Source organism: Geothrix sp. SG200 (assembly GCF_022808935.1).
GTDB lineage: Bacteria > Acidobacteriota > Holophagae > Holophagales > Holophagaceae > Geothrix > Geothrix alkalitolerans.
The window spans coordinates 1-55,320 of the sequence record NZ_JAKZFR010000004.1; the positions used below are offsets into that span (position 1 = coordinate 1).

The 55,320-nt window shown below is 69.4% G+C and carries 52 protein-coding genes and 1 tRNA gene (1 of these 53 only partly in view); 19 read left to right on the forward strand and 34 right to left on the reverse strand.

The features are described from left to right. From ML539_RS09245 to nuoF, 3 genes are all read left to right on the forward strand, one after another. On the forward strand, window positions 1-468 hold a 468-nt coding region (locus ML539_RS09245), incomplete at its 5' end, for a YceI family protein (protein ID WP_243322781.1). A 94-nt stretch (window positions 469-562) separates the two neighbouring features. Further along, the gene (locus ML539_RS09250) at window positions 563-1,138 is read left to right on the forward strand and encodes an NAD(P)H-dependent oxidoreductase subunit E (protein WP_243322782.1); all 576 of its coding nucleotides are present in this window, start codon (window positions 563-565) and stop codon (window positions 1,136-1,138) included. Between the two features lie 102 nt (window positions 1,139-1,240). After that, the gene (gene nuoF / locus ML539_RS09255; RefSeq protein WP_243322783.1) at window positions 1,241-2,611 is read left to right on the forward strand and encodes an NADH-quinone oxidoreductase subunit NuoF; all 1,371 of its coding nucleotides are present in this window, start codon (window positions 1,241-1,243) and stop codon (window positions 2,609-2,611) included. 72 nt (window positions 2,612-2,683) lie between these two features. Here nuoF and ML539_RS09260 read toward each other — a convergent pair whose 3' ends face one another. Further along, a complete protein-coding gene (locus tag ML539_RS09260) occupies window positions 2,684-3,433 on the reverse strand; it encodes a cytidylate kinase-like family protein (protein WP_243322784.1) in 750 nt (249 codons plus the stop codon). 123 nt (window positions 3,434-3,556) lie between these two features. Here ML539_RS09260 and ML539_RS09265 point away from each other — a divergent pair, with 123 nt between their 5' ends. Beyond that, entirely contained in the window at window positions 3,557-4,900 is a 1,344-nt protein-coding gene (locus ML539_RS09265) for a metallophosphoesterase (protein WP_243322785.1), read from the forward strand. Window positions 4,901-4,934: 34 nt separating this feature from the next. Here the strand turns inward: ML539_RS09265 and ML539_RS09270 are convergent, their stop codons facing one another. The 5 genes from ML539_RS09270 to ML539_RS09290 form a co-directional block, all read right to left on the reverse strand. Further along, window positions 4,935-5,348: a nuclear transport factor 2 family protein gene (locus ML539_RS09270; protein WP_243322786.1), complete on the reverse strand. Its 414-nt coding sequence runs from the start codon at window positions 5,346-5,348 to the stop codon at window positions 4,935-4,937. Between the two features lie 850 nt (window positions 5,349-6,198). Beyond that, the gene (locus ML539_RS09275) at window positions 6,199-6,696 is read right to left on the reverse strand and encodes a hypothetical protein (protein WP_243322787.1); all 498 of its coding nucleotides are present in this window, start codon (window positions 6,694-6,696) and stop codon (window positions 6,199-6,201) included. 160 nt (window positions 6,697-6,856) lie between these two features. Beyond that, window positions 6,857-7,849 (reverse strand): ornithine carbamoyltransferase, encoded by a 993-nt coding sequence (gene argF, locus ML539_RS09280; RefSeq protein WP_243322788.1) that lies wholly within the window; start codon window positions 7,847-7,849, stop codon window positions 6,857-6,859. Window positions 7,850-7,934: 85 nt separating this feature from the next. Continuing rightward, a complete protein-coding gene (locus ML539_RS09285; RefSeq protein ID WP_243322789.1) occupies window positions 7,935-8,261 on the reverse strand; it encodes an acetyl-CoA carboxylase biotin carboxyl carrier protein subunit in 327 nt (108 codons plus the stop codon). 10 nt (window positions 8,262-8,271) lie between these two features. Continuing rightward, a complete protein-coding gene (locus ML539_RS09290; protein ID WP_243322790.1) occupies window positions 8,272-9,813 on the reverse strand; it encodes an acyl-CoA carboxylase subunit beta in 1,542 nt (513 codons plus the stop codon). 205 nt (window positions 9,814-10,018) lie between these two features. Between ML539_RS09290 and ML539_RS09295 the strand changes: the two genes are divergently transcribed. Next, window positions 10,019-10,447, forward strand: a complete 429-nt coding sequence (locus ML539_RS09295; protein WP_243322791.1) for a CBS domain-containing protein — start codon at window positions 10,019-10,021, stop codon at window positions 10,445-10,447. A 16-nt stretch (window positions 10,448-10,463) separates the two neighbouring features. Here ML539_RS09295 and ML539_RS09300 read toward each other — a convergent pair whose 3' ends face one another. Continuing rightward, window positions 10,464-11,030: a hypothetical protein gene (locus ML539_RS09300; RefSeq protein WP_243322792.1), complete on the reverse strand. Its 567-nt coding sequence runs from the start codon at window positions 11,028-11,030 to the stop codon at window positions 10,464-10,466. Window positions 11,031-11,104: 74 nt separating this feature from the next. After that, on the reverse strand, window positions 11,105-12,244 hold the full coding sequence (locus ML539_RS09305) for a twin-arginine translocation signal domain-containing protein (RefSeq protein ID WP_243322793.1): 1,140 nt from the start codon (window positions 12,242-12,244) through the stop codon (window positions 11,105-11,107). A 91-nt stretch (window positions 12,245-12,335) separates the two neighbouring features. Here ML539_RS09305 and ML539_RS09310 point away from each other — a divergent pair, with 91 nt between their 5' ends. From ML539_RS09310 to thrC, 4 genes are all read left to right on the forward strand, one after another. Further along, window positions 12,336-13,610: a hypothetical protein gene (locus tag ML539_RS09310; RefSeq protein WP_243322794.1), complete on the forward strand. Its 1,275-nt coding sequence runs from the start codon at window positions 12,336-12,338 to the stop codon at window positions 13,608-13,610. 238 nt (window positions 13,611-13,848) lie between these two features. Beyond that, on the forward strand, window positions 13,849-16,332 hold the full coding sequence (thrA, locus tag ML539_RS09315) for a bifunctional aspartate kinase/homoserine dehydrogenase I (RefSeq protein ID WP_243322795.1): 2,484 nt from the start codon (window positions 13,849-13,851) through the stop codon (window positions 16,330-16,332). Beyond that, window positions 16,329-17,342 (forward strand): homoserine kinase, encoded by a 1,014-nt coding sequence (locus ML539_RS09320; RefSeq protein WP_243322796.1) that lies wholly within the window; start codon window positions 16,329-16,331, stop codon window positions 17,340-17,342. The genes thrA and ML539_RS09320 overlap by 4 nt, the downstream gene beginning before the upstream one ends. Then, entirely contained in the window at window positions 17,339-18,607 is a 1,269-nt protein-coding gene (thrC, locus tag ML539_RS09325; RefSeq protein WP_243322797.1) for a threonine synthase, read from the forward strand. The genes ML539_RS09320 and thrC overlap by 4 nt, the downstream gene beginning before the upstream one ends. Before the next feature lie 18 nt (window positions 18,608-18,625). Here the strand turns inward: thrC and ML539_RS09330 are convergent, their stop codons facing one another. The 3 genes from ML539_RS09330 to ML539_RS09340 all read right to left on the reverse strand — a co-directional run bounded on the left by ML539_RS09330 (window position 18,626) and on the right by ML539_RS09340 (window position 20,377). After that, the gene (locus tag ML539_RS09330; RefSeq protein ID WP_243322798.1) at window positions 18,626-19,048 is read right to left on the reverse strand and encodes a cytochrome c; all 423 of its coding nucleotides are present in this window, start codon (window positions 19,046-19,048) and stop codon (window positions 18,626-18,628) included. Between the two features lie 197 nt (window positions 19,049-19,245). Further along, window positions 19,246-19,728 (reverse strand): hypothetical protein, encoded by a 483-nt coding sequence (locus ML539_RS09335; RefSeq protein WP_243322799.1) that lies wholly within the window; start codon window positions 19,726-19,728, stop codon window positions 19,246-19,248. Beyond that, window positions 19,718-20,377 (reverse strand): glycerophosphodiester phosphodiesterase family protein, encoded by a 660-nt coding sequence (locus tag ML539_RS09340; protein ID WP_243322800.1) that lies wholly within the window; start codon window positions 20,375-20,377, stop codon window positions 19,718-19,720. Before ML539_RS09340 ends, ML539_RS09335 begins: the two co-directional genes overlap by 11 nt. 80 nt (window positions 20,378-20,457) lie before the next feature. On the opposite strand from ML539_RS09340, the gene ML539_RS09345 reads away from it, so the two are divergent. After that, a complete protein-coding gene (locus ML539_RS09345) occupies window positions 20,458-21,618 on the forward strand; it encodes an MFS transporter (RefSeq protein WP_243322801.1) in 1,161 nt (386 codons plus the stop codon). A 4-nt stretch (window positions 21,619-21,622) separates the two neighbouring features. Here ML539_RS09345 and nuoE read toward each other — a convergent pair whose 3' ends face one another. The 10 genes from nuoE to ML539_RS09395 all read right to left on the reverse strand — a co-directional run bounded on the left by nuoE (window position 21,623) and on the right by ML539_RS09395 (window position 33,873). Continuing rightward, window positions 21,623-22,177 carry an NADH-quinone oxidoreductase subunit NuoE gene (gene nuoE / locus ML539_RS09350; protein ID WP_243322802.1) on the reverse strand — a complete coding sequence of 185 codons (555 nt, stop codon included), beginning with the start codon at window positions 22,175-22,177 and terminating at the stop codon, window positions 21,623-21,625. After that, a complete protein-coding gene (locus tag ML539_RS09355; RefSeq protein WP_243322803.1) occupies window positions 22,174-23,937 on the reverse strand; it encodes an NADH-dependent [FeFe] hydrogenase, group A6 in 1,764 nt (587 codons plus the stop codon). Before ML539_RS09355 ends, nuoE begins: the two co-directional genes overlap by 4 nt. A gap of 9 nt (window positions 23,938-23,946) precedes the next feature. Next, window positions 23,947-26,142, reverse strand: a complete 2,196-nt coding sequence (locus ML539_RS09360) for an NADH-ubiquinone oxidoreductase-F iron-sulfur binding region domain-containing protein (protein WP_243322804.1) — start codon at window positions 26,140-26,142, stop codon at window positions 23,947-23,949. Between the two features lie 115 nt (window positions 26,143-26,257). Continuing rightward, complete coding sequence (gene hydE, locus ML539_RS09365) at window positions 26,258-27,358, reverse strand: [FeFe] hydrogenase H-cluster radical SAM maturase HydE (protein WP_243322805.1); 1,101 nt, start codon at window positions 27,356-27,358, stop codon at window positions 26,258-26,260. Beyond that, complete coding sequence (gene hydF / locus ML539_RS09370) at window positions 27,342-28,574, reverse strand: [FeFe] hydrogenase H-cluster maturation GTPase HydF (RefSeq protein WP_279341596.1); 1,233 nt, start codon at window positions 28,572-28,574, stop codon at window positions 27,342-27,344. The genes hydE and hydF overlap by 17 nt, the downstream gene beginning before the upstream one ends. Beyond that, window positions 28,561-29,958, reverse strand: a complete 1,398-nt coding sequence (gene hydG / locus ML539_RS09375; RefSeq protein WP_243322806.1) for a [FeFe] hydrogenase H-cluster radical SAM maturase HydG — start codon at window positions 29,956-29,958, stop codon at window positions 28,561-28,563. Before hydG ends, hydF begins: the two co-directional genes overlap by 14 nt. 90 nt (window positions 29,959-30,048) lie before the next feature. Continuing rightward, entirely contained in the window at window positions 30,049-30,921 is an 873-nt protein-coding gene (locus tag ML539_RS09380) for a DMT family transporter (protein WP_243322807.1), read from the reverse strand. Between the two features lie 323 nt (window positions 30,922-31,244). Further along, a complete protein-coding gene (locus ML539_RS09385; protein ID WP_243322808.1) occupies window positions 31,245-32,036 on the reverse strand; it encodes a cupin domain-containing protein in 792 nt (263 codons plus the stop codon). Beyond that, window positions 32,033-32,653, reverse strand: coding sequence for a sigma-70 family RNA polymerase sigma factor (locus ML539_RS09390; protein WP_243322809.1), 621 nt, complete (start codon window positions 32,651-32,653; stop codon window positions 32,033-32,035). The genes ML539_RS09385 and ML539_RS09390 overlap by 4 nt, the downstream gene beginning before the upstream one ends. After that, window positions 32,650-33,873: a HAMP domain-containing sensor histidine kinase gene (locus ML539_RS09395; RefSeq protein WP_243322810.1), complete on the reverse strand. Its 1,224-nt coding sequence runs from the start codon at window positions 33,871-33,873 to the stop codon at window positions 32,650-32,652. The genes ML539_RS09390 and ML539_RS09395 overlap by 4 nt, the downstream gene beginning before the upstream one ends. A 46-nt stretch (window positions 33,874-33,919) precedes the next feature. On the opposite strand from ML539_RS09395, the gene ML539_RS09400 reads away from it, so the two are divergent. Further along, window positions 33,920-35,401: an ATP-binding protein gene (locus tag ML539_RS09400; RefSeq protein ID WP_243322811.1), complete on the forward strand. Its 1,482-nt coding sequence runs from the start codon at window positions 33,920-33,922 to the stop codon at window positions 35,399-35,401. Window positions 35,402-35,485: 84 nt separating this feature from the next. After that, window positions 35,486-36,700, forward strand: a complete 1,215-nt coding sequence (locus ML539_RS09405; RefSeq protein WP_243322812.1) for an aminotransferase class I/II-fold pyridoxal phosphate-dependent enzyme — start codon at window positions 35,486-35,488, stop codon at window positions 36,698-36,700. A 294-nt stretch (window positions 36,701-36,994) separates the two neighbouring features. On the opposite strand, the gene ML539_RS09410 is transcribed toward ML539_RS09405, so the two are convergent. The 8 genes from ML539_RS09410 to ML539_RS09445 form a co-directional block, all read right to left on the reverse strand. After that, window positions 36,995-38,464, reverse strand: coding sequence for an HAD-IG family 5'-nucleotidase (locus ML539_RS09410; protein WP_243322813.1), 1,470 nt, complete (start codon window positions 38,462-38,464; stop codon window positions 36,995-36,997). Window positions 38,465-38,493: 29 nt separating this feature from the next. Beyond that, window positions 38,494-39,834: an FAD-binding oxidoreductase gene (locus ML539_RS09415; RefSeq protein ID WP_243322814.1), complete on the reverse strand. Its 1,341-nt coding sequence runs from the start codon at window positions 39,832-39,834 to the stop codon at window positions 38,494-38,496. Between the two features lie 12 nt (window positions 39,835-39,846). Then, a complete protein-coding gene (gene pyrH, locus ML539_RS09420) occupies window positions 39,847-40,551 on the reverse strand; it encodes a UMP kinase (protein WP_243322815.1) in 705 nt (234 codons plus the stop codon). 80 nt (window positions 40,552-40,631) lie between these two features. Continuing rightward, complete coding sequence (gene tsf / locus ML539_RS09425) at window positions 40,632-41,282, reverse strand: translation elongation factor Ts (protein ID WP_243294605.1); 651 nt, start codon at window positions 41,280-41,282, stop codon at window positions 40,632-40,634. Between the two features lie 88 nt (window positions 41,283-41,370). Next, complete coding sequence (rpsB, locus tag ML539_RS09430) at window positions 41,371-42,123, reverse strand: 30S ribosomal protein S2 (protein ID WP_243322816.1); 753 nt, start codon at window positions 42,121-42,123, stop codon at window positions 41,371-41,373. 177 nt (window positions 42,124-42,300) lie between these two features. Further along, the gene (gene rpsI / locus ML539_RS09435; protein WP_243322817.1) at window positions 42,301-42,693 is read right to left on the reverse strand and encodes a 30S ribosomal protein S9; all 393 of its coding nucleotides are present in this window, start codon (window positions 42,691-42,693) and stop codon (window positions 42,301-42,303) included. 13 nt (window positions 42,694-42,706) lie between these two features. After that, window positions 42,707-43,141 (reverse strand): 50S ribosomal protein L13, encoded by a 435-nt coding sequence (gene rplM / locus ML539_RS09440; RefSeq protein WP_243287185.1) that lies wholly within the window; start codon window positions 43,139-43,141, stop codon window positions 42,707-42,709. A 106-nt stretch (window positions 43,142-43,247) separates the two neighbouring features. Further along, window positions 43,248-44,327, reverse strand: a complete 1,080-nt coding sequence (locus ML539_RS09445; protein ID WP_243322818.1) for a hypothetical protein — start codon at window positions 44,325-44,327, stop codon at window positions 43,248-43,250. Between the two features lie 102 nt (window positions 44,328-44,429). Here ML539_RS09445 and ML539_RS09450 point away from each other — a divergent pair, with 102 nt between their 5' ends. Next, window positions 44,430-45,116: a hypothetical protein gene (locus ML539_RS09450; protein WP_243322819.1), complete on the forward strand. Its 687-nt coding sequence runs from the start codon at window positions 44,430-44,432 to the stop codon at window positions 45,114-45,116. Window positions 45,117-45,119: 3 nt separating this feature from the next. Next, complete coding sequence (locus ML539_RS09455; RefSeq protein ID WP_243322820.1) at window positions 45,120-45,833, forward strand: DUF4190 domain-containing protein; 714 nt, start codon at window positions 45,120-45,122, stop codon at window positions 45,831-45,833. A 3-nt stretch (window positions 45,834-45,836) separates the two neighbouring features. Here the strand turns inward: ML539_RS09455 and ML539_RS09460 are convergent, their stop codons facing one another. Beyond that, window positions 45,837-46,418: a gamma carbonic anhydrase family protein gene (locus ML539_RS09460; RefSeq protein ID WP_243322821.1), complete on the reverse strand. Its 582-nt coding sequence runs from the start codon at window positions 46,416-46,418 to the stop codon at window positions 45,837-45,839. Window positions 46,419-46,781: 363 nt separating this feature from the next. Then, on the reverse strand, window positions 46,782-47,735 hold the full coding sequence (locus ML539_RS09465; RefSeq protein WP_243322822.1) for a putative sulfate exporter family transporter: 954 nt from the start codon (window positions 47,733-47,735) through the stop codon (window positions 46,782-46,784). An 80-nt stretch (window positions 47,736-47,815) separates the two neighbouring features. Between ML539_RS09465 and ML539_RS09470 the strand changes: the two genes are divergently transcribed. The 5 genes from ML539_RS09470 to ML539_RS09490 all read left to right on the forward strand — a co-directional run bounded on the left by ML539_RS09470 (window position 47,816) and on the right by ML539_RS09490 (window position 51,651). After that, a complete protein-coding gene (locus ML539_RS09470) occupies window positions 47,816-48,739 on the forward strand; it encodes a LysR family transcriptional regulator (protein WP_243322823.1) in 924 nt (307 codons plus the stop codon). 8 nt (window positions 48,740-48,747) lie between these two features. Continuing rightward, on the forward strand, window positions 48,748-49,962 hold the full coding sequence (locus ML539_RS09475) for a pyridoxal phosphate-dependent aminotransferase (RefSeq protein WP_243322824.1): 1,215 nt from the start codon (window positions 48,748-48,750) through the stop codon (window positions 49,960-49,962). A 46-nt stretch (window positions 49,963-50,008) separates the two neighbouring features. After that, window positions 50,009-50,083 (forward strand) — tRNA-Val (locus ML539_RS09480). A gap of 142 nt (window positions 50,084-50,225) precedes the next feature. Beyond that, window positions 50,226-50,792, forward strand: a complete 567-nt coding sequence (efp, locus tag ML539_RS09485) for an elongation factor P (RefSeq protein WP_243287178.1) — start codon at window positions 50,226-50,228, stop codon at window positions 50,790-50,792. 184 nt (window positions 50,793-50,976) lie between these two features. After that, window positions 50,977-51,651: a Crp/Fnr family transcriptional regulator gene (locus tag ML539_RS09490; RefSeq protein WP_243287177.1), complete on the forward strand. Its 675-nt coding sequence runs from the start codon at window positions 50,977-50,979 to the stop codon at window positions 51,649-51,651. A gap of 36 nt (window positions 51,652-51,687) precedes the next feature. Here ML539_RS09490 and ML539_RS09495 read toward each other — a convergent pair whose 3' ends face one another. The 3 genes in view from ML539_RS09495 to ML539_RS09505 are tightly spaced (at most 37 nt apart) and all read right to left on the reverse strand, a layout consistent with a single transcriptional unit that may run on beyond the window. After that, window positions 51,688-52,827 carry a molybdopterin molybdotransferase MoeA gene (locus tag ML539_RS09495; RefSeq protein WP_243322825.1) on the reverse strand — a complete coding sequence of 380 codons (1,140 nt, stop codon included), beginning with the start codon at window positions 52,825-52,827 and terminating at the stop codon, window positions 51,688-51,690. Window positions 52,828-52,864: 37 nt separating this feature from the next. After that, window positions 52,865-54,394 (reverse strand): MFS transporter, encoded by a 1,530-nt coding sequence (locus ML539_RS09500; protein WP_243322826.1) that lies wholly within the window; start codon window positions 54,392-54,394, stop codon window positions 52,865-52,867. Between the two features lie 21 nt (window positions 54,395-54,415). Further along, window positions 54,416-55,320: the 3' portion of an MFS transporter gene (locus tag ML539_RS09505; RefSeq protein WP_243322827.1), read on the reverse strand. Its footprint extends 622 nt past the window's final position; only the last 905 of its 1,527 coding nucleotides appear in the window; its start codon lies off the right edge, out of view; it ends in the stop codon at window positions 54,416-54,418.

The following is a 55,320-nucleotide window of genomic DNA, read 5'->3' on the forward strand; positions in this document are numbered from 1 at the left end:
CTCGCCAAGGTCAGCGGCCGCTTCACGAAGTTCGAAGGCACCATCCAGGTCGACACCGCCGACATCAGCAAGTCCAGCGTGGCCGTCACCATCGATGCCGCCAGCCTGACCACGGACAACGAGGCCCGCGACAAGCACCTGAAGTCCCCGGACTTCTTCGACGTGGCGAAGTACCCCACCATCACCTTCAAGAGCACCTCCGTGAAGGAAGTGGCCAAGGGCAAGCTGGAGATCACCGGCGACTTCACCCTGCATGGCGTGACCAAGCGCATCACCTTCCCCATCACCAACGCGGGGACCCAGCCCGGCATGGCGCCCGGCAGCGTGGTGGCAGGCTTCATCGACGGGGCCCTCAGCCTCAACCGCAACGAGTACGGCATCAAGACCTTCCCCGGCGTCATCGGCGAGACCGTCGCCGTCAGCCTGAACGCCGAGGCCGGCAAGGTCGCCCAGACCGCCCAGAAGTAACCGGGCATCCCGTTTCGTGATGGGGGGCACAGGGGTTTACCCCGGTGCCCCCCAGCGTCTTTGGGCTAAACTGGCCGTTCATGCGAGCGCGCCCATGAACCATCCTCTGCCTCCCGAGACCTCGAACGAGCCCCTGGCCCCGGGCCAGCGGCTGCCGGAATCCGAGCGAAAGGAATTCAGCCCGGAAGCCCTGGCGGAGATCCAGGCCCTCATGGTCAAGTTCCCGGACAAGCTCGCGGCCACGCTGCCGGCCCTGCACATCGCCCAGCGCGAGTTCGGCTTCGTGAGCCTCTCGGCCATGAAGGCCGTGGCCAAGGCCATCGGCATCCCCGAGGGCCATGTCTTCGGCGTCGCCACCTTCTACACGATGTACCAGAAGGCCCCGGTGGGTCAGTTCCACCTCCAGGTCTGCACCAACATCAGCTGCGCCCTGCGCGGCGCCGCCCAGCTGCTGGAGAAGGTCTGCGAGAAGACCGGCGTGAAGCCCGGCCAGGGCCCCAGCGCCGACGGGATGTGGAGCGTGGAGGAGGTCGAGTGCCTCGCCGGCTGCGGCAGCGGCCCCTGCGTGCAGGTGAACCACGATGTCTACGACGAGTTCGTGGACGAGAAGAAGCTCATCGAGGTCATGGAAGCCTGCAAGCGGGGCGATTACCGGCCTTGGGCACATTGATGTTGTCAGGTGGAACTGCCTGCTCGCGCTGCTCGCGATGTTCCCCCTGGCCCCCGCTTCTCAGCCGGCAAAGCCGTCTTCGCAGCCAATCGAGGTAACCCAATGGCCGCCATTCGCACCAAGCCCGATCCCCAGATCTACACCTTCCCCGGCTTCGGCACGGACAAGTACCCGAACCTGATGCTCCGCGGGGCGGGGGACCTGGACAACTGGCACCTCAAGGTCTACGAGCAGAAGCACGAGGGCTACGTGGCCCTGAAGGCCGCGTTGAAAATGGAGCCGGTGGCCGTGGTCGAGGAGATGAAGACCTCCGGCATCCGCGGCCGCGGCGGCGCGGGCTTCCCCTGCGGCCTGAAGTGGTCCTTCATGCCCAAGGACACGCCCGAGCGGAAGTTCACGCGCTACCTCGTCTGCAATGGCGACGAGGGCGAGCCCGGCACCTTCAAGGACCGCGCCATCCTCGAGTACAACCCGCACCAGCTCATCGAGGGCATGATCATCGGCGGCTGGGCCATGCAGTGCAAGCTGGGCTTCGTCTACATCCGCGGCGAGTTCCTCTGGCTCATCGAGAAGCTGGAGGCCGCCATCCAGCAGGCCCGCGACGCCGGCTACCTCGGCAAGAACATCCTGGGCACGGGCTGGGACTACGACATCCTCGTCTACCGCGGCGCCGGCGCCTACATCTGCGGCGAGGAGACGGCCCTGCTGAACTCGCTGGAGGGCCGCCGGGGCGAGCCCCGCGTGAAGCCGCCCTTTCCGGCGGCCAAGGGCGCCTTCGGCCAGCCCACCACCGTGAACAACGTGGAGACGCTCGCGGCCGTGCCCCCCATCCTCCGCATGGGCGGCGCCGAGTACGCCAAGCTGGGCACGCCCAAGAACACGGGCACCCGCATCTTCGGCGTCAGCGGCCACGTGAAGCGCCCGGGCCTCTTCGAGCTGCCCCTGGGCACGCCCATGGACTTCGTCGTGAACGAGCTGGCGGGCGGCTCCAGCACCGGCAAGAAGATCAAGGCGATCATCCCCGGCGGCGCCAGCGCCCCCATGTTCGACGAGAAGGACTTCGACTGCCCGCTGGACTTCGACACCGTGAAGGCGCGGGGCTCCATGGCCGGCTCCGGCGGCCTCATCTGCATGGACGAGGACACCTGCATGGTGCAGGCCACCCTGCGCCTGATCCGCTTCTACGCCCACGAGAGCTGCGGCCAGTGCACGCCCTGCCGCGAAGGCTGCAACTGGATGGAGATGGTGCTCTACCGCATCGAGCACGGCGAGGGCCGCATGGAGGACCTGGACCTGCTGGCCAGCCTCACGCCCCGCATCGGCCTGCGGACGCTGTGTCCCCTCGGCGACGCCGCCTGCGGCCCCATGGACTCGGCGCTCCAGAAGTTCCGCCACGAGTTCGAGCATCACATCACCCACAAGACCTGCTACGCCCAAGGCTCGCGGCTGCTGACCGCGGTGGGTGCGCACTAGCGGCCATCCTTCCGTTCCGCAGAACCGGGCGCCGACGGCGCCCGGTTCCTTGTTCGGGAAAGGTCGCGCCACTCAGGAGCCGACCAGGGTCGGGTGCGCGGGGCCGGCCTTGTAGCCGCCCTTCAGATCAGGCCAGCCGCATTCGACAAGCCGGAGGCACGCCTGGGCGACGCTTTCCACCCGCTGTCGTCCGTTGTTGAAGACGGCGTCGTACCAGTGGAAGGAGGTGATGTCCGTGTGCAGGCACTCGCTGATGAACTTCTCCCGCAGCTTGGACTGGACCCGGACCACGTCCCCGGCGTCCTCCATGGGCATCTCGAGGCGACGCGCGATGGATCGTACGCGGAAATCGAAGCTGCCCACCAGGCGGAAATGGAAGCAGTTCTTCATGTCCTGGCAGACGACAGCCCCGCCCCGGCCGACGATGATCGCGCCCCCGGCCATGGCGATGGGGACCAGGTGCTGCACCACCTTGGCGTAGGCGTCATCGTGGGTGAGGAAGCCGAAATGTGTCCGGAGGACATCCTGGGCGTGGCTTTCGTTCCCGAGGTGGGCCAGGAGCTCCCGGGAGAGCTTTTCGTCAGAGGCCACCTGATCCACCAGCGCCTTGTCGAAGATGGTCCAGGGCAGGCCTGTCACCTCGTCGAGGAGGGTCTTCAGGTGGAGGGCCAGGGGATAGCCCTGGCAACCGAACTCCCTGGAGATGGTGATGGTGGGCAGGATCCGCCTTTGATGGGAGCGCGCGAGCCGCTCCTGCAGCTCGGTCCACGTGCATTCCCGCTTCTCGATGCTCGGGACGAGGGACGCCAGGGGCTTGGGCATACGACCTCCAGTGGCGGGACAGCCAGGCGAGGACGGCCGGCGCTTGGAGCATAAGGCCTTCCTGGGCACAGGCAAGGCCCGGATCGTCTGGAGCCTCCAGGGAGGACCACCTACCCTGGAAGGATGCGCCTGGCCATCCTCCTCCTCCTCCTTGCCTCGCTCCTCCGGGCCCAGGAGGTCTTCCTGGTGCAGCCCTACCTGCAGCTGGGTGATGCTCCGAAGGCGGCGGCTGTGGACCGGCTGGATCTGTTGTGGCAGACCGAGGATCGCGACGCCGCCTGGCGCGTGGAGGTGAAGGCCGGCGGCCGCTGGAAGCCCCTGCCGCCCGCCTTCCGGCGGCTGGATGCGCCGCCCCTGCCGCCCCACCGCATCTACCGGGCCACCCTGAAGGACCTGCCGCCGGGGGCCCGCGTGCCCTACCGGGTGAAGCGGGATGGCGCGGTGGTGTTCGAGGCTCAGGCGCAAGTGCGCAAGCCTGACGCCCATCGGATGGTGGTGTTCGGGGATGCGGCGGACGGGTCGCGTGAACAGGCGGCCCTCGCGCAGGCCGTGGCGGGCGCGCATCCGGACGCAGTCCTCCTTGTCGGGGACCTGGTCTATGGCATGGGCCTGGCCTCCGAGTACCGCCAACGCTTCTTCCCGATCTACAACGGCGGCTCCCGCCCGCTCATGGCGCAGGTGCCGTTCCTGGGCCTGCCCGGCAATCACGACGTGCCGTTCCGCCGCGCACCGGATGCGGCCGCCTATTTCGCCTACTGGTCCCTGCCCCTGAACGGGCCCGCCCTGGAGCCCGGCGGGCCGAACGCCGCGCCCGTCGTGGCCGGCGTGCACGATGCCATGGTGGCTGCCGCGGGTCCGGCCTTTCCCCGCATGGCCAGCTACAGCTTCGACTACGGCAGGGTCCACTGGACCGTGCTGGATTCCAACGTCTACACGGATTGGACGAGCCCGGTCCTGAGGGCCTGGCTGGAAGCCGACCTGAAGGCCGCGAAGGCGGCCACCTGGCGCATCGTGGCCCTCCACCACCCCCTGTTCCAGAGCTCCCGCAGCCACATGGATGACCAGTGGATGCGCCCCATCAGCCCCGTCCTCGAGAAGTACGGCGTGGACCTGGTGCTGGCCGGCCATGTCCACAACTACCAGCGGACGGCTCCCCTCCGCTTCACGCCCACGAAGGTGGGGCCCCGGGGCAGGCCGGTGGAGGGCACCTTCACCGTCGACGAGGCCTTCGACGGCAAGACGATCACCCGGGCGAAGGGCGTCGTCCACATCGTCACGGGCGCCGGCGGGGCCGAGCTCTACGACCGCTGGCAGACGGATGTCCGCGCCAGCTGGCAGCCCTGGACCCGCGCCTTCGTCTCCGACCGGCATTCCTTCACGGTGCTGGACGTGGACGGCCGCGAGTTGAGGCTGCGGCAACTGGATGCCGAAGGGCGGGAGCTGGACGCCCTGACGCTCACGAAGTGAGCTTGTCAGGGGCCGCTGGGACCGTGCGGGGAACCTAGCGTTTCCCCGAGGCGAGCGAATAGGCGCGGATCTTGTGGTCCCGCATCTCGAAGATCCAGGTGTCAGACCAGATGGCGTCGGTTTGGACCTTGACCCGGGCCTGGATCGAGCCCTGGACCACCGTCAACGTCCCGACCTCCACGCGGAGGTCGGGGTGCTTGCGGAAGGTGGTCTGGAAGAAGGCCCGGATCTGCGGCTTCGAAAGGGTTCCGCCGGACCCCTGGAAGACGGCGTCCTCGGTCAGGCACCGCATCATCCCCTCGAGATCCCGGCGGCCGTAGGCGTTAAGGAAATCAAGGACGATCTTGGCGTTCGCGTCGCTGGGGAATGGTTGAGAGACAGGTGACGGGTGACACGAGGCCAGAAACACGGCCATGGAGAGTGCGAGGAACTCTACAGGGTGCTTCATGGGACTGCCTCCCAGAACTGTTGAGTCCCTGAACTGACCTGCCAGGTGGGATTCTACCGCCTGAAATAGGATGGGTTGGTGGCTCGGGTGACCTGTAGCTATTCACGGCGCCGGCAAAGGAGAGTTGAGTGCCATCACGATGACGAGGTGATCGAATGGTTGACGAACGAAGCGAATCCAACCCGCCCGTACTGATGCGCTGAACGGAATCAAGGAAGCGAAAAGTTGGGAGAGCGGAACGCAATGCTGAACGGGCCCGAGTGGAGCGGAAGGCTAGGCGAGCTTAAGGCGAATAAAGGGTTTATTGGTCTGTTCTGAAAATATCGCATTTCCCATTTGCATCAATGGATAGCCGGTAGAACTTGGTTTCACCGGCCTTTATTACCGATTCTCGCTGTGTCCAATTATCGCTGCCGACCGCACAAAGGCCACGACCTAACGGATCTCTGCCGACTCGGAACAGAATTTCTCCCGGAGGCACGAAAAGATCCACACGCTCCGCTACCGCCATTCGGGCAGCAAGCACCCCATTTATATGGACTGCATAGAAGCAACCACTGCCACCGAATCCTTCGTCTCGAATCACTACGATATGAGCTGATCGCTCTTCTGTGGGTGCCTTGAATTCCAAGATTCGATTTGCCTCGATCGGCCGAGCATTCGGAACTGCAACGGGCGTAGTCGCGCAACCCAAGAAGAGTCCGACGAAGATTACGGCATACGAAACACTTCGTTTCATGGTTACCCCTGATGGGCGTTCTCAGGTTCGCTTCCGGAATTCTTCGTGTATTTTGTTGATCGACGTCCGTGGAGGGGCCCTAATAAGGGATTAACCGAAACTCACCGATGTCTATCGCCCGAAGCTGATCGAGTACGTCAGAGGCTTCGGCAGCTGGGGGCTCTTCACTGTGGCGGTGAGGGTCAGCGCCTTGCCGTCGGGGCTCAGCTTGAAGAGGTTGGTGCGCTCGCCGTCCTCGTTCTTGAAGGTCTGGACGAGCTGGTCCTTGCCCACCTGGGCGGCCACCATGAACTTCTCGCCGTCCTCGCGGGTCCAGGGCGCGGCCTTGCCGCCGGCGGGCATGAGGATGGGGGCCCGGTCGTCCAGCTTCACGGCCACGCCCTTGTCGGTGATGGTGATGGTGACCTTCCGGTAGGCGGGGTTCAGCTTCCTGAGCCGCCCTCGGGCGATGGGTCGCTTGTAGAAGGCCATCTCCTTCACCGTGGCGTCGATGGCCGCGGCGATGTCATCGGCCTTGGTCTGGGTCCAGGCGCCGGAGAGGGGAGGCTCCTGGGCCGCTAGGGACAGGGCCGCGAGTACAGGTACGATGAACAGCCGGGCTGCGCGCATGGGGACCTCCGTGGAATGGGTGGTCCCACCATAGCACCGGGTGGTCCGCGGCAACACCTTCAAACGCCAACCGGAGAGAACGCCGAGAACAAGGAGAAAAATATCCTCTGCGCTCTCTGCGTTCTCTGCGGTGAAACAACCGATGGGGCTGGGTCGTCCCCTACCCGATGGTCGCCACCATGACGGCCTTGATGGTGTGCATGCGATTCTCGGCTTCGTCGAAAACCACGCTGTGGCGGGACCGGAAGACCTCGTCCGTCACCTCGCGGATGTCGTGGCCGAGAGCCTTCTGCTCCTTGGCCAGCTTGGTCTCGAAGTCGTGGAAGGCGGGCAGGCAGTGGAGGAACTTCACGTCCGGGTTGCCGGTCTTCTGCACCATCTCCATCGTGACCTTGAAGGGCGTGAGCAGCTTCACGCGCTGGGGGATCTGGTCCTCCTCGCCCATGCTGGCCCAGACATCGGTGTAGAGCACATCGGCGTCCTTGACGGCGGCGGCGACGTCATCGGTGACCTCGATGGTGGCGCCGGTCTCCTCGGCGGCCTTGCGGGCGGCGGCCAGCACGGCGGGATCGGGGGCGAGGTCGTTCGGCCCCAGGGCCACCATGTGCATGCCGGTCTTGGCGGCGCCGTACATGAGGGCGTAGCTCATGTTGTTGCGGATGTCGCCGCAAAATACCAGCTTCACCTTGTTCAGGGGCTTGGCCACGTGCTCTTCGATGGTGAGGAAGTCGGCGAGGATCTGCGTCGGGTGGTCGGTGTCCGTGAGGCCGTTCCACACGGGCACGCCGCTGTGCTGGGCCAGGGCCTCCACGACTTCCTGCTTGTAGCCGCGGTACTCGATGCCGTCGTAGAAGCGACCCAGCACCTTGGCGCTGTCCTCAATGGATTCCTTCTTGCCGACCTGGGAGCTGGCGCTGTCCAGGAAGGTCACGTGGGCGCCTTCCTCGAGCGCGCCGACCTCGAAGGCGCAGCGGGTGCGGGTACTGGTCTTCTCGAAGAGCAGCACGATGTTCTTGCCCTTCAGGGCCTCGCCGTGGAGGCCCATGCGCTTCTTGGCCTTCAGGTCCCGGGAAAGGTCCAGGAGGTAGCGCACCTCCAGGGGGGTGAAGTCCATCAGCGTGAGAAAGCTGCGTCCCTTGAGGTTGACGGCCATGGGGTCCTCCGAAGCGAATCCAGGCCCCAGGGTAGCCGCCCGCCGGGGTGACGGCGGTCCGGAAGGGGCCGGCCCGAACCCCGGTTTACAGAGTGTCAGAGGCCGTCCGGAGGGTCACCAGCAGCTGCCCCTTGGCCACGGTCGCGCCGGGGGCCGCGGTCACGTCGAGCACGGTGCCGTCCGAGGGGGCCGCCACGTGATTCTGCATCTTCATGGCCTCGAGGACGAGAAGGCTCTGGCCGCGGCGCACGAGGTCCCCGGGCTTCACGAGGACTTCCAGGACGAGGCCGGGGATGAAGGCCGTGATCCGGCCCGGGTCCCTGGGTGTGTAGGCCTTCCGGAGGGTGTACTTCCGGGTGTGGGCCGTTTCGTAGACGGTGTCGTTCAGGGTGAGGGTCTGGCGCGTGGTCATGGAGGCTCGCTCAGAAGGGGGGCACGCCGTGCTTCCGGGCGGGCCGCGGCTCGTCCTTCTGCTCGGAGATCGCCAGGGCGTGGAGCAGGAAGTCGCGGGTCTGCCGGGGGGCGATGACCGCATCCACATGCCCATTGGCCGCGGCGACGTAGGGGCTGGCGAATTTCTCGGTGTATTCCTGGACCTTCTGCTTCCGGAAGGCCTCGGGATCGGCCGCGGCGGCGATCTCGCCCTTGAAGATGATGTTGGCGGCGCCCTCGGGGCCCATGACGGCGATCTCGGCGCAGGGCCAGGCGAAGACGAAGTCGGCGCCCAGGTGGCGGGAGCACATGGCGATGTAGCCGCCTCCGTAGGCCTTGCGCAGGATGACCGTGATCTTGGGGACCGTGGCCTCGCTGTAGGCGTAGAGCAGTTTGGCGCCGTGGCGGATGACCCCGGCGTGCTCCTGGTCCACGCCCGGCAGGTAGCCCGGCAGGTCCACGAAGGTCACCAGGGGGATGTTGAAGGCGTCGCAGAAGCGGATGAACCTCGCGGCCTTGTCCGAGCTGTCCACATCGAGGACGCCGGCCAGCACGGCGGGCTGGTTGGCCACCATGCCCACGGTGCGGCCGTTCATGCGGGCGAACCCCACCACGATGTTGGCGGCCCAGAGGGCCTGGACCTCCATGAAGTCCGAGCCGTCGCAGACGGCCCGCAGCACGTCGCGCACATCGTAGGGCCGGTGGGCCTCGGAGGGGATGATGCGCTCCAGGTCCTCCTCGGTGCGGGAGGGGCTGGTATTGAAGGGGTCGGCCTTCTTGCGGTTGTTCCAGGGGATGAAGGTGACCAGGCGCTTCACCTGCTCGAAGCACGTGGCCTCGCTTTCCGCATAGAAATGGGCATTGCCCGAGATCTCGGACTGCACCCGGGCCCCGCCCAGGTCCTCCATGGAGATCTCCTCGCCCAGCACGGTCTTGATGACCTCCGGGCCCGTGATGAACATCTTGGAGATCTTGTCCACCACGAAGACGAAGTCCGTGAGGGCCGGGGAGTACACCGCTCCGCCCGCGCAGGGGCCCAGGATGATGGAGATCTGGGGGATGACGCCCGATGCCAGGGTGTTGCGGTAGAAGATCTCGCCATAGCCCGCCAGGGAGTTCACTCCCTCCTGGATGCGGGCCCCGCCGGAATCGTTGATGCCGATGAGGGGGATGCCCAGCTTGATGGCGTGGTCCATGATCTTGGTGATCTTGCGGGCGTGGGCCAGGCCCAGGCTGCCGCCGGCCACGGTGAAGTCCTGCGCGTAGATGGCCACCGGGTGGCCCGCGATGGTGCCCGTGCCGGTGATGACGCCGTCTCCGGGCAGCTGCTTCTTGGCCATGCCGAAGTCGGAGCACTTGTGTTCCACGAAGAGGTCGTACTCATGGAAGGACTCGGGATCGAGGATGGCGGTGATGCGCTCCCGGGCCAGGAGCTTGCCCTGGGCAGCCTGCTTCCGGGCCGCCTCCGGATGGGGCTCCGTGGCTTCGGCTTGGCGGGCGGCGTGATCCTTGAGTTTCCGGGGGAGGGACATGGGCGATCCTTCGAGGCATTCCGCGGCCCTGAGCGCAGGTCCGGGCAGGCTTTCAAAAAGCTGACCCATGCATCATAAATGCGTTGTCCCGGGAAAATCCACGCCAAGGATCACGAATTCCCCGAACCGGAGGGTCCCACTGAGCCCCCCTTGGCCGTATAGTCAGGGCCATCCATTCCATCCAGTCCGGCGCCGGGAGGCACGCATGCGACCACTCGCCCAGTTGATCCAAGGCAAGAAGGCCCTGGTGTCGGTAGGCCCCGACGACACGGTGTTCACCGCGCTGACCCTGCTGGCCCAGCACGACATCGGCGCCCTGCTGGTGCTGGAAGGAGGTCGCCTGGTGGGGATCTTCTCGGAGCGGGACTACGCGCGGAAGATCATCCTCAAGGGCAAGTCCTCGAAGGACACCCTCGTGCGGGAGATCATGAGCGAGCGGGTGAGCTGCGTGACCCTGGGGGAGTCCGTGGAGGAGTGCATGGCCCTCATGACGGGCAAGCACATCCGCCACCTGCCGGTCCTTTCGGAGGACAACGAGGTGCTGGGCATCCTCTCCATCGGCGACCTGGTGAAGGAAACCATCTCCGACCAGCAGTTCACCATCGATCAGCTGGTGCACTACATCCAGAACTGAGCCGCTCGGCCGGCGTCTAGCCCCGGGTCTTCTCCGGGACCTTGTTGTGCCGGTAGGAGCCGAGCAGGAGGTTGGGCCCCTGCTGGGCCACGCCGTCCTCCAGGGGCTCGGCGCCGTAGTAGAACTGGTGCTGCATGTAGACCAGCGAATGCCCGGCGAGCTCCGGGAGGCTTCGCAGCACGGCGAAGGCCAGGTGGATGAGCGCATCCGTCGTCTGGTACTGGGTCATGGAGACGCGGTCGAGGAGCAGGTGGTCCTCGTACTTGTTCATGGGGCGGGAATAGAAGATGGTCTTCCCGTTGAACAGGATGTCCGTTCCATCCGTGGCGATGGTGTAGGTCTTGCCCTTGTCCGTGACCTCGAACTTGAAGGCCGTGCCCCGCTTGAAGGCGGTCATCAGGCTCTGGAACTTCGGGTGATCCAGGTAGGCCGCCCCGAAGTTGACCTTCTTCACGGCGGGCTTCATCTCCTTCGCCGTGGGACCGTACATCATGCGGTTGTAGCGCATGAGCTCCTGGCGCTGCTCCGGCGTCTGCTTCTTCGGCTTGTCCTTCTTGGGCGCTTTATCGGGCTGGGAGGTCATGGGGATCCTTGTCGCTCGCCGTGGATGCAGGCCATTGTCGCATGGGGCCTGCGTCCACGGCGGGGCGGATCCGGTCAGCCCTTGGCTTTAGAGGCCTCGCGCCAGGCTGCGATGAGCTTGGCCTCCTGCTCGGCGCTGGGACCGGCGAGACGGGTGCGGCCCTTCTCCACCTTCTCCTGGGTCTTGTACCAGGCCAGGGTGTCCTTGACGGTCTCGAGGGCGGGGCGGAAGCGCAGGCCGGCCTTCACGGCCCGGTCGTTGCGCCAGGTGTGGAAGCCCTTGGTCTCGCCCGCGTAGGGGGCCCAGATGGGGAACTCGATGTCCTTCTGCTTGGCGAGGAAGTCCGTGGGGATCCACACGGGCTTGGCATTCGCGTTCCCACCCTTCTGGAAGGCCTCCACCAGGCTGCCCCAGGCCAGGCGCTTCTCCGGGCCGCAGGCGTTGAAGGTGCCCACGGTGCCACGCTCGACCAGGTGCACCAGCCAGGCGGCCAGGTCGCGCACGTCGATGATCTGCACCGGGTCCGAGGCGCCGCCGGGCACGGCGAGCTCGCCGCCCCTGTCGAAGCGCACGGGCCAGTAGGTGAAGCGGCCGGAGGGGTCGTCGGGGCCCACGATGTAGCCGGGGCGGATGACCGCCGCGCGGCCGGGCAGGGCCTTCTGGGCCGCCTGCTCGCAGAGGGCCTTGAGCCCGCCGTAGTTCTGGAACTCCTTGCCCATCTCCTCCACGGCGGGATCAGCCAGGGTGGCCAGGGGCGCATCCTCGGTGCCGTTCTCGGGGTTGGGCTCCTTGTAGGCGCTGATGCTGGAGATGATCAGGTACTGCTTCACGCGCGGAGCCAGCAGGCCGGCGGAGGCGGCCACCATGCGCGGGTAGTAGGCGCTGTTGTCGATGACGGCGTCCCAGGTGCCCGTCTCCAGGGCCTTCAGGCCTTCGCCCTTCTTGGGGTCCCGGTCGCCGTGCAGCTTCTCCACGCCGGGGAAGAGGTCGGGGCGCGTCTTCCCGCGGTTGAACATGGTCACGTGGTGGCCGCGGCTCTGGGCGATCTCGATGGTGGCGGGGCCCAGGAAGCCCGTGCCGCCCAGGATGAGGATGCGCTTGGGGGCGGCCTTGGCCGCTCGATCAGCGGGGGCGGCGGACAGGTCCAGGCCGGTGGCGGCCAGGGCCGAGGCAGCGGCGGACCACTGGAGGAACTCGCGGCGGGAGACGGTCATGGGAACCTCCGGCGGACAGGATGAGATTGATGCATCGTGAATCGATATATACTCCTTCCGTTCGCACCCGCAACATCTTTTCCGGAGTCCCATGACGCCCGCCCGCCTGCTCCGCCGCCTCGTGATGCTGGAGGAGGGCGAGGCCCCGGCTCTGGCCTGGTCCTCTCTGTATTTCTTCCTGCTGCTCTTCGGCTACTACCTGCTGCGGCCCGTGCGCGAGGCCATGGGCATCGCCCGGGGCGCGGACAAGCTGCCCTGGCTCATGACGGGCACCCTGCTGGCCATGGCCCTGGCGAACCCGGCCTTCGCGGCCCTGGTGTCGCGGCTGCCGCGCCGGCGCTTCATCCCCTGGGCCTACCGCTTCTTCGCGCTGAACATGGCGGCCTTCTTCCTGGCCTTCCGCCTGCTGCCGGGCCACGGCGGCGCGGCGCTGGGCTACGCCTTCTACATCTGGCTCAGCGTCTTCAACCTCTTCGTCGTGTCCGTGTTCTGGGGCCTCATGTCCGACGTGTGGTCGGAGGGGCAAGGCAAGCGGCTCTTCGGGTTCATAGCCATGGGCGGGAGCCTGGGCGCCATCGCCGGCGCGGCGGTGACGGGGGCCCTGACGAAGGGCGCCGCCCTGGGCGGCCTCCAGGTGAAGGTGGATCCCCTCTCCCTCCTGCTGCTCTCCGCGCTGACGCTGGAACTGGCCGTGCAGTGCGTGAAGCGGCTGGCGGCGATCTTCGCCCTGGGCGATGTGGCCCACGGGGCGCGGGAGCCGGGGCCGGGCCTGCTGGCGGGCCTGCGCCTCATCGCCACCTCCCGCTACCTCCAGCTTATCTGCGCCTACATCCTGCTCTTCACCATCACGAGCACCTTCCTCTACCTCCAGCAGGGCGCCATCGTCGAGCGCACCTTCCACGGCACGGCGGCGCGCACGGCGGCCTTCGCCCGCATCGACCTCTGGGTGAACGTCCTCACCCTGGTCACCCAGGTGTTCTTCACGGGCCGCCTCATCACGGCCCTGGGCGTCCCCGTGGTGCTGTCCATCCTCCCGGTGCTGAGCCTGGCGGGCTTCGGCGCCCTGTGGGCCTGGCCCACCTTCGGGGTGATGGCGCTGTTCCAGGTGCTGCGCCGGGGCCTGCACTACGCCGTGGACCGTCCCGCCCGCGAGATCCTCTACATTCCGCTGGGCCCCGAGGAGCGCTACAAGTCGAAGCCCTTCATCGACACCTTCATCTACCGCGGCGGCGACCTCCTGGGCGTGTGGGCACCCACGGCCTTCGCGGCTTTGGCGGTTCCGGTGGGCCTGGCCGCGGTGGGCTGCTCGGGTTTGTGGCTGGGCAGCAGCGTGGCGCTGGGTCGTCGTGTGAAGCAATTTGATTGACTTTCCGCCATCTTCCCAGATGATGTCGGACATGGTTCGAGTGTCTGGACAGTTCCCCGGTGCCTCGCGGGTCTCCGCGATGGGCGCGAAGGTGTCCAGCTTTATGACCATCACCAACGGTACCATTACGCACCCGGACCACCGCGGCGCCTGACCTGACCCTTTCTTCAGATTCGGCCCCGCGCACCCCGCGGGGCTTTCTGTTTTGATCCGACTGTATTGATCCGACGGAGCCCCCATGCAGCCCACCCCCATCCGCGTCATGAAATTCGGCGGCACCAGCGTCGCCGGCGCCGCGCGGCTCCGCACCGTGGCGGACCTGGTGGGCGCCGCCCGGATCACCCACCGCGTCTGCGTCGTGGCCTCCGCCATGGCCGGAGTCACCAACCTCCTGGTGAATGAAGGCCGCGTGCCGGATCCCGCCGCCGCGGACCGGCTCATGGACAGCTTCCGGGCTCTCCACGCCGAGGTGGTGGAGGCCCTGACGGGAGAGCTGGGCCCGGGTGTCGCCGCGCTTCGCGCCGAACTGGACGAGCTGGAGGCCCTGGGCCGCCGCCTGCTCCACGGCATGGCCCTGCTGGAGGAGGGGCCGCCCTCGGTGCAGGCCCAGGTATCCAGCCTGGGCGAGCGGGCCTCCTGCGCCATTCTCGTGGCCCTCCTGGCGGCCCGCGGGCTGGAACCCATCTACCTCGATCCGGTGGCGCACGTGCGCGTGGAGGGCGATCCTCTCCAGGCCCGCCCCTGCCTGGCAGAGACGGAGGTGAGCTTCGCGGCCGTGAAGGCGGGGGAGGGCGGGCTCTGGGTGTTGCCGGGCTTCTTCGGCGGCGACGCGCAGGGACGCATCCTGTCCCTGGGCCGGGGCGGCTCGGACCACAGCGCGGCGCTGGCCTCCGCGGCCCTGGGGGCGGACCTGCTGGAGATCTGGACCGACGTGGTGGGCCTCTACAGCGCCGACCCCCGCCTGGTGCCCGAGGCCTTCCCCCTGCCGGAGGCCAGCTTCGAGGAGGCCATGGAGCTCTCCTTCTTCGGCGCCAAGGTGCTCCATCCCAAGACCATCCCCCCGGTGCGGGAGCAGGGCATCCCCGTGCGGGTGTGCAGCAGCTTCGATCCCGCCCACCCCGGCACCCTCATCCGGGCCTCGGTGCCGCCTCCGCCCAGCGGCGTGCGGGGCATCTCCTTCCTCCGCGGGCTGTCGGTGGTGAACCTCACGGGCCCGGGCATGCTGGGCGTGCCCGGCATCGCGGGCCGCGTGTTCGGCGCCCTGGCGCGCAAGGGCATCTCCGTGGTGCTCATCACCCAGAGTTCGTCCGAGCTGTCCATCTGCTTCGCCGTGCGCCAGGCGGACGGGCCCGGCGCCGTGGCGGCCATCCAGGAGGCCTTCCCCGCGGAGCTGGCGGCGGGCTTCCTGGACCCCCTGGACCTGCGCGACGGCCTCTCGGTCCTCAGCATCGTGGGCGACGGCATGCGCACCCGGGCCGGCGTGGCGGGCACCTTCTTCGACGCCCTGGCGGAGGTGGGCTGCAACGTGGTGGCCATCGCCCAGGGTGCCAGCGAGCGCATCATCTCCGCGGTGGTGGAGGAGCGTGAGGCCGCCCGGGCCATGCCGCACATCCACCGGCGGTTCTTCCGGACCCAGGTGGTGGTGGACGTGCACCTCCTGGGGGCCGGCAACGTGGGGGGGAGCCTCCTGGGCCAGATCCAGCGGCAGCAGCGCAAGCTGGCGGAGCAGGGCCTGGACCTGCGGGTGGCGACCATCGCCACCAGCCGCCGCATGTGCCTGGACGCGAAGGGGCTCGACCTGTACCACTGGCGGGAGGACCTGGCCCAGGGCGAGCCCACGAACCTGGACCGCGTGATGTCCGTGGTCCGCAACGGACCGCCCTCCCTGTCCGTGCTGGTGGACTGCACCACCAGCGGCGACCTGGCGGCCCGGTATCCGGACCTCTTCGACGCGGGCTTCCATGTGGTGACCGCCAACAAGAAGGCCAACAGCGCCTCCCAGGCGTTCTACCGCGAGCTGCGGGAGCGCTCGTCGCGGCGCGGCCTGCGCTTCCTCTACGAGGCCAACGTGGGCGCGGGCCTGCCCATCATCGACACCGTGAAGAACCTGGTGCTCACGGGCGACCGCGTGCTGCGGGCCGAGGGCATCCTCTCGGGCTCCATGTCCTACATCCTGGGCCTCCTGGGGGATGGCGTGCCGCTGTCCGAGGCCGTGCGCTCCGCCAAGGAGAGCGGCTTCACCGAGCCCGATCCCCGGGACGACCTCAGCGGCATGGACGTGGCGCGGAAGCTCCTCATCCTGGCCCGGGAGCTGGGCATGGAGCTGGAGCTGTCGGACGTGGTGGTGGAGGGTCTCCTGCCATCCTCCTTCGACGCCAGCGGCGACATCCCCACCTTCATGGCGCGGCTGCCAGAGCTGGACGCGCCCTTCCGGGACCGTCTGGCCGCTCTGAAGGCGGAGGGCAAGACCCTGCGCTACGTGGGTAGCCTTTCGGACAGCGGCTGTCGCGTCGGTCTCCTGCCGGTGGATGGCGAGCATCCCTTCATGGCCATCAAGGGCGGCGAGAACGCCCTGGCCCTGCTCACCGAGCGCTACCAGCCGCATCCCATGGTCATCCGGGGCTACGGCGCGGGCGCGGAAGTGACGGCCGCGGGCGTGCTGGCGGACGTGCTGCGCCTGGTGCCCGGCGGCGCCCGGCCCTCGCGACGGAGGCCCTCATGATGGATCTGGCCCCTTCCCGGGGCGGCATCACCGCCTTCGCGCCGGCCAGCATCGGCAACTTCGCCGCGGGCTTCGACCTGATGGGCGCGGCCCTCGCGCCCCTGGACGGCACCCTGCTGGGGGATCTGGTCCACGCCGCCCCCGCGGAGGCGTCCTCCTTTCAGCTGGAGGGCCCCTTCGCGGGCCTGCTGGCGGGGGAGGCCCGGCCGAACTTGGTCCAGCGGGCCGCGGAGCTCTTCCGCGAGGCCGCCGCGGCGAAGGGCCGGCCCGTGGGGCCCTTCGCCCTGCGCCTGGAGAAGCGCCTTCCCGTGGCCAGCGGCCTGGGGTCCAGCGCCAGCTCCATCGTGGCCACCCTGGCGGCCCTCCAGGCTCTCTGCGGCGATCCCCTCTCCGTGCCGGAACTGCTGGAGGTGGCGGGGCAGGCGGAGGGCTCCACCAGCGGCGGCGTCCACCTCGACAACGTCGCGCCCTCCCTGCTGGGTGGCCTCCAGCTGACCGTTCCGGGCCGGGACGGCGGGCCCGCGTCGCGGCGTCTGCCCTGGCCCACGGACCTGCTCCTCGTGGTGGCCCATCCCGACTACCAGCTGGCCACCGCCCGGAGCCGGGCCGCCCTGCCGGAGCGCCCGGCCTGGACCGACACCGTGGACTTCGCGGGCAACCTCGCGGGCTTCGTGCATGCCCTGCACACCGGCGACCGGGCCCTCCTGGCGCGCTGCCTCCGGGACCCGCTGGTGGAGACGCACCGCGCCCCCCTGGTGCCGGGCTTCCGGGCCGCCCAGGCGGGTGCCCTGGCCGCCGGGGCCCTGGGCTGTACCTTGTCGGGGTCGGGGCCCTCGATCTTCGCCGTGGTCGGGGACGACGCGGATGCCGACGTGGTCGCCGAGGCCCTCCAGCGGGGCTTCGCGCAGGCCGGCCTCGCCAGCCGGGCCTGGATCTGCGCCCTGGACCTGGAGGGCGCCCGCCTTCTCTCGCCCGTGCCCCGCCCCCTCTTCCTCGAGGCCCAGCCATGAAGCTCGCCAGCACCCGCAATGCTGCCATCCAAGCCACGTTCCTGGAGGCCGCCCACCAGGGCTTGGCCCCGGACGGCGGCCTCTTCGCCCCGGTCGGGATCCCCCGCTTCGCCGACGCGGCGGACCTGCTGAAGCTGGATTTCCAGGCGCGGTCCGTGGAGATCCTCCACCGCTTCCTGGGCGACGAGCTGTCCCGTCCCGAGGTGGAGGGCCTGGCCCGCGCCGCCTTCACCTTCCCCGCGCCCCTGGTGCCCGTGCGATCCGGCCTCTCGGCCCTGGAGCTCTTCCACGGGCCCACGCTGGCCTTCAAGGATTTCGGCGCCCGCTTCCTGGCCCGGGTGCTGGCCCTGGATACCGCCGCCAAGCCCCGCACGGTGCTCACGGCCACCTCCGGCGACACGGGCGCCGCCGTGGCCAGCGCCTTCCTCGGCGTGCCCGGCGTCCGCGCCGTGGTGCTCTACCCCGCGGGCCGCGTGTCGCCCCTGCAGGAGCGCCAGTTCGCCACCTGCGGCGGCAACGTGCTGGCCCTGGCGGTGGACGGCGCCTTCGACGACTGCCAGCGCCTGGTGAAGGGGGCCTTCGAGGATCCGGAGCTGGTGGCGGGGCTGGGGCTGACCTCGGCCAACAGCATCAACATCGCGCGCTTGCTGGCGCAGCTGCTGTACTACTACGAGGCCGCGGCCCAGGCGCAGGAGGGCGGACCCCTCGTGATAGCCGTCCCCAGCGGCAACTTCGGCAACCTCTACGCGGGGCTCCTGGCCCAGGCCACGGGCGCGCCCATCGCCCGCTTCGTGGTGGCCACCAACGCGAACCGGGTGGTGCCCGACTACCTCGACACGGGCGAGTACCGCCCACGGCCCTCCGTGGCCACGCTCTCCAACGCCATGGACGTGGGCGCCCCCAGCAACTGGGAGCGCATCCACGCGCTGTTCCGCGGCGATCACGGCGCCATGGCCGCTGCCCTGCGCTGGGGCAGCCGCACCGACGCGGAGACGCGGCAGACCGTCCTCGACCTCGACCGCGGCGGCTACCTGGCGGATCCTCACGGGGCCGTGGCCTGCGGCGTGCTCCAGGCCCAGCTGCGCGCGGGCGAGCAGGGCATCTTCCTGGCCACCGCGCACCCGGCGAAGTTCCGTGAGTCCCTGGAACCCACCCTGGGCCGGGAGATCCCGCTGCCGAAAGCCCTCGGCGACCTGCTGGACAAGCCCCTCCTTTGCGAGCCCCTGGCCGCGGACCAGGCGGCCCTCAAGCAGCGGCTGAGCTGACCTCCGTTCGGCGCCGAATCACTTGGCCTGGAGGCTTTCGATGTGCCGGGCCAGATTGGCCACGCGCATGCGGACGATCGGTTCCTGGCTGCTGTTCAGGCTGCGGAAGACGGGCCCCCACGCGGGCATGTCCTGGAGGCCGTGGGTCTCGGCGCTCGGTTCGCCACGGATCACCCGGGACACCTGCTCCTTGGGGAAGGCGTCCCTGTTCCGCTGGCTGAGGGTCGTCAGATTGGGGACAGGATGGTGGAGATGGGCCGCCACTGGTCCATTGCCCAGGCCCTTGGATCCGTGGCAGCTGGCGCAGTAGGCCAGGTACATCTCGGATCCCGAGGCGGGCGAGGTGTAGCGTGCGGGGACGCTCTTGATGGCAGGTTGCTGGGCCAGGACGGGCAGGGCGAGGGTGGCGGCGCAGAGGAACGGGACGGCGCGAGAGAACATGGACTTCTCCTGGGGGATGGAACGAAACCGCCCCCGCCCCTTCAGGGCGGAGGGAACGTTCGGCTGCAGCCACCTTTTGGCTCAGCTCAAGCCTGAAGATAGATCTGGGCTTGATTCAAACAAGATCTTCAGATCGTGTTCGACGAAAATGGAAGCCGATCCCTGGGTCGGGTTCACGAACCGTCAAGATCGGCGCCTCACCAGAGGGCGTAGGGGACTTCGCGGTGCCACTGGCCGCCGGGAAGGCCGTGGCGCGTGATCTCGTTGGAGGCCAGATCAAATGTGTAGGCCTGCCGGAAGGGCTTGAACCGGCTCGTGCAGTAGAGGCGCAGGTAGCGGGCCCGGGCCAGGGCGGCCCCGCGCATCAGGATCCAGGTCCCGTCGAAGCACGCAGCGTGGACCAGCACCTGCTCCCCCATGGCCGGGTCCTGATCCACCAGCCGGTACTGGGGGTCGTCGAGGATGGCCTGGAGCACCTGGGCGTAGGGCCGTGTGGCCTTCAGGGCCTCGTGGTCCTCGACCGCCTGCTTGACCTGGCTGCGGCCGGCCTCGGTGTCGGCCAGGGTGGAGAACCAGAGGTTTCCCAGCCAGCCGAAGAGCCAGAGATCCGCCAAGCTCCGCCAGAGCGAGCCGAGGCCCTGGCGGCCTTCGACGATGTGGAAACCGGCTTCAGACCCCATCGGCGATGAGCACGGCTGGGGTGAACGGCAGGTCCTTCGCCTCAGCAGGTGCCTTCATTCCCCAGACCGCCAGTCGGTCCGCGTAGGGCTGCCAGAGGCGGGGCTGGGCCTTCACGGCCTTGAGGGGCGGATGCAGCCAGAGGGCCTCTGGCAGGTCGGCCAGTTCCTCGGGCGTGAGCTCCAGGGCCTCGTCCGCCTCCCACAGGAAGCCGCAGCGGGCGGTCTCGCAGGCGGCCCAGAGCTGGAGCACTTCGCTGTGCTCGAAGCTGCTGAAGAGCACGCGGTCCAGGGCCTCGGCGGCCTCCACCGTGGCCAGGGCCTGCTGCCAGCCGGGCTCGCCCTTCAGTTCCACATTGATGAGCTTGGCGGGCAGCTCCAGCGCGTCCGCCAAGCGGGGCACGGGCTCGCCGTTCTTCAGGGCGGGCAGCTCGGCGGCCTTCATCTTCCGCAGGATCCCCGAGCCGTTGGCCGTGCGGGTCAGGTCATCATCATGGAGGATGGCGCAGACGCCATCGCGGGTGGGCTGCACGTCCAGCTCGAAGCCGTCCATGCCCGCGGCCAGGGCCGCGCGGAAGGCCTCCATGGAATTCTCCAGGTGCTTCGAGGAGAGTCCGCGGTGACCGAGGATGAGGGAGCGGACGGCGGCCATGGCGACTCCAGGGGACGGACCCAGCATAGCGGAGCCGCGCAAGCCCGCGGCCTGCCGAGCGGGGAAGCTATGCTGAAAGGATGGCCCGCGACCCACTCTCCAGGCTCCAGTGGCTGGTCTTCGCCCTGGTCAGCGCGGTGTTCACCACGGTCTACATCCCCCAGCCGGTGCTGCCGGTGCTGCGCCAGACCTTCGGCGTGGGGGAGGGCGCGGCTTCCCTCACGGTGTCGGCCGTGGTGCTGGGCATCGCCCTGGCGAACCTGCCTTTCGGGGCCCTGGCGGACCGCATGGCCATCCGGCCCATCCTGCTCACGGGGGGCCTGGTGGTGACCGCCGCCGGAGTGGCATCGGCCTTGGCGCCGACGTTGCCCCTGCTCGTGGCCGCCCGGTTCGTCCAGGGGCTCTTCGTGCCGGCCCTCACCACCTGCCTGGCCGCCTACCTGGCCCGGGAGATGCCTGCGGAGCGGCTCAACGTGGTGATGGGGTCGTACGTCTCCGCCACCGTGGTGGGTGGGTTATCGGGTCGCCTGCTGGGCGGGTTCGTGCTGCCGCCCGCTCATTGGCGCTGGGCCTTCATCGTGGCGGCGATCCTGCTGCTGGGCGCCACCCTGGCAGCCCATGGAGGCCTGCCGCGGGAGGATCGCGGGGCGGCCCATGGCGCGGAGACCGTGCGCTTCCGGGACGTGCTCTTCCGGCACGACCTGTTCCGCATCTACTGCGTGAGCGGCGGCGGCTTCTTCGTGTTCTCCTCCATCTTCAACTACATGCCCTTCTACCTCCACGGAGCGCCCTTCCGCTGGTCCACGCGCGCCGTGACGCTGCTCTACCTCTCCTACATCGTGGGTGTGGTGGTGGGCCCGCTGGCGGGCCGCCTCAGCAACCGCATCGGCAACGGCACGGCCATGGTGATGGGGTCGCTGGTCTTCGGGGCGGGGCTGGCGGTCACGCTCATCCCGCAGGGGTGGGCCATGGCCCTGGCGCTGGCCCTGGTCTGCGCGGGCTTCTTCACCATCCACGCCTCGGCGGCGGGGGCCCTGAACCGCAAGCTGGCCGCCGGCCGGGGGCGCGCCAACGCCTTCTACGTGCTCTTCTACTACCTGGGCGGCGCCGCGGGAATCACCCTCAGCGGCCACGCCTACCACCTGGCGGGATGGAACGGCGTGGTGGGCCTGGCGGTGGGCGTGCTGCTGGTGCCGCTGAGCACCGGCCTCGTGGAGATGCGAGCCTCGGGGAGGCCGTGACCTTTCAGACCTTCGCCATCTCTTCGGCGGCCCGGGCGAGGTAGCTCTCCAGCAGGGCGGGTACCTGGCCGGGCGCGAGCGGACCGTGCACTTCCTCGCCGATCATCACCACGGGCGCCAGGCCGCAGGTGCCCACGCAGCGGGTGCTCTCCAGGCTGAAGACGCCGTCCTTGCTGGTCTCGCCGAAGTGGATGCCCAGTTCGTCCATGAGCTTCTGGGCCACCTTCTCCGCCCCCTTCACGTAGCAGGCGGTGCCGAGGCAGACGTTGATGAGGAACCGGCCCCGGGGCTGGAGGCGGAAGTAGTGGTAGAAGGTGGCCACGCCCGTGACCTTGGCCAGGGGGATCTGCATGAGCTGGGCCACGGCCTCGAGGTGGCCGGGGCCCAGGTGGCCGAAATGGTCCTGGACCATGTGGAGCGTGGCGATGAGCAGGCTTTCGCTGTGCTCGCGATCCCGGTTCCCGTCGATGAAGGCGAGGACATCCTCGGGGAGCATGGCGCGGTAGCCCCGCTCCAGCTCGGGCCAGTTGTCGGTGGGGCAGTGCGGGCAGGTGGTCATCGGATCCCCCGGGGGGTGCGGGCCGTGTAGTGCGTGTGGAGGAGGGCGTGCGCGGTCGGGCTGAGCGGCTCGCCCAGGAAGGCCTCGTAGAGCTTCTGCACGTCGGGATTGTCGTGGCTGCAGCGGAGGGTCTTGCCCGAGTCGATGCCGTAGAGGGCCCGGGCGCGGCCCTTCGCCAGGTCCCGGTTCATGGTGTAGCTGCCGATCGGGGGATAGGGCTGTCCGCCGCCGCAGATGCAGCCCCCGGGGCAGGCCATGATCTCGATGAGGTGGTACTCCTTTTCGCCCCGCTTCACCGCGTCCAGCAGGACCTTGGCGTTCTGGAGGCCGTTGGCCACGGCCACGTTGAGCGTCTTCCCCGCCAGGGTCACGGAGGTCTCGCGGATCTCGCCCGCGGCGCCGCGCACCTCGGTCAGCTCCAGGTTTCCGAGGTTCCGGCCGGTGAGCTTGAAGGCCGCCGTGCGCAGGGCCGCCTCCATGACGCCGCCCGTGGCCCCGAAGATGTCCGCCGCTCCGGAGGAGGTGCCCAGGGGATGGTCGAACTCGCCGTCCGGCAGCCGCGTGAAATCGATGCCGTAGGACTTGATCATCTGGGCCAGCTCGCGGGTGGTGACGACGGCGTCGGTGGTGGGCCGGCCGTCCAGGGTGTGCTCGGGCCGGGCCGCCTCGAACTTCTTGGCCACGCAGGGCATGACCGAGACCACGTAGATGTCCTTGGGGTCGAGGCCCTTCTGCTGGGCGTAGTAGCTCTTGATGAGGGTGGACTGCATCTGCATCGGGCTCTTGCAGCTCGACATGTGCGGGATCAGCTCGGGGTAGAACTTCTCCAGGAAGCTGACCCAGCCCGGGCTGCAGGAGGTGAGCAGGGGCAGGGGACCGCCGCCCTCCATCCGCCTCAGCAGCTCGTGGGCCTCCTCCATGACGGTGAGGTCTGCGCTGAAGTTGACGTCGAAGACGGCATCGAAGCCCATGCGGCGGAGGGCCGTCACCATCTTTCCCGTGACCGGGGTGCCGACCGGAAGGCCGAAGGCCTCGCCCAGGGCGGCGCGGATGGCGGGCGCGGTGGTGGCCACCACGTGCTTCTCGGTGCGGGGATGGCCCAGGGCCTCCCAGACCCGCTCGGTGTGGTCCTGCTCCAGGAAGGCGGCCGTGGGGCAGACACTCACGCACTGGCCGCACTGGATGCAGGCGCTCTCGTCCATGGGGGCGAGGTTCGCCGGGCCCACCACGGTGGTGAAGCCGCGGCCGTGCTGGCTGAGGTTGGCCACGCCCTGGATCTCGTCGCAGACCCGGATGCAGCGGCCGCAGAGGATGCACTTCTCAGCGTTGCGCACCACGGAGGCGCCGCTGTCGTCCACGGGGAACTGCTTGCGCCGGCCCTCGAAGTGGCGCTCCCGCACGCCCAGCCGGTAGGCGAGGTTCTGCAGCTCGCAGACGCCGTCGCGGTCGCAGGTCTGGCAGTCCTTCGGGTGGTTGTCCAGCAGCAGCTCCACGATGTCGCGCCGGGCCTGCCGGATGACGGGGCTGTTGGTCTGGACCTCCATGCCCTCCCAGGCCGTGGTGGCGCAGGAGGCCAGGCAGTGGTCGAAGCCCTCCACCTGCACCACGCACACGCGGCAGCTGCCTTCGAGGCTGAGGTTCGGGTGGTAGCAGAGGCGCGGGATGTGGATGCCGAGCCGTTCTGCCGCATCCATGACTGTGGTGCCGGCGGGGACCAGGATGGTCTCGCCGTCGATCGTGAGGTTGATCATCTCGGACATGGCGCGCTCCTACACCCGATCAACCGCGGTGAACTTGCAGACGTCGAAGCAGTTTCCGCACTTCACGCAGGCGGCCTGGTCGATGACGTGGGCCTCTTTCCGGGCGCCGGCGATGCACGCGGCCGGACAGTTCCGGGCGCAGATCGTGCACCCGACGCACTTCTCCGGGTTGATCTCGTAGTGGATCAGGGCCACGCACTTCTTCGCCGGGCAGTGCCGGTCCACGATGTGGGCCAGGAACTCCCCGCGGAAGTGCTTGAGGCTGGACAGCACGGGGTTCGGCGCGGCGCGGCCCAGGCCGCAGAGGCTGGTGCGCTGGCAGAGGCGGGCCAGGCGCTCGAGCTTGTCCAGGTCGGCGAGCTCCCCCTTGCCCTGGGTGATGCGCTCCAGGATCTCCAGGAGGCGCGTGGTGCCCTCGCGGCAGGGCGTGCACTTGCCGCAGCTCTCGTCCTGGCTGAAGGCGATGTAGAACTTGGCGATGTCGACCATGCAGTCGTCCTCGCTCAGCACGATCATCCCGCCAGAACCCATGATGGAGCCGGCCTTCTGCAGGGGCTCGAAGTCCACTTCCATGTGCTGCAGGGAAGCCGGGATGAACCCGCCCGCCGGGCCGCCGGTCTGGATGGCCTTGAGCTCCCTTCCTCCGGTGACGCCGCCGCCGATGTCGTTCACCACCCGCGCGAGGGGCGTCCCGAGGGGCACTTCCACCAGACCCGTGTGCCGCACCTTCCCGGCCAGGGCGAAGACCTTGGTCCCGCCGCTCTTCTCCGTTCCGAGGCGGGCGTACCAGTCGCCGCTGTAGCGGAGGATGGCGGAGATGTTGGCGAAGGTCTCCACGTTGTTGATGACGGTGGGGTGCCCCCACAGGCCGCGGTCCGTGGGGTAGGGCGGGCGCACCCGGGGCTGTCCGCGCTCGCCCTCGATGGACCGGATGAGGGCGGTCTCCTCGCCGCAGACGAAGGCGCCCGCGCCGAGCCGGATCTCCAGGTCGAAGTCCCACCCGGAACCCATGATGTTCCGCCCCAGGAGGCCCTGGCCCCGGCAGGTGTCGAGGGCCTGCTGGATGCGCCGGATGGCCAGCGGATACTCAGCGCGGATGTAGAAGAAGCCCTTCTGCGCCCCGATGGCGAAGCCGCCGATGATCATGCCCTCGACGATGTTGAAGGGATCGCTCTCCAGCATGGAGCGGTCCATGAAGGCCCCGGGATCGCCCTCGTCGCCGTTGCAGATGATGAAGCGGGTGGCATCGGCCTGCTTTCGCGCCATCGTCCACTTGGCCGCGGTGGAGTAGCCGCCGCCGCCCCGGCCGCGCAGCCGGGCCTTGGCCAGCTCTCCGATCACCCAGTCGGGGTCGCGGCGCTCGAGCACGTCGGCCAGGGCCTTGAAGCCGTCCATGTCCACGTACTCGTCGAGGCTCTCCGGATCCACCACACCGGCGTTGCGCAGCGCGACGCGGCTCTGGCGGTTGAAGAAGGCCACGTCGCCGTAGCGCTCCATGAAGGCCAGGGCGATGGGTTCCTCCTGGGCCCGCAGGCGCTCGACCACCTGCCCGCCCACCAGGTGGCCGTCGAGGATGGCGGCGAGGTCCTCCTCCCCGGAAACCCGGTAGAGCACCTTCTCGGGGCGTGCCAGCACGTAGGTGGCCGGGCCGCCGGAGGCCGGATGATCGGAGGCCAGGCCGCAGGCGCCGAAGCAGCTCGCCGCGCCGATCCTGACGGACTCGCGGGAGACGCCCCGTTCCGCGAGCATGGCCGCGAAGCGCTCCCGCAGGCCGGGGCCGGAGCCGTGGCAGCGGGAACCCTCGCAGAACAGCAACTCGCGCTCGGGCAGGGGCCCCGCCTCGTGGTCGAGCACATGCTGCGCCACGGGGGTGCCGCCTTGGATGTGCTCGGTGAAGATGCGGTGGACCAGGTCGCGGTTCACCCGCTCGTACTTCACGGGGAGCCGTCCGGGGAGCCGCACGCCGAGGATGGGCTCGCGGGAGCAGCGGCCCGTGCAGCCGGTGCGGTGCAGGAGGATGTCCTTCCGGCCCGAGGCCCGGATGTGGCGGACCAGCTCGTCCGCCACGGCCTGCGAGCCGGCGGCGTGCTCGCAGGTGGCGGATCCGACCTGGATCACGATCTGGCGTTCGGCGCCCCGGTCGGCGAGGCTCCGGCCGACACGGTCGGCCATGGCCTGATAGAAGTCATGCACGGGCTGCGGCATGGAATCTCCTACCCCCGGCTGCGGGGCCGGGGCGGATGTCAAAGGCGCGGGCGGATCAGGCTTGGGATCCCGGAGGCGCCGGCTGCAGGGAGTCTGGCCATTGACAACCTTCGTGTCAACGATGAGGTGCAGACAACGACATTTCTTGACGGAGTGTGCTAAGGCGCCCTCCGGGTCCCTTGGCGACCGAGCGTCCGAGGGTGCGGAGACGACCCGCAAGGCAGTCCCGGCAGGCCTCCGCCGTCTCGCCCACGCACGCCTTGCCCGGATAGATCTCGTAGCGCGCGCGGAAGGCCGGGGGCGTCACGTTGGGCATCACCACGTTGGCGCCGCGCTGGAGGGCCAGCTCCCGTCCCTGATCGCGGTCCAGCGTGGCCAGGGCGGTGGTGGCGGGGATGTTCGCGTCGGGGCAGAGCAGCCGGCTCAGGGCTACGACCTTGAGCGTGGTGGGCTCGTCGTTGGGCACCTGCAGCGCCGGGGGCGCGAGGAAGGCCAGGGCGCCGGGGCCGCCGAGGGGCGTGCGGGGGCTGGGCAGGAAGGGGCCCACGCCGACCATGTCCAGGTCCAGCTCCCTGAACCGCCGGAGATCGGTGGCCAGCGTATCCCAGGTCTGCCCTGGAAGGCCGATCATCACGCCGGAACCGATCTCATAGCCCATGTCCCGCAGGCGGCGGAGCTGGCCGAGGCGGTCGCTGAGGCGGCCCGGCAGGCTGGGGTGGACCCGCCGGTACAGCGCGCGGTCCGCCGTCTCGAAGCGCAGCAGGTAGCGGTCGGCCCCGGCCTCGCGCCAGGCGAGCAGGTCCTCGTCGTCGCGCTCGCCCAGGGACAGGGTGACCGCCAGCCGCGTCTGCCGCTTGATGGCGCCGATGACCTCCGCGATGAAGTCCCGCGTGAGGCCGGGATCCTCGCCGCCCTGGAGCACCACGGTGCCGTAGCCCAGGGCCGCGGCCGAGCAGGCGCAGGCGAGGATCTCCTCCGCCTCCAGCCGGTAGCGGTCCAGGTCCTCCTCCGGGGCCCGAAGCCCGCAGTAGAGGCAGCTCCGGACGCAGTGGCTGGACACCTCGACGAGCCCGCGGAGGTGCACCGCGTCGCCCACATGCTCGCGCCGGACCCGGTCCGCCTCGGCCCCCAGGCGCGCCAGGGCCCCGGGGTCCTCCTCCCGGAGCCAGGCCACCAGGCCCGCGTGGTCGAGCTGGAACTCAGGGCTGCAAGGCATGGGTCGCCTCCAGGATCCCGGGGAAGGGCCGCAGGGCGCGCGGGAGGATGCCGAGGCTGTGCGCGATGGCCAGGCCGTAGTTGGTGATGGGGACGCGGGCATCCTCGCAGCGGCGGATCCGGGCGAGCATCTCCCGCCGGTTGCCCATGCAGTTCCCGCAGTGCACCACGAGGCGGTAGGGCGACAGGTCGCCGGGGAAGTCCCGGCCCTGGACCGTGTCGAGGCGCAAGGGCCCACCGGCCTTCTGCGCGAGCCAGCGGGGCAGCTTCACGCGGCCGATGTCCTCTTCCGTGGGATGGTGGGTGCAGCCCTCGGCCACCAGCACGCGGTCGCCCGGGCGCAGCGCGTCGAGCGCCAGGGCGCCCCGGGCCTGGGCCGCGAGGTCCCCCTGGAGCCGGCTCATGAGGATGCTGAAGGAGGTCATGGGGACGGCCTCCGGCACAGCCTCGGCCACGGCGCGGAAGGCCTGAGAGTCGGTGACCACCAGGGCCGGCGGCCGGCGCAGGCCGGCGAGCGCGGCGGGCAGCTCCCGGGCCTGCACCACCAGTGCGAGGCACGCGCCGTCCAGGAGGTCGCGGATGGCCATGACCTGGGGCAGGATCAGGCGCCCCTTGGGGGCCGAGGCGTCGATGGGCATGACGAGCACGGCCACCTCGCCGGGAGGCACCAGGTCCGCGATGAGGCGCTGGCTGGCTGCGTGATCGCCTGGCGCGGCCGCGAACAGGGCGGAGCGAAGCGCCTCCAGGCCCTCGCCGGTCACCGCCGAGACCGCCACGGCCGGCACTCCGCCCAGATCGGGAGGCGCGCCACCCGGCGCGAGGTCGGCCTTGTTCAGGGCCACCACCACGGGGATGTCCCGGGCCCGCAGCTCGGCCAGCAGGCCGCGCTCGAAGGCGCCCCAGGCGCCCTGCTCGGCCACCAGGATGCCCAGGTCCACGCGGTCCAGGACGGCGCGGGAGCGGGCGGTGCGCGCGGCGCCCAGGTCGCCCGTGTCGTCCAGTCCGGCGGTGTCCACGAAGAGCACGGGCCCCAGCGGGAGCAGCTCCATGGGCTTCTCCACGGGGTCGGTGGTGGTGCCGGCCCGGGGCGAGACGAGGGCCACCTGCTGGCGGGTGAGGGCGTTCAGCAGCGAGGACTTGCCGACGTTGCGCCGGCCGAAGAGCCCGATGTGAAGGCGGAGTCCGCGGGGGGCGGGCGGCAGCTCAGCAGAACACATCGCGTTCCCCCTTCCGGACGAGTTCCACCAGGCCCTCGGCCCGGCGCCGGGGCAGGCCCTCCAGGCCCCCGAGGGTCTCTGTCAGCAATCGTTCCGCCGCCTTCCGGGTGGCTGGGCTGGCGTGGTCCTCCGCGTACTCCTGCAGGGTGGCCAGGGCGTTGGGCAGGCAGTGGGCCTTGATCTGGCCGGGCTTGGCAAGGTCCATGAAGTCCGCGCCCGTGCGGCCCAGGCGGTAGCAGGCGGTGCAGAAGCTCGGGAGGAATCCGCTCCCGGCCAGCTCGCGGACCACCTCGTCGAGGCTCCGGTGGTCGCCGAGGGAGAACTGGGCCCCCGAGTCGGGCGCATCCTCCTCGTAGCCGCCGGGGTTGGTGCGGCTGCCGGCGCTGATCTGGCTGATGCCCAGCTCCAGGGCCTCGCGCCGGATGCCCGGCCGCTCCCGGGTGCTGAGGATGAGCCCGGTGTAGGGCACGGCCAGGCGCAGGATGGCGACGATCTTGCGGAAGGCCGCGTCGCTGACGGCGTGGGGCGGGGCCTCGCTGGTGGCCGAGCCCTCGGCGGGCTCGATGCGGGGCACGCTGAGGGTGTGCGGGCCGCAGCCGAAGCGGTCCTCCAGGTGCCGGGCGTGGCGCAGCAGCGCCAGCACCTCGAAGCGCCAGTCGTGGAGGCCGAACAGGGCGCCGAGGCCCACGTCGTCGATGCCCGCCTGCATGGCCCGGTCCATGCAGCCCAGGCGCCAGTCGAAGTCGGCCTTCTGTCCCAGGGGGTGCATCCGGGCGTAGGTGCCGCGGTGGTAGGTCTCCTGGAACAGCTGGTAGGTGCCGAGGCCCTCCTCCTTCAGGCGGCGGAAGTCCGCCACCTCCAGGGGCGCGATGTTCACGTTCACCCGGCGGATGGCATCGCCCCCGTGGCGGGTGGCGTACACGGTGCGGATGGCCTTCAGGATGTAGTCGAGCCCTTCGTCGGGGTAGGCCTCGCCGGCCACCAGGAGCACCCGCTTGTGGCCCTGGGCGAGCAGCTGGCCCACCTCGGCGGCGATCTCCCCCTGGCCCAGGGCCCGCCGGGGCAGGCTGCGGTTCGAGGCGCGGAAGGCGCAGTACAGGCACTCGTTCCCGCAGAGGTTCGAGACGTAGAGTGGGGCGAACAGCACGATGCGGCTGCCGTAGATCTGCTCCTTCACCCAGCGGGCCGTGCTGAAGAGCTCCTGCGTCAGCTCCGGGTCCTCCAGGGCCATGAGCGTTGGGAGATCGGCTTCGTCCAGGCCCTTCAGCTCCCGCGCCTTGGCGAGCAGCTCGCGGATGCGCGGGGCGTCCGGCGCGGGGGCGCCCTCCAGGGCCGCGAGGAGGGACGCCTCGTCCAGGGGGAAAGCTTCGGACGGACCGCGCATGGAAAGAACCTCCGCAGGGGAGACCGCGGACCGAAGATAACCCTTAAGTCATCTTTATTCCACCCCCCGGAGCCGATTCCCGGTCCGGGGTCAGGCCCGGGCGGGCCGACGCCTCGGCGGCAGGCTGTACCAGGCGATGGTGCCGAGGATGAGTCCGCCGCCCAGGAGGGCCCAGGCCGTGGGCCGTTCTCCGATCCCCAGGAACACCCAGATGGGGTTGAGGACGGCCTCCAGCGTGCCGGTGACCACCGCGGCGGTGGCGCTGAGGTGCCGCATGCCGGCGTTGAAGAAGAGGTAGGCCACGCCGATCTGGAAGACGCCGAGGTAGAGCAGGATGCCCGCGTGGGCCGGGGACGGGCGGAAGTCCCGCAGGGCCGGGACCGCGCAGAGGGCCGCCACCAGGAGGTTCCCCAGGATGATGGAGCTGATGGGGTCCGCCTCCGGCCGGCGCTCCCGCTGCACCTTGAGGGTGAGGGAGAAGAGGGCCAGACAGATGCCGGAGAGCACGCCCAGGAGGTTGCCGGAGAGGGTGCCCGCCCCCAGCCGCCCCACGAAGAAGAGGGCCATGGCCCCCAGGCAGACGGCGACGGCCGTCAGATCCCGCGCGGCGACGCGGCGCCCGGCGAGGCGGGGCTCCAGGAACACCAGGTAGATGGGAGCCGAGAACTGGAGGAAGATCGCGTTCGCCGCGGTGGTGAGCTTGGTGGCGGCCACGAAGCAGACCAGCACCCCGGCGTAGGCGGCGGCGCAGGCCAGCGCCAGCGCGTCGGGCCGGGGGAAGGGCCGCCCGCCCCGGAGCTTCACCACCAGGGCGATGGTGAGGGCCGCCACCAGGCTCCGGGCGAAGGCGATCTGGAGGGCGCCCAGGGGCAGCACCTTGATGAAGAGGCCGCTGGAACTCCACAGCAGCGCCGCCAGGGCCACCAGGGCCGCGCCTTTGGTTCGATCCACCGGTCCGGTCATGGGCCCATTGGATCATGTCCGGAACCAGCGGCCCATCCCGGCCCTTAAAGACCGCCACGAAGGGTCATTCCTGCGCAGAATCTTCGTGCCCTTCGTGGGAAATTTTAACTCCAGCTAATCGGCGAGCCTCGGACGGAAAAGCAGGAACACGGAAGGCACAGAAGCACCCGGTCCGTTTTCTTTTTCTCCGCTTTCCTCGGTTCCTCCGCAAACCTCCGCTTGTCGACGCCTGTTCTGCGCCCATATGCGGCCTCTGCACTCTCAGAGTTTCAGGCTGGGGCTCGCGGATAAGCAGGTGTTGGCTTTACGAAATGGGAATCACCTCAGCCCACGGTCCCCAGGACGCGCCGCCAGCCCGTGAAGCGGATGCCGCCCTCGATGCGGAGGAGGGCCCAGCATTCAAGGCCCGGCTCGGTGCTTGGGCCGTGCTGCTGGCCGGCCCCGCAGGCCAGCCAGTCGCCGGGGCGGAGGTGGGCGGGACCGTCCTGCATGGCGCCGGACAGGACCAGGGACAGCTCGGCCCCTCCATGGCTATGGCGGGGCATGCTCATGCCGCCGGGCATGCGGGCCAGGTTCAGCGTGGCGCCGGTGGCCGGATCCTTCAGAAGCCGGGCCACCTGGGCGCCGCCGAGGCCCAGCCGGGTCCATCGCCAGCCATCCTCGGCGGGCAAGTGGGGCCGGAGGAGGCTGAGGGCGTCCCGGCCGGAAGGGCCCGCAGCGGGGATGGCTTCGCTGGCGGGATGCTGGCTTCGGCAGCTGTCGCAGTGTCCCAGGTGCACTTTCAGCAGCAGGGCCGTGAGGGGGTCGCCACCGGGCTCCAATGCCTGCCAGGCCCCCTCCTCCGGGTGATGCACGGGACCACGGGGCACCCGGCCCTGCCGAAGGGCTGTCAGGGCGCCATCCAGGGCGCGCTCGGCGGAGGGGGCAGGGGGCTCGGGCCAGAGGCGCCGGAGCAGGGCTGGGGTGCGCTCGAAGCTGTCCAGGAAGGCCCGGCAGGGGGGGCAGAGACTCAAGTGCAGCTTGACCCCCAGCCAATTGAAGGGCCCCAGGGCCCCCTCTTCGTAGTCCGTGAGCAGGTCGACGACTTCGGCGCAGGTGGGCATGAGCAGCGTCATCGGTCCTCCGCCAGACGGGGGGCGAATTCCGGCAGCAGGGCCCGCAGGGCCAGGCGGGCCCGGTGGACCCGCTGGCGCACCAGCTCGCGCGTGATGCCCAGGTGCCGGCTGATCTCGTCCGTGTCCCAGCCCTCGAGGTCCCGCAGGACGAAGACGGCGCGCTGGTCGTCGGACAGCCGGTCCAGGCCCATCCGGACCCTGGCCTTCAGCTCATCCCGCTCGACCTTCATCAATGCCTCCGCGTCCTCGCTCCATTCGAGGAGCAGGTCCACGTCCTTGTGATGCCCGTCGTCGGCGAAACGTGGCATCAGATCCTCGATGGCATCCTCCCGGCGCCGGATCCGCTTCCTCCGGGCCATGAGGGCCTGGTTCACGCAGATGCGGTAGGCCCAGGTGCTGAACTTGCTGGCGCCCTGGAAGCCCGGCAGCTCCCGGAGGATGGTGAGGAGGGCGTCCTGGAGGGCATCCTGGCTCTCGGCCTCGTTGCCCAGGATGCGGTCGATGACCCGGAAAAGCATGCCCAGGTGGGGGCGGACGAGGGCCTCGAAGGCCTCGGGATCCCCTCCGGCCGCGGCCTGGACCAGGGCCGCCTCGGAGGGGGCGGGGGCTAGGGTCATGGGGCCTCCGGGAGGGTCCTGCGGGGCAGGCGGATGGTGAAGGCCGAGCCGAAGCCGGGCCCGCGGCTGGCCACGCGCACCTCGCCCCCGTGGCGGGTCACGATCTCCTTCACCAGGAAGAGGCCCAGGCCCGTGCCCGCCACCTGCCGGGTCATCTCGTCGCCCACCCGGAAGAACCGGTGGAAGACCCGGGGGAGGTCCTTGGCGGCGATGCCGTGGCCCTGGTCGCTCACGACGATGAGGGCGTCCTCGCCGTCGCCGTCGAGGGTGACGGTGGTCTTCCGGGGCTCGGCCGAGTACTTGTAGGCGTTGGACAGCAGGTTCTCCACCACAGTGCCGAGCGCCTTGGGATCAGCCTCCACCCACAGGGCCTCGGGGGTGCATTCCAGCGTCAAGCCGAGGGCGCCGGGGCCCAGGCGATGGTCCATCCCCTCGCAGACCGCCCGCAGCCAGGGTCCCAGCTCCAGGGGGCCCATGTGGAGGACCAGGCTGCCCGATTCGGCCCGCGCCACATCCAGCAGGTTGCCCACCAGCTCGTTCAGCCGCTCGAGGTCCTTTTCCATGAGCTCGCGGATCCGCTGCCGCTGGTCGGAGCCCAGCTCGCGGGTGAAGAGGGTCTCCGTCCACACCCGCAGGGAGGCGATGGGCGTCTTCAGCTCGTGGGTGACGGCGGAGGTGAAGTTCCGCTGGCGCAGCTTGAGATCCAGTTCCTCCGCGAGTTTCCGGTAGAGGAGGACGAAGCCGAACAGCACCGCGAACACCATGAAGGCGCCTTCGGTGCTCGCCCGGAAGACGGCGTGCCAGCGCTGGTCCTTCAGCTCCTGGAAGGGGCCGGGGCGCACCGTGAGGTAGGCGGTCCCGTCCAGCAGGAGGGGGTCGTCCGGGGCCATGGGGCGCGGGACCAGCTCTACCTGGGGGTAGGCCTCCTGGATGGCCTGCCGGCGCTCGGCCAGGCTGGGCATGACCGGAAGCTCTCCCACCACTGCGCCGCCAGGGGAGGCGGGATCACGCTGGGCGTGGAGCACGTCGAGCATCTTCTGGGTGTCCATCTGCCAGGCCTGGGCCCGTGCCGCCAGCAGGTTCTGTGTGCGAACCTCCAGCAGCCGGCCCGAATCCCGGATCTGCAGGCGGATCCACCAGCCCACCTGGAGGCACAGGACCACGGACACGGACAGGAAGATGATCCGCTGCAGGGGGAAGGTCTGGGCACGAGGGGCCATGCCTCCATCTTGGCAGTGTCGCCCCATGAGGCCATCCTGGAGTCCGATGCCCTCCTCATCCCCGCCCTCCGGCCCCAAGCCGACCCCGCCCCCTTCGAGGACGGACTCCGGGGGCAAGTCCGCGCCCCCCGGCCCGGCCACGGGCTCCGGGCCCAAGCATGCCCCCGCGAGCCAGGCCCCGCGGCCTCAGGGCGCGGAGCTGCTGGCGGAGCTGATGCAGGCCCAGCGGCAGTTCACCGTCGCCATGCACGAGGTGCGGGAGCTGCGCGCCAAGCTGAACCGCCGGTCGCATCAGATGCAGGTCCTCCAGCACGTGTCCGAGATCCTGGCCGCCACCTCCAAGGGGGGACAGGTGGTCAGCGTGGTCCTCGATGTGCTGGTGCAGGAATTCCGTTGCCCCCGCGCCGTGGTGTGGACGCTGGAGGACGGGGGCTCCAGCTACCTGCCCAAGGAGGCGGCCGGGCTCACCCGCACCGAATGGTCGGAGATGCGGCTTCCCGCCCCGAACCCCTTCCCGGAGATGCCCCTGGTTCTGTTCCAGAGCCAGTGGCTGGACAAGCCCTGCGGCGGGGCCACCCTGGCGCCGCTCCGCGGGCCCGATGGCGCCCTCCTCTACTTCGTCCCCTTCGAGCACCAGCTCCTCCTCATGGGCTTCGTGATCCTGGCGGTGCCGGCGGACCGGCGGGTGGAGGAGGAGGAGCTGGATTCCATCTCCATCCTCCAGCGGCAGACGGCCATCTCCCTCTACAACGCCTGGCTTTTCCGGGATCTGTCCGAGCAGCGGGACGCGCTTCAGAGCCAGACCCTCGAACTGGAGCGCGTCAATGACGCGCTGCGCGAGGCGGACCAGCTCAAGAGCGAGTTCCTGGCCCTCACCAGCCACGAGCTGCGCACGCCGCTCACGGGCATCCTGGGCTTCACGCGCCTGGTCATGGACGGCCTCTACGACGACGCCGAGGAGATGCGGTCCATGCTCCAGGACAGCTACAGCTCCGGGCAGCACCTCCTGGCCCTGCTGAACGACATCCTCGACCTCGCCAAGATCGAATCGGGACGCCTGGAGGTCCACCCGGAACCCTTCGGTCTCGACCGGCTGCTGGACGAGGTGAAGCCCATCGCGGAGGCGTACCCCCGCAAGCCCGGGGTGGAGCTGGTCTGGCCCGACGCCACCAGCCTGCCCGAAGTGATGGTGGATCCGAGCCGCCTGAAGCAGGTGCTCCTCAACCTGCTCTCGAACGCCCTGAAGTTCACCAAGGAGGGCAGCGTCGCCGTCCAGGTGGAGCGGCGCCCGGGCGTCATCGTCCTCATGGTGGTGGACACGGGCATCGGTGTGAGTCCCGAAGGCCAGGCGCGCCTCTTCCAGAAGTTCGCCCAGGCCGAAGGAGGCCACGCCCGCGAGTACGGCGGCACCGGGCTCGGCCTCGTCATCTGCAAGCACCTCATGGGCATGATGGGCGGCACCATCCACCTCCACAGCGAGGGCCTCGGCAAGGGCAGCACCCTGACGATCACGATGCCGATCGCGTAGGACTTGGCGAGCTGGTGGTCTGTGGTCGATCGCGGAGCTTCACTCCGCGATGTGTGAAAATGATCGCTCGTGTACGGAGCCTCCATGTCCTACGTCCGCCGCCTGCACTTCCTCCCCTTCACCCGCCCCATGGTCGGCGAGGAGGAGATCGCGGAGATGATCGACACCATCCACAGCGGATGGATCACCACGGGGCCGAAATCGGCGGCCTTCGAGGAGAAGCTGAAGGCCTACAACGGCGTGCCCCACTGCCTGACGATGAACAGCGCCACCACTGCGCAGGAGATCACCATGCAGGTGCTGAACCTGCAGCCGGGCGACGAGGTCATCACCACCTCGCTCACCTGGGTGAGCACGCTGAGCACGGTGGTGTTGCAGGGCGGCGTGCCGGTGCTGGTGGACATCGACCCGAAAACGCTCAACATCGACCCGGCGAAGCTGGAGGCGGCCATCACGCCCCGCACCAAGGGCATCATCCCCGTGCACCTCACGGGCCTGCCGTGCCCCATGGACGAGATCTGGCGCATCGCGGAAAAGCACGACCTCTGGGTCATCGAGGACGCGGCCCAGGCCATGGGCGCCCACTACAAGGGCACCAAGATCGGCGGGAACCCCCGCTCGATCATGAGCGTCTACAGCTTCCACCCGAACAAGAACATGACCACGGGCGAGGGCGGCGCCATCGCCTTCTTCAACGACGAGTACGAGAGCCGCATCAAGCGCCTGCGCTTCCACGGCATCGACCGGGACGCCTGGAAGCGCTTCGCCAAGGAGGGCAGCCCCCACACGGAGGTCTACGAGCCCGCCCGCAAGGCCAACTTCATGGACCTCCAGGCGGCCATGGGCCTGCACCAGATCGACAAGCTGGACGGCTTCAACGAGCGGCGCGGCGTGCTGTTCCACCGCTACCTCGAGCTGATGAAGGACATGGACGAGGTGATGCTGCCCTGGCCCGGCGACGCCGACCACGGCCACTGCTTCCACCTCTTCGTGCTGCGCATCCACCCCGAGAAGATTGGCCTCGACCGCGACGCCTTCGTGGCGGCCTTGAAGGAGGAGAACATCGGCACGGGCATCCACTACCGCCCGGCCCACATCCACCCCTGGTACCGGGACTTCTACGCCGCGCACCCCCAGCACCTGCCCCAGGACGGCCTTCCCCACACCGAGTGGAGCGGCGAGCGCCTCATGAGCCTGCCCCTGTGGCCGGGCCTCAGCGAGGCCGACCAGGACCAGACCGTGGGCGCCATCAAGCATGTGATCGCCCAGGCCAAGGCCCGGAGCCGCGTCACTCGCTGAGCCCGGTCTGCCGGGATATTGTGGGGGGGGGAAAGGAAAAATCATTTTCGCCACCGATTTCAGTGATTTCGGTGATGAAAAGATGGACCCGGCCCGGCGCAGCATGGGCTCCATGGGAGGTGGCAGGGTCGCGCCCTTTTGAGGGTGCGCGACCCCCCCACCACCCCAGGCGTGCGGCGCCGACCGCCACGGCCTCCGGCCGGCCCATGCGGGAATCATCCGAGGCCCCATCACCGCAATCGGCGGAATCGGTGGCAAAACCGCTTTTCTCCCTACTTCCGGGCCAAAGCCGCCTCACCCCACCCGCTCGTGGGGCAGGGTGGGCACCGGGGCGTACACGGTCATGTGCGGGTCGTACATGTAGAGGTTGGCCACGCGGCCGGTGTAGGCGCAGGCGAACTGCTGGAGCTGGTCGGCGAAGCGGGTCGGCTCGTCCCGGTCCCGGAACATGGGGCCCCAGGTGGGGTTGAAGGCGGCCTCCACGGACTTCGTGAGGGCGTCCAGCTCGAGGCTATGGATCTCGGCCCGCCGCTGGAGCGCCTCTGCGCTGCTGGCCAGGTGGGCGGCCTCATGGTCCAGGGCGACGGTGGCCTCGGCGCTGAGGCGGGGGCCCAGCACGTGCCGCCGCACCCGGTTGCGCTTCCACTGGTCCATGAGCACGGAGGCCCGGCGGAGTGTGCGGCGGCGGATGGTCTCCAGGCGGAGCATGTCCCGCATGTCGTGGTTCTTCGCCTCCAGCAGCTGGATCTCGTGCTCCAGCTCCGGCACCAGCAGCAGGGTCCGCCAGGAGGCGTTCTTCTTGGATCGGAGCACGTCGCCGTAGATGTGGTCGCCCACGTAGAGGATCTGCTCGCCCTCGGCCCCCAGTTGGGCCTCCAGCCAGGCGGCATGGCCACCGGTGTAGCACCGGGGCTGCCCTTCGATGGCCGCGGGAGGCGGCGTGTCGAGGAAGAAATCCGGCTTCCGGCTGCTCACCACGATCAGGTCGAAGTAGTCGGTCCAGCGGGGCCGGGCTTCGTCCTGGCCGTCCAGCAGGTGGCCCAGGACGCCCGCGGTGAAGCTCCACTCACTGTTGGTCAGGAGGAAGAGCTTCTTTCCCTCCCGCTTGAGCCGGTCCAGGGCCAGGGCCAGCTGGGGATCCCTTGGGATGAAGAAGTCGCGGTGCTCGAGGATCTCCCCTTTCATCTCCCCGTTGCGGTGGGCGGTGTCGATGGCCCAGCGCACGTCATGGAAGATCTGGAGGTAGTTCCCGGCCTGAAGGATGCCCTGGTCGAAGCCGTCCACCATCCGGGCGTAGAGGTAGCCCTCGGGGATCTCGAACAGGGTGTCGAGGTTGCGGAAGCCCTTGGCGGAGGTGGACAGCCGGCGGCGGCCATAGACGGCGTCCAGCTCCGGCCGGGGCAGGATCCGGGTGCCGTGGCAGGCGCGGACCACCTGGCGCTCGCGGTTGAGCTTGAGCACGTTGCCGCGGAGTCCGTCCAGCAGCAGGCCGCGCACGGCGAAGGCCGGGTCGTAGCCGATCTCCAGGAGCCACGGCGAGTAGCCGCGGTCCCGCGCCAGCAGGCGCACCGCTTTCTTGAAGGCCAGCTCGTCGATCTCCGGCGCCCGGTAGCGCGCCAGGGTGTGGTCCATGTCGAAGCCGATGGCCCTGATCTCGCCCAGAGGCAGGGTGCGCAGGGCGAAGAGCTTGTGCTCCGGCGGCAGCCGGTCCTCTCCGTCCAGCAGGGGCGGCGCGGCCAGCAGGTCGGGGTCCCAGGCGGTCATGGAGCGAGTCTACTCCCGGGACATGCTGATCAGATGACCTTGCCCGGATTGAAGAGGCCGCTGGGATCCAGGGCCTGCTTGAGGGCGCGGAGGGCCCGGATCTGGCCGGGGTCGGACAGGGCCAGGAAGGCGTCCCGCTTGGCGAGGCCGATGCCGTGCTCGCCGCTGAGGGTGCCGCCCAGGCTGAGGGCGAGGCGGAAGAGGTCCAGGAGCTGGCGCTCCAGCTGGGCAGGATCGGCCTCGCCGGCGCCCAGCAGGTTCACGTGCAGGTTGCCGTCGCCCAGGTGGCCGTAGGTCACGCTGGGGATGGCCAGGCGCTCCAGCCCTGCGAAGAACTCGCGCAGGCGGCTGCGGGGCACGACGATGTCCTCGCTGACCTTCTTCGGGTGGCGCTCCTTCAGGAAGGCGCTGGTCATGCGGCGCACGGCCCAGATGCCCGCCCGCTGGCGCGCGTCTGAGGCGATCTCCAGGTTCTCCGCCACGGGGCCCAGCAGGTCCATGAGGCCTTCGAGAAAGGCCTCCGAGGTGCAGCCGCGGTCGTCGAACTCCAGGATGGCCAGGGCCTCGCCGGGCAGGCGGCGGGCTTCCTCGGGGCCGTGGGCGCGCAGCTCGGCCAGGACAGCGGGGTCGAAGAACTCGAAGGCGCTGGGCAGGTAGCCCGCGCCCACCAGGCGGCCCGGCAGGTCCAGCAGGTCCTCCCAGCGCTTCACGGGCAGCAGCAGGGTGGCGTGCTCCCGGGGCAGGGGGGTGAGGCGCAGGGTGGCGCCCACGATGAACCCGAAGATGCCCTCGCTGCCGATGAGGAGCTGGCCCAGGGCCGGGCCCGCGTTGGCCTTCACGCTGTGGATGCCGAAGGTGTGCACTTCGCCGTCCTCCAGCAGCGCGTCCACGGACAGCACCCAGTGGCGGGTCATGCCGTACTTGCAGGCGTTGGGGCCGCCAGCGTTGGTGGCCAGGGTGCCGCCCAGGGCGCAGCTCTCCCAGGAGTTGGGGTCCGGCGGGTAGAAGAGGCCCCCGGCGGCGGCCGCGGCCTTCACGTCCCGCAGGGGGGCGCTGGCGGGGGCGCTGAGGCAGAGGTCCTGGGGCGACAGCCGCAGCTCGCCGCGCCAGGTCGAGAAGTCGACGACCACGGCCCGTTCCCCCGCGGGCACGCAGCCGCCCGCCTTGCCCGTGCCCGCGCCCCGGGGCACCAGGCCGAAGCCCTCGGCCTTGGCGAGGCGCACCAGCTCCTTGAGGGCCGCGGGACCCCTGGGCAGCACCACGGCCAGGGGCAGGCTTCCCTGCACGTGGGATTCGTCGCGACGATAGGGTTCCAGGACCTCCGGGTCAGAGAGGACCGTGGCGTCGGGGAGGGCCGGGAACCGGGCCATGTCTTCGGGCGGTCAGGAGACCAGCGTGCCCACGGGCTCGCCCTGCACGGCGGCCACGAGGTTGCCGGGCTTGTTCATGTCGAAGACGAGGATGGGGAGCTTGTTTTCCATGCACAGGGCGATGGCGGAGGCGTCCATGACCCGCAGGCCCTTCTCCAGCACGTCCTGGAAACAGATCCGGTCGAAGCGGGTGGCGGTGGGGTCCTGCTTGGGGTCGGCGGTGTAGATGCCGTCCACGTTGGTGGCCTTCATCACCACCTCGGCGGCGATCTCGTTGCCACGCAGGGCGGCGGCGGTGTCCGTGCTGAAGTACGGATTGCCGGTGCCCGCGCCGAAGATCACCACGCGGCCCTTCTCCAGGTGGCGGGTGGCCCGGCGGCGGATGTAGCTTTCGGCCACCTTGGGCATCTCCAGGCCGGACAGGGTGCGGGTGTGGACGCCCTTGTGCTCCAGAGCGTCCTGGAGGGCCAGGGCGTTGATCATGGTGGCCAGCATGCCCATGTGATCGGCGGTGGTGCGGTCCATGCCCTTGGTGGCGCCCGCGACGCCGCGGAAGATGTTGCCGCCCCCGATGACGAGGCCCACCTCCACGCCCAGCTCCCGGATGGCCTTGACCTGGTCGGCGATCATGTTGACCACCGCGGGATCGATGCCGTACTTCTGCTCGCCCATGAGGGCTTCGCCGGAGAGTTTGAGGAGGATGCGCTTGAACTTCATGGGGACTCCGATCCGGGTGGGGGCGTACCTACAAAAGGGGCGGCCGGAACGGCCGCCCCTTTTGTAGCAGGAAAAGGAACCTACTTGGCGGCGGCGACTTCGGCGGCGAAGTTCTCGCTGCGCTTCTCGAGGCCCTCGCCCATGATGTACTTCGTGAAGCGGCGGACGCTGAGCTTCTCGCCGATCTCGGCGGTCTTCTGGGACAGGTACTGCTGCACCGTGAGGTCGGGGTTCATGATGAAGGGCTGCTCGAGGAGGCAGACCTCCTTGAAGATGCTGTTCATCTTGCCCTCGACGATCTTCTCGACGATGTTCTGGGGCTTGCCGGTGGCCAGGGCCTGCTCGGTGGCGATGCGCTTCTCGGTGTCGAGGAAGTCCTGGGTGACCTCGTCCTTGGTGACGAAGCGGGGCGCGGGGTCGGCGGCCGCGATGTGCATCGCGATCTCCTTCACCAGGCGCTGGAAGGCCTCGTTGCGGGCCACGAAGTCGGTCTCGGAGTTCACTTCCACCAGCACGCCCACGCGGCCGCCGGGGTGGATGTAGGCCTCCACGATGCCTTCGGCGGCGATGCGGTCGGCCTTCTTGGCGGAGGCGGCGAGGCCCTTCTTGCGCAGCCACTCGACGGCCTGCTCCATGTCGCCGTTGTTCTCCTCCAGCGCCTTCTTGCAGTCCATCATGCCGAGGCCGGTTTTCTCGCGAAGGTTCTTCACGTCATTGGCGGTGAATGCCATGTCATCTCCTGGAATCGGGTGGGGTCTTCAGACCATCAGCCATCAGCGGGCGGGCCCTCTGATGGCTGACGAATGGGGCGGAGAGGGACTAGCCCTCGACTTCCATTTTTTCGGCCATCATCTTCTTCATCTCGTCGCTGTCACCCTTGTCGCGGAAGGACTGGCGGCCCTCGAGGATGGAGTCGGCCACGCGCTCGGAGAAGAGCAGGATGGAGCGGATGGCGTCGTCATTGGCGGGGATCACGTAGTCGACCATGTCGGGGTCGCAGTTGGTGTCCACGATGCCCACCACCTTGATGCCCAGCTTCTTGGCCTCGGTGACGGCGATGTCCTCGCGATGGGGATCGATGACGAAGAGCACGTCGGGCAGCGAGCGCATGTCGCGGATGCCGTGGAACGCGGTCTCCAGCTTGAGGCGCTGGCGGTCGAGGTTCAGCAGCTCCTTCTTGGAGAGCATGGCCGTGCGGGCGGGATCCGCCAGGGTGGCTTCGATCTCGCGGAACTTCTCGAGGCTCTTCTTGATGGTGGCGAAGTTGGTCAGCATGCCGCCCAGCCAGCGGTTGTTGACGTAGAAGGCGCCGCAGCGGCCGGCCTGCTCGGCGATGAGCTCCTGGGCCTGGGGCTTGGTGGCCACGAAGAGGAAGTTCTTTCCCTCACTGGCGGCCTTGGTCAGGAAGTTCGCGGCGGAGTTCCAGAGGCGCAGGGTCTTCTGGAGGTCGATGATGTAGATGCTGTTGCGGGCCCCAAAGATATACTTCTTCATCTTGGGGTTCCAGCGCTTGGTCTGGTGCCCGAAGTGGGCACCGGCCTCGAGGAGTTCCTTCATCTGGATGGCAGCCATGCTGGCCTCCCTGGTCAAGCGGCGGTTTCAAGAAGGACGCCGCGGTGGGATGGAAGGCGGTTTCCCGCCTCGATTCGACCGCCCTTCCTGCAGATGCCGGGGGCGGCCCGGTGTAGCTCGGGGGGCCGAAGCCCCCCGCAAAGCTTTTCCAATGCTTTTTCGGCGCAGCCGAAAAAGTTAGCGCTTGCTGAACTGGAAGCGGCGACGGGCGGCCTTGCGACCGGGCTTCTTGCGCTCCTTCATGCGGGGGTCGCGGGTCAGGAGACCGGCGCCGCGCAGGAGGGACTTCAGCTGCTCGTTGTAGCCCAGCAGGGCGCGGGAGATGCCCATGCGGATGGCCGAGGCCTGGCCGGCGGGGCCGCCGCCGACGACGCTGATGACCATGTCGAACTTGCCGTCGAGGTCGGCCAGCACCAGGGGCTGGTGGACCATCATGCGGAGCACGGCGTTCGGGAAGTAGTTCTCGAGGCTGCGGCCGTTGACGGTGATCTTGCCGGTGCCGGGACGGAGGAAGGCGCGGGCGGCCGCGCTCTTGCGGCGACCGGTTCCGTAGTTCTGGGAAATGGCCATGGGGTCCTCGCCTCTACTTCTGGATGGTCAGGATCTGGGGCTGCTGGGCGGCCTGCTCGTGCTCGGGGCCGGCATAGACCTTCAGCTTGCGGTACATCGCCCGTCCGAGGGGGCCCTTGGGCAGCATGCCCTTGACCGCGCTCTCGATGATGCGCTCGGGGTAGGTGGCCTTCATCACCTCGGCCTTGACTTCCTTCATGGAGCCAGGCTGGGTGGTGGTGCGGCGGTAGAACTTCTGCACGCCCTTCTTGCCGGTCAGGACGGCCTTCTCGGCGTTGATGACGACGACATGGTCGCCGGTGTCGAGGAAGGGGGTCCAGGTCGGCTTGTTCTTGCCGGAGAGGACATCCGCCACGGCGGTGCTCAGGCGGCCCACGGGAATGCCGGTGGCATCCACCAGGAACCACTGGCGCTTCAGATCATCGGCTTTCGGGAAGTACGTGCTCATGGCCTGCTCCGGGATCACATCAGGCTGCGAAGACACCACCCTACGGGCGGCGAGTCCACAGAAGGGAAAGCTTATCGTTGGAGGCCGGTGGGGTCAAGCCGGGATTTCAGCCCTGGGGCGCGGCCAACCGCCACAGCTCCTGCGCGATGCGCGAGGCGCCCAGTCCGTCCACCAGGGCCATGCCGTCGCGCACCTGCTCCTGGCGGTTGTCCTGGCCCTCGGGACCCAGCCATTGCGTCAGCGCCTCCCGCACGATGCCGAGGTCGGCCTCGGGCCCCACGCCCAGGTCGAAGCAGCCGTTCGCCATGGCCAGGTCCGCCAGGATGCCGTGCTGCCGGTCGTTCTGGCCCCAAACCGTGGCGGGGACGCCCATGCAGAGGGCTTCGGCCAGGGTCACGCCGGCCGAACACCAGATGGCGTCGTGGTCCTGGATGCGCCGGGTGAGGGCCGGCAGGCTCCTGGCCACGGTGCAGCCCGGGAAGGGATCGCCCTGGATGCCGTTGGGGGCCAGCAGCGTGCAGGCGCCGTGCCAGCGGTCCTCGGAGGCCAGCCTGGCCAGGGTGTCGAAGGCCTTCTGCGCCAGGTTGGGACCGTCGCTGCCGCCGAAGGTGACCAGCAGCTTGTGGACGGCCAGGGGCTGGAGGGGCACCCGCTTGGGACGCAGCTCCAGCGCGGCCTTGTCCACCACGATGAAGTTGGCGCCACGCACCACGCGGCAGGCGCCGGAGGTGGTCTCGTAGGGCCGGATCTTGCGCCCATCCACCACCTTCACGGGATGGTCCGCCCAGCGGACACCCTCCAGGAAAGGCTGGAAGAGCAGGTCCGCCACCTCATGGGCGTCCGTGTCGTCCTCCATGACGGCCACCCTCAGGGGGCGCAGGGCCTGGAGGAACTCGGTGCTGGTGTCCCACTGGTCCACGAGCGCCACGGCGGCGCGGGCCTTCAGTTCCGTCGGCAAGGGCGCGTGGATCGCCTCGCCCAGGTAGGTCGCCTCGCAGGGCAGGGCCTGGTCCAGGAAGGGGTGCCGGCCACCGCCCACCCGGCGGGCGCGGTCATCCCCCGAGGCGGCGATGCAGGCGGTGCCCCCGAGGGCGCGCCAGGCCTCCTGCAGGGCGATGGCGCGGGCCACGTGCCCCAGCCCGAGGCGCAGATCGGCGTGGACGCGGAGGATCAGCAGGGGGGACATGATCCCGAGAGTCTAGCCCAGCCTGTCAAGCGACGGGAGGGACGATCTTTCCCGGAGGGCGCGGTTCTGGAATGCTGGTTCAGACCCCCATCGGAGATGACCGTGTCCGCTTCCAACCTGCCCCAGGCTCCCGGCGCGAGCACCGCCAAGACCACCGGGATCCTTTCCATCGTGCTCGGCGTGCTGTGTCTGCCCGTGGGGCTGGTGCTGGCCATCGTGGCCCTGGTCCAGCACAACAAGGCGAAGAGCGCCTTCGCCGCGGCGCCGGGCGCCTACGAACCCGTGGGCAACGTGGGGCTCGTGACGGCCATCATCGGCCTGGTGCTGCCGGTGCTCCTCGCCATCATCGGGATCATCGCGGCCATCGCCATTCCCGCCCTGCTGGGCCAGCGGGGCCGGGCCCGGGACAAGGCCGCGATGGCGGCCCTGACCGGGACCCTCTGGAATCTGACGGCCGAGTACGACCGCCAGGTCGAGGCGCACGCGCCCCCGTCCGCGATTCCAGGGGCGCTCGAAGCCAAGCTGAAGGATCTCGGCCGCGAGGCCCGGAATCCCTGGAATCCGGCAGCGCCGCCCTTCGTCTACACCATCGGCGTGGTGGAGGGGGCCGATCCCGAGACCCTCGCCTCACTCGTCCGAGCCCGGGCCACGGAGAAGGGGACGCCCGTCTTCCTCCTGGCCCCACCAGATCCCGCTCAGGCCCGCCAGGGGTGGTTGGCCGGGGCCGTGCGCCTCCAGCAGCCGATCAACGGCGAGTCCGTGTACACCAAGACCGCTCCCCTGGACTGACCGATGAGCGATCTCTCCCTGCTTCCCGCCCCCGGCGCCAAGGCCGCCAAGGTCTGCGGCATCCTCTCCATCGTCTTCGCCCTCACCTGCGTGGGCCTCCCTGTGGCGCTCATCCTGGGCATCGTGGCCCTGGTCCAGCAGGCCAAGGCGAAGCGCCTGGCCAAGGCAGACCCCGAGGGCTACGCACCGGTCCCATCCACGGGCCTGGTCACGGGCATCATCGGCCTCGTGCTGGCGGCGCTGATGCTGCCCGTCATGGGCATGGCAGCCGCCTTCGCCGTTCCCAGCGTGATGCTCTACCGGGAGCAGGTCCGGAATACGGCCGTCCAGCACCACCTCGACCGGGCGAAGGCCAAGGCTGAAGCCGCCGTCCTGGAATGGCAGGCCCGGAATCCTGGCCAACCCGTGCCCCAGGAAGCCCTCATTCGGGATCTCCTCCGGGATCCGGAGCTGGCGGCCCTGAGGAACCCCTTCGATCCCCAGAGCCCGGCCTTCCTGGGCGGCGAGACCGGCCCCGGCGGCGCGGTGATGATCCATCCGGACCGCAGCGAGGAAGGGGGCGTCACCACCTGGTCCGTGAAGTTCCGGGCCGAGATTCCTCGGCGGAACGAGCAGCGCGTGCTGACGGCCGAGGTCATCACCCACACCCAGGAGCAGGTGCAGGGTCGCACCGAGGACGGCTGGGAGGTGGTGAACCCGCCGGCAGCCCAGAACTGAGGGTCAAGGAAAGGGGTGGCCCTCGGCGAAACCGGGTTGTGGGGCGTCGATCGACGGCGCCTGCGCCACGGGCCAGCCGTCGGCGAAGTAGGCCTCCTTGTACCGCACGTAGCGGGTCCAGACGCTGGCCACGAGCTCGCGCTGCTGCTCGCTGAGGGGGCCCTTCACCCTGGCGGGCCAGCCGGCCACCAGGCTGTGGGGGGGCGCCTGGAGGCCCTCGCGCACGAGGCTGCCCGCGGCCACGAGGCAGCCTTCGCCGATCTCGGCGCCGTCCATGATCGTCGTGCTCATGCCGATGAGGGCGCCCTTCCGGATGGTGCAGCCGTGCAGCATCACGTTGTGGGCGATGCTGACCTCCTCCTCGATGAGCAGGGGCCACTTGCCATTGGTGACGTGGAGGCAGCAGGCGTCCTGGATGTTGGTGCGAGCGCCGATGCGGATCCAGTTCACGTCGCCGCGGATGGCGCAGTTGAACCAGATGCTGGCGTCGTCGCCGATGGCCACATCGCCCAGCACCAGCGCGCTGTCCGCCAGGAACACGCGCGAGCCGAGCTTGGGAACCATGCCTTGGAAGGGGCGGATCATGGACACCTCGATATGCCGAAACCCCATTATCAGGGCCGCGTGAAACCCCGGATACTGCGAACGGCGTGAGGCCCATCGAAGCGCGATGAAAGAAGAACGCGAAGGAGGCGAAGGCGCCCTGCGGGCGGGCGAAGACCGCGAACAGCGCCGACCCATCCTGGGCCATCCCTTTGCAGACGGCGGCCATGGCGGTTTTCTGGGATCCGCCTGGGCCGCCGTCTGCAAAGCCGAGTCTCGCTGCGCGAGACCCGGGGGCCGAAGGCCCGGATGACCTGGGACTGAAGCCATCGGAACGGGCTTCGCGTGCTTCGCCGGGAGCAAAGCCCCCCTTCGCGGTCTTCGCGTTCCGCTTTTTTTTGGGCTTTATCCCACCGTCAGCCACCCCAGCTTCACCGCCCCCAGGCCCAGCGATCCCACGATGAGCCAGAGCACCAGCCCCTGGAGGAAGGGGCGGAGGCCCACGCTGCGCAGGGCCTCGCGGCCGAGGCCGGCGCCGATGAGGAAGAGGGTGAGCACCAGGACGCGCCGGGCGGCGGCGGCCACCAGGTGCCCCGGCACCTGGAGGGCGGGCACGAAGGTGACGAGGGCCGCCATGGCCAGGAAGCCGGCGATGAACCAGGGCTTCTTCACCGGCGGGGCGTCGGCGGAGGCGGGTTCGCGGCGGGCCATGACCCAGCCGATGCCGAAGGTGAGCGGCACGATCCACAGGGCCCGGGCCAGCTTCACGGTGGTGGCCACCTCCAGGGCCCGGGGGCCGTACGCGAGCCCCGCGCCCACCACGGAGCTGGTGTCGTGGATGGCCAGGGCCGACCAGAGGCCGAAGGCGTCCTGGCCCAGCCCGGCCGCGTGGCCCAGGGGCGGGAAGATGACGAGGGCGGCGGCGTTGAGCAGGAAGACCGTGGCCAGGGCCACGGAGATGCCGTGGTCCCTGGCGCGGATCACCGGGGCCACCGCCGCGATGGCGCTGCCGCCGCAGATGGCGGTGCCCACGGAGATCAGCAGGCCGGTCTCGCTGTCCACCTTCAGCGTCCGCGCCAGCCAGAGGCCCAGGGCGAGCACCAGGAGCAGACTCAGGGCCGTGTAGCCGAGGCCGTGCAGGCCCGCCCTGGCCACCGCCCGCAGGTTCATGTCCGCGCCCAGGCCGATGACAGCCAGGGGCAGCAGCCGGTGGGTCCACCTGCGGGTGAGGCTGGCCGCAGGATTGCCCAGGGTGAGGGCCAGCGCGGCGCCCCCCACCAGGGCCGCCGCGGCGGGGGTGAAGGGGGCCAGGGCCAAGAGGGCGCCGAGGGGAAGGAGGAGGGATGCGAGGTGCTTCATGGGGACTGAAGGTAGGCCCATTCGATTCAAAAAAATAATAGTCATAATGGATGACTCATCAGAAAAACGGATGGAACCCGATGCGTGATGACCTCGACCCCCGCCGCCTGGAGACCTTCCGAGTGGTGGCCCAGGCGGGCCGGATCTCCGCGGCCGCCAGCCTCCTGAACCTGTCCCAGCCGGCCGTGACAGCCCAGATCCGGCAGCTGGAGGCGGACCTGGGCCGCTCCCTCTTCACCCGCCACGCCTCCGGGGTTCAGCTCACCGAGACCGGTCGCCTCCTGGCGGACTACGCCCGGCGGGTCCATCGCCTGCTGGAGGAGGCGGTGGAGCGGCTTCAGGCCGAAGAGCAGCCCGCCGGGGAATTGCGTCTGGGCGCGAGCACCACCGCCGCCGCCTACATCCTTCCCCCGGTGCTCCAGGCCTTTGCCGCCAGCCACCGGCCTGCTCCGCTGGTCCTGGAGGTGGGCAACACGGATGAGGTGCTGGCCTGGGTGCGGGAGGGGCGTGTCCCCCTGGCCCTGGTGGAGGGGCTCACGCGGGCTCCCGGGCTGTCCATGCAGCCCTACCTGAAGGACGAGCTGGTGGCCGTCCGGGCGGCCCGGGCGCCGGAGCCGCTGAGGGCCGTGCGCACCGCGGCGGACCTGGCCGGGGTTCCGCTCATCTGGCGCGAGCCGGGCTCGGGCACGCGGGTGGTGGTGGAGCGCTCCCTGAGGAGGACGCGGCGGATCCAGGGCCCCCGGGCCACGGACCTGGTGGTGGGAGATACCGAGGCCATCAAGTCCTGCGTCCTGCTGGGCCTCGGCATCGGCTTCCTTTCGCGCTGGAGCATCCAGCGGGAGCTGCAGCGGGGGACCCTCGAGCTCATATCCCTCCCGGACCTGAGCATCCCCCGGACTTTTTCATGGGCCCAGGTAGGCGGGGGGCTCGCGGGCCAGGCCGCGGCCTTCCTGCGCCATGCCCTGGCGCATCCTCCCGCGCCGTCCGGGGGGACGGGACGGTAGGCTAGAGCATGACCGAGCAGCTCATCCCCACCCGGCGCGACTTTCCCGCAGACGATCCCATCTTCGCCCTGAACACCGAGGCCCAGACCCGGAAGGCGGCGGGCGAATCCATCCTCAACGCCACCGTGGGCGTCCTGCTGGACGAGGCCGGGCAGCTGGTGGTGCATGAGACGGTGATGGACCTGTGGCGGGGCCTGGGGGCCATGGACGTGGCTCCCTACGCGCCCATCGCCGGGGATCCCGCCTTCCTGAAGGCTCTGGTCCAGCGGTACTGGCCCGCCCTCGACGGCGCGGGCGCGGCCTGCGCCACCCCGGGTGGCAGCGGCGCCCTCTCCCTCTCCCTGCGGAACTTCCTGGAGCCGGGCCAGGCGCTCCTCACCACCGCGCCCTACTGGGGCCCCTACGCCACCATGGCGGGCGAGAACGGCATGCGGGTGGAGACGGCCCCCTGGCCGGCCGTGGGACAGGCGCTGGACGCGGCAGCCTGGGACCAGGCCCTGCGGACCCAGATGAAGACCCAGGGCCGGGTCATGGTCTGGCTCAACGACCCCTGCCACAACCCCTCCGGGCGCAGCCTGTCCGCCCCCGACCGCGCGGCGCTGGCGGGGCTTCTCCGGGGCGTGTCAGCTCTGGGGCCGGTCACCCTGATCCTGGACCTGGCCTACCTGGACTACACCTGCGAGCCCGAAGCGGTGGCGGCGGCCCTGAAGGACTACGCGGCCCTGGGTTCCGAGGGCCGGGTGCTGGTGGGGGCCGCCATGTCCCTCTCCAAGGCCATGACCCTCTACGGCGGCCGCGGCGGCGCCCTGGCCTTCCCCTGGTGCGACGATCCGGCCCTGCAGGCTGCGCTGACTCAGTCCAGCCGGGGCACCTGGTCCAACTGCCCCCGGGCCCCCCAGTCCCTGCTCCTGCGCCTGGCGCGGGACGGCAAGGCCCAGGCGCGGCTGGCGGCGGAGCATCGCCACTGGTCCGAGGTGATGGCCGCCCGCGCCCAGGCCCTGGATGCGGCCCTGGAGGCCGAAGGCATGGCGCCCTTCCGCTGGACCGGAGGGTTCTTCGTCACGGCCCCCGCGGCCGATCCGGAGGCGGCCTGCGAGGGCCTGAAGGCCGAGGGCGTGTTCACGGTGCCGCTGCCGGAGGGACTGCGCGTGGGCCTGTGCTCCATGCGGAGGGACGAGGCCCCCCGGCTCGCCCAGGCGCTGCGGAAGGTCACCGCCTGCTGATCTGGGCTTGGAAACGGACGGATCCTGGGTTATTCTGGTCGACCGCGGGCGTATAACTCAGCGGTAGAGTGCTACCTTCACACGGTAGAAGTCCCAGGTTCGAATCCTGGTACGCCCACCAAAAACCCCCGCCGGGTGGCGAAGAAGGCTCCCCAGGGAGCCTTCGAAGCCGGGACCCGGCGAGGGGTTTTTAAACTCAGCATCCGCCAGGTCCGATCCCTTCGTCGCGTTCCTTCCGATCCCCTCCGTTCCGGGAGCCTCCCATGCCCTTCATCAACGCCACCCAGGTCCGCGCCGGGATGATCGTCAACTTCGAGAACGAGCTCTGCCGCGTCATCAGCGTCGAGCACCAGACGCCCGGCAACCTGCCGGCCCGCGTGGTGGTGAAGATGAAGCGCCTGAAGGACGGCATCAACCGCGAGAACCGCTTCGGCAGCGCCGACAAGGTGGACAAGGCCAGCCTCGAGCAGCACATGCTCGAGTACCTCTACGAGGACGGCGACCACCTCGTGTTCATGAACAACGAGACCTACGAGCAGATGGACGTGAGCAAGGAGCTCCTGGGCGATGACCTGGTCTTCCTCGAGCCCAACATGCAGGTGGAGATCGAGTTCTACGAAGGCCAGCCCATGGGCGCCACCCTGCCCGCCAGCGTGGTGCTGGAGATCGTCGAGACCGATCCCGTCATGAAGAACGCCAACGCCACCGGCTCCTACAAGCCCGCCAAGCTGAACAACGGCATCACCGTGGGCGTGCCGCCCTACATGGAAGCCGGACAGAAGATCCGCGTGAACACGGTGGACCGCACCTTCATGGAGCGGGTGAAGTAGACGCAATCACATCTTGCGAGGCCCCGGTAGGCAGATGCCGCCGGGGCCTTGTTCTATGTGATTTTCGCCAGACGAAATTCCAACCTCGCGGTAAAGTACTGGTCGCTTGGTACCCGTTTGCGTGACCAGGATCACAATCCGATGGAAATGTGCGATAACTGACTTAGTGCCTCGGTGGAGCCCCATGCCTCAAGCAGTCCTCAACCTGAGAAGGATCGAGTTCCTGGCTGGGCTGCCGATGAACGCTGCCGAAGAGCTGGCCAGCATCGCGGAGATGCGGCGGTTCCCTGACGGCGCCCGGGTCTACACCCAGGGCGACCAGGTGCCGGGCGTCTACGTGGTGGTGAAGGGCGGCCTCAAGGTGTTCCGCACGGACGGCCGCGGCCGGGTCCAGGTGCTTCAGTTCCTCAAAGTCGGGGACTGCGTGGGCGAAGTGGCCGTGTTCGACGGCGCCTCCATCGCCTCCAGCGCCGAATCCCATGGCGAGACCGAGTGCTGGCTCATCCCCTCCGCGCCCTTGCGTCAGATCGTCCACCGCCACCCCGAAGTGGCCGAGATGCTCATCCACCACTTCGCCGCCAAGGTGCGCCACCTGGTGACCCTGGTGGAGACCCTCAGCCTGCACAGCGTGCCCGAGCGCGTGGCCCAGCTCCTGCTGGAGGCCCACGAGTCCCATCCCATGCGGTCCCTGGTGGAATTCCAGGAGACCCAGGAGGACCTGGCCCAGTGCATCGGCGCCAGCCGCGAGGCCTTCAGCCGAGCCCTGCGTCTCCTGACCGACCTGGGCCTCATCCAGAGCACCTTCCCGGTGGTGCGGATCCTGGACCTGGGGAAGCTGCAGCGGTACGCGAAGGGCTGAGCCGCGCTCCCAAACGATCCAGGTCTTGGAGCGGGGCTACACCACCGTGAGGTAGCGCACCTTGGTCCCGGCCTCTTCGCCGGGGGCCTCAACCCACGCGAAGGCGTCGGCCTGGGCGAGGGTGACGAGATCGGCGGAGCCCTTGCCGGGCAGGGGGTGGAGCTGGCCGTTCGCGAGGCGGCAGGGATGCAGCAGGGGGCGGTCCCCCTTGTGGCGCACCGCGCCGGCCAGGCGGCCGCGGCGCCAGGGATCCGGCAGGGCGCGGCCCTCCAGTTTCGCCAGCGCCACGGGCAGGAAGAGCAGCGCGTTGAGGTAGGCGGACACGGGATTGCCCGGCAGGCCCAGCACCAGCAGGTCCCCGAGCTGGGCCGCCAGCATGGGCTTGCCGGGCTTGAGGCGGATCTTGTGGAAGAGGATCGTCGCGCCCAGGTCCCTCAGCACCGCGGGCAGGTGGTCGTGCTCGCCCATGCTCACGCCGCCGGAGGTCAGCAGGATGCGGGCGCCGCCGGGGCTCCGCAGGGCGGCGGCCAGGGCCTCGGGATTGTCCGGGAGGGCGGGGCGCCGCTCGACCTCCGCCCCCAGGGCATGGGCCAGGGCGGCCAGCATGGGCCCGTTGGAATCCCGGATCTGGTGCGGCCGGGGATCGGCCACCAGCTCGTCGCCGGTGGAGGCTACGGCCACGCGGATCCGCGTGGGTGCCGGCAGGGGCTGGCCCACCCACGCGCGGAGGGCCGTCCGGGCCACGTTGAGAGGCTGGTCCGCGGCCAGCAGCAGGTCGCCGGACCGGGCCTGGCCGCCGCGGGGCCGGACATGGTCGCCGGCCTCGGGATCGGTCAGGGGATGGATGAGGCCGGCCTCCTCCCGCAGCTGCTCCACGGGCAGGATGGCGTCCGCCCCGGCGGGCAGGGCCGCCCCAGTCATGATGCGCACGGCGGTGCCCGCCGTGACGGTGAAGGCTGCGGGGTCGTCTCCGGCGAAGAGGGTGCCCAGCAGGCGGCGCGGAGCCGGGCCATCCCCGGAGCGTAGGGCCACGCCGTCCATGGCCGCCAGGTCCGTGGCGGGATCGTCCCGGTCCGCCCGCACTTCGGGGAAGGCGGGCGCGGGGAGGGCCGTCCAGAGTCGGGCCAGGGCCTCGTCCAGGGGCAGCAGGTCGGGATGATCGCAGGTCATGGCCATGGGCGAAGGATACCGCCACGGGCCAGGCAGCGAGCTGTCAGCACTTCACCTCGGCGTTCTTCCGCGCGTAGTACCACCAGTTGAGGACGAGGCACAGCACGTAGAAGGCCGCGAAGCCGTAGAGGGCGACCTCGACCTTCCCGGCATCCACCTGGATCTTGAAGATGGCGGGGATGATGAACGCCCCGTAGGCGGCGGCGGCGGAGGTCCAGCCCAGCACGGGGCCCGCGAGCCTGGGCTCGAAGATGAAGGGAACCATCTGGAAGGTGGACCCGTTGCCCAGGCCCGAGGCCACGAACAGCAGCAGGAAGAGGATGAGGAAGGGGAGGAAGTGGGTGGCCGGATCCGGCGCGGCCTGGGCCAGCTTGACGAAGTGGGCCACGCCCAGGGCGCCGAGGATCATCAGCACCGTCGCCCACTGAGTGACCTGGGAGCCGCGGAACTTGTCCGAGAGCAGGCCGCCGATGGGCCGCACGAGGGAGCCCACCAGCGGGCCCAGGAAGGCGTAGGCCAGCGGGTTGGGGCTGTGGGGATTCAGCACGCCCACGGGGTAGCGGCCGAACACGACCTTGATGAGCAGGGGCAGGGCGGAGCTGAAGCCGATGAAGCTCCCGAAGGTCATGAGGTAGAGGATCGTCATGATCCAGGTGTGCTTCTTGGGGAAGATGGCGAACTGCGCGACCAGCCCCGCCTTGATCCTCCCGGGAAGGAGCTTCATGAGGCCCAGGCACAGCAGGATGGTGAGCACCAGCACGCCCATCTGGGTCATCAGGCCCAGCTTGAAATTCAGCAGCAGGAGCACGCCCACGGCCGTGGCGGCGAACCCGATGACATGGAGGCCCAGGATCTTCAGGAGGGCGAGGGCCGCAGGTTCGCAGTCCTGGCCTTCGCGGTTGTCCATGAGGAACCAGGCGAGGAGGGCGAGCACCGCCAGGAAGGGAACCCACACCAGGGCGCCGTTCTGCACCCACAGCTGGCGGCCCGCGGCGTTCAGGTGCGGCGCGCCGGCCAGGGCGCCGAACATGGAGGCGCCCATGACGGCGGGCACCAGCACCTGCATGATGCTCACGCCCAGGTTCCCGATTCCGGCGTTGAGACCCAGGGCCAGGCCCGCCAGGCGCTTGGGGAAGAATCCGTTGATGTTGGCCATGGAAGAGGCGAAGTTGCCGCCGCCGATGCCGCTGAGGGCCGCCAGCACCGCGAAGGTGGCGAAGGGTGTGGCCTTGTCCTGGAGGGCGATGCCCGCGCCCAGGGCTGGGGCCACCAGGAGGGCGGTGGTGAGGGCGATGGTGTTGCGGCCTCCCGCCAGGCCCACCAGGAAGGCGCTGGGGATGCGCAGCGTGGCGCCGCTCAGGCCCGCGATGCTGATGAGCGTGAAGAGCTGCGCGGGCGTGAAGGGGAAGCCCACCTCCTTCATGCGCACCGTGAGCACGCTCCAGAACATCCACACGCAGAAGGCGGAAAGCAGGGCGGGAACGGAGACCGAGAGGTTCCGCCAGGCCGTGCGGCTGCCCCCCGAGGCCCAGGCCTGCGGGTCTTCGGGGTTCCAGTGGGTGAGCTTGGACATGGGGTTCTCCAGGAGTGGGGGTCAGGCCGGTTCAGGGGCGCCGGTTTCGGCGAGGGCGGACGCCGGGCGTTCGAAGCGGGTGAAGAGGGTCTCATTCTGCTCGCGGGTGAGGCGCCGCACCACCGTGTGGAGCCAGACCAGGCAGACGACGGAGAGAACGGCAAGGAACAGCCACATGGTGGTCCACAGGCCCGTGGCCTTGAGCAGGTAACCGAAGAGGATGGGCCCCACGAAGCCGCCCAGGCCGCCGATGACGCCCACGATGCCGCCCACCACGCCCACCTCGTCGGGGAAGTAGTCGGGGATGTAGCGGTAGACGGCGGCCTTGCCGATGCCCCACACGATGCCCACCACGAAGACCAGGAAGGTGAAGATCCAGACGTTGGCCTGGAAGAACACATGGGTGGTGCCCGAGGCCAGCAGCTGCTTCTTCTTCACGCGGTCGCCCACCTTCACCACGGGCGTCTGCCAGAAGCGGCTCTGGGGCAGCACGAGCATCCCCCCGTCCTGGGCGTCCGGCGCCGCTTCCTTGGTGCGGAAGGCATAGGGCGTGTCCCCCACCAGGATGCGGCCGGGGGCCACCTCCGTGACCACGCCGCCCACCTGGGCCAGCACGGAGGGCCCGGGGCTTTCGATGGACATGCGGGGCACCATGAGGGCCGCGCAGGCCACGATGCTCAGGCCGAATGTCCAGTACATGACGGCGCGGGCGCCGAAGCGATCGGACATCCAGCCCCCCGCCGCGCGGATGAGGCCGGAAGGCAGGCTGAAGAGGGAGGCCAGGAGGCCCGCCATGGCCAGGCTCATGCCGTAGACGCCCACGTAGTAGGGGATCAGCCACTGGGCCAGGGCCACGAAGCAGCCGAAGACCAGGAAGTAGTAGAGGCCGAAGCGCCACACGCGCAGGTGGCGTAGGGGCGCGAGCA

Coding starts and splice junctions, on each gene's coding strand:
- ML539_RS09250 (WP_243322782.1), top strand. CDS start 563: ATGAACCATCCTCTGCCTCCCGAGACCTCGAACGAGCCCCTGGCCCCG.
- nuoF (WP_243322783.1), top strand. CDS start 1,241: ATGGCCGCCATTCGCACCAAGCCCGATCCCCAGATCTACACCTTCCCC.
- ML539_RS09260 (WP_243322784.1), bottom strand. CDS start 3,433: ATGCCCAAGCCCCTGGCGTCCCTCGTCCCGAGCATCGAGAAGCGGGAA.
- ML539_RS09265 (WP_243322785.1), top strand. CDS start 3,557: ATGCGCCTGGCCATCCTCCTCCTCCTCCTTGCCTCGCTCCTCCGGGCC.
- ML539_RS09270 (WP_243322786.1), bottom strand. CDS start 5,348: ATGAAGCACCCTGTAGAGTTCCTCGCACTCTCCATGGCCGTGTTTCTG.
- ML539_RS09275 (WP_243322787.1), bottom strand. CDS start 6,696: ATGCGCGCAGCCCGGCTGTTCATCGTACCTGTACTCGCGGCCCTGTCC.
- argF (WP_243322788.1), bottom strand. CDS start 7,849: ATGGCCGTCAACCTCAAGGGACGCAGCTTTCTCACGCTGATGGACTTC.
- ML539_RS09285 (WP_243322789.1), bottom strand. CDS start 8,261: ATGACCACGCGCCAGACCCTCACCCTGAACGACACCGTCTACGAAACG.
- ML539_RS09290 (WP_243322790.1), bottom strand. CDS start 9,813: ATGTCCCTCCCCCGGAAACTCAAGGATCACGCCGCCCGCCAAGCCGAA.
- ML539_RS09295 (WP_243322791.1), top strand. CDS start 10,019: ATGCGACCACTCGCCCAGTTGATCCAAGGCAAGAAGGCCCTGGTGTCG.
- ML539_RS09300 (WP_243322792.1), bottom strand. CDS start 11,030: ATGACCTCCCAGCCCGATAAAGCGCCCAAGAAGGACAAGCCGAAGAAG.
- ML539_RS09305 (WP_243322793.1), bottom strand. CDS start 12,244: ATGACCGTCTCCCGCCGCGAGTTCCTCCAGTGGTCCGCCGCTGCCTCG.
- ML539_RS09310 (WP_243322794.1), top strand. CDS start 12,336: ATGACGCCCGCCCGCCTGCTCCGCCGCCTCGTGATGCTGGAGGAGGGC.
- thrA (WP_243322795.1), top strand. CDS start 13,849: ATGCAGCCCACCCCCATCCGCGTCATGAAATTCGGCGGCACCAGCGTC.
- ML539_RS09320 (WP_243322796.1), top strand. CDS start 16,329: ATGATGGATCTGGCCCCTTCCCGGGGCGGCATCACCGCCTTCGCGCCG.
- thrC (WP_243322797.1), top strand. CDS start 17,339: ATGAAGCTCGCCAGCACCCGCAATGCTGCCATCCAAGCCACGTTCCTG.
- ML539_RS09330 (WP_243322798.1), bottom strand. CDS start 19,048: ATGTTCTCTCGCGCCGTCCCGTTCCTCTGCGCCGCCACCCTCGCCCTG.
- ML539_RS09335 (WP_243322799.1), bottom strand. CDS start 19,728: ATGGGGTCTGAAGCCGGTTTCCACATCGTCGAAGGCCGCCAGGGCCTC.
- ML539_RS09340 (WP_243322800.1), bottom strand. CDS start 20,377: ATGGCCGCCGTCCGCTCCCTCATCCTCGGTCACCGCGGACTCTCCTCG.
- ML539_RS09345 (WP_243322801.1), top strand. CDS start 20,458: ATGGCCCGCGACCCACTCTCCAGGCTCCAGTGGCTGGTCTTCGCCCTG.
- nuoE (WP_243322802.1), bottom strand. CDS start 22,177: ATGACCACCTGCCCGCACTGCCCCACCGACAACTGGCCCGAGCTGGAG.
- ML539_RS09355 (WP_243322803.1), bottom strand. CDS start 23,937: ATGTCCGAGATGATCAACCTCACGATCGACGGCGAGACCATCCTGGTC.
- ML539_RS09360 (WP_243322804.1), bottom strand. CDS start 26,142: ATGCCGCAGCCCGTGCATGACTTCTATCAGGCCATGGCCGACCGTGTC.
- hydE (WP_243322805.1), bottom strand. CDS start 27,358: ATGCCTTGCAGCCCTGAGTTCCAGCTCGACCACGCGGGCCTGGTGGCC.
- hydF (WP_279341596.1), bottom strand. CDS start 28,574: ATGTGTTCTGCTGAGCTGCCGCCCGCCCCCCGCGGACTCCGCCTTCAC.
- hydG (WP_243322806.1), bottom strand. CDS start 29,958: ATGCGCGGTCCGTCCGAAGCTTTCCCCCTGGACGAGGCGTCCCTCCTC.
- ML539_RS09380 (WP_243322807.1), bottom strand. CDS start 30,921: ATGACCGGACCGGTGGATCGAACCAAAGGCGCGGCCCTGGTGGCCCTG.
- ML539_RS09385 (WP_243322808.1), bottom strand. CDS start 32,036: ATGACGCTGCTCATGCCCACCTGCGCCGAAGTCGTCGACCTGCTCACG.
- ML539_RS09390 (WP_243322809.1), bottom strand. CDS start 32,653: ATGACCCTAGCCCCCGCCCCCTCCGAGGCGGCCCTGGTCCAGGCCGCG.
- ML539_RS09395 (WP_243322810.1), bottom strand. CDS start 33,873: ATGGCCCCTCGTGCCCAGACCTTCCCCCTGCAGCGGATCATCTTCCTG.
- ML539_RS09400 (WP_243322811.1), top strand. CDS start 33,920: ATGCCCTCCTCATCCCCGCCCTCCGGCCCCAAGCCGACCCCGCCCCCT.
- ML539_RS09405 (WP_243322812.1), top strand. CDS start 35,486: ATGTCCTACGTCCGCCGCCTGCACTTCCTCCCCTTCACCCGCCCCATG.
- ML539_RS09410 (WP_243322813.1), bottom strand. CDS start 38,464: ATGACCGCCTGGGACCCCGACCTGCTGGCCGCGCCGCCCCTGCTGGAC.
- ML539_RS09415 (WP_243322814.1), bottom strand. CDS start 39,834: ATGGCCCGGTTCCCGGCCCTCCCCGACGCCACGGTCCTCTCTGACCCG.
- pyrH (WP_243322815.1), bottom strand. CDS start 40,551: ATGAAGTTCAAGCGCATCCTCCTCAAACTCTCCGGCGAAGCCCTCATG.
- tsf (WP_243294605.1), bottom strand. CDS start 41,282: ATGGCATTCACCGCCAATGACGTGAAGAACCTTCGCGAGAAAACCGGC.
- rpsB (WP_243322816.1), bottom strand. CDS start 42,123: ATGGCTGCCATCCAGATGAAGGAACTCCTCGAGGCCGGTGCCCACTTC.
- rpsI (WP_243322817.1), bottom strand. CDS start 42,693: ATGGCCATTTCCCAGAACTACGGAACCGGTCGCCGCAAGAGCGCGGCC.
- rplM (WP_243287185.1), bottom strand. CDS start 43,141: ATGAGCACGTACTTCCCGAAAGCCGATGATCTGAAGCGCCAGTGGTTC.
- ML539_RS09445 (WP_243322818.1), bottom strand. CDS start 44,327: ATGTCCCCCCTGCTGATCCTCCGCGTCCACGCCGATCTGCGCCTCGGG.
- ML539_RS09455 (WP_243322820.1), top strand. CDS start 45,120: ATGAGCGATCTCTCCCTGCTTCCCGCCCCCGGCGCCAAGGCCGCCAAG.
- ML539_RS09460 (WP_243322821.1), bottom strand. CDS start 46,418: ATGATCCGCCCCTTCCAAGGCATGGTTCCCAAGCTCGGCTCGCGCGTG.
- ML539_RS09465 (WP_243322822.1), bottom strand. CDS start 47,735: ATGAAGCACCTCGCATCCCTCCTCCTTCCCCTCGGCGCCCTCTTGGCC.
- ML539_RS09470 (WP_243322823.1), top strand. CDS start 47,816: ATGCGTGATGACCTCGACCCCCGCCGCCTGGAGACCTTCCGAGTGGTG.
- ML539_RS09475 (WP_243322824.1), top strand. CDS start 48,748: ATGACCGAGCAGCTCATCCCCACCCGGCGCGACTTTCCCGCAGACGAT.
- efp (WP_243287178.1), top strand. CDS start 50,226: ATGCCCTTCATCAACGCCACCCAGGTCCGCGCCGGGATGATCGTCAAC.
- ML539_RS09490 (WP_243287177.1), top strand. CDS start 50,977: ATGCCTCAAGCAGTCCTCAACCTGAGAAGGATCGAGTTCCTGGCTGGG.
- ML539_RS09495 (WP_243322825.1), bottom strand. CDS start 52,827: ATGGCCATGACCTGCGATCATCCCGACCTGCTGCCCCTGGACGAGGCC.
- ML539_RS09500 (WP_243322826.1), bottom strand. CDS start 54,394: ATGTCCAAGCTCACCCACTGGAACCCCGAAGACCCGCAGGCCTGGGCC.